Origin of the sequence: Nocardia sp. NPDC052316 (assembly GCF_044547795.1) — a bacterium.
Lineage (GTDB): Bacteria > Actinomycetota > Actinomycetes > Mycobacteriales > Mycobacteriaceae > Nocardia.
Genome location: NZ_JBIUBB010000004.1, coordinates 974,243 through 1,030,167, shown reverse-complemented (window position 1 = coordinate 1,030,167; position 55,925 = coordinate 974,243). Strand labels below are relative to the sequence as shown.

General features: G+C 67.5%; 56 protein-coding genes and 1 pseudogene (2 of these 57 running past the window's edge). 26 read left to right on the top strand and 31 right to left on the bottom strand.

The features are described from left to right. The 4 genes from ACIHA7_RS23165 to ACIHA7_RS23150 form a co-directional block, all read left to right on the top strand. Nucleotides 1–282, top strand: the 3' portion of a protein-coding gene (locus ACIHA7_RS23165; protein WP_397292995.1) for an extracellular solute-binding protein. 996 nt of this gene lie to the left of the window's left edge; the window shows 282 of its 1,278 coding nt (coding positions 997–1,278); the start codon falls outside the window, past its left edge; the stop codon is at nt 280–282. Nucleotides 283–288: 6 nt separating this feature from the next. Then, nucleotides 289–1,248, top strand: coding sequence for a carbohydrate ABC transporter permease (locus tag ACIHA7_RS23160; RefSeq protein WP_397292994.1), 960 nt, complete (start codon nt 289–291; stop codon nt 1,246–1,248). Further along, a complete protein-coding gene (locus ACIHA7_RS23155; RefSeq protein ID WP_199856769.1) occupies nt 1,239–2,108 on the top strand; it encodes a carbohydrate ABC transporter permease in 870 nt (289 codons plus the stop codon). Before ACIHA7_RS23160 ends, ACIHA7_RS23155 begins: the two co-directional genes overlap by 10 nt. Nucleotides 2,109–2,191: 83 nt before the next feature. Further along, nucleotides 2,192–3,538, top strand: coding sequence for a beta-N-acetylhexosaminidase (locus tag ACIHA7_RS23150; RefSeq protein ID WP_397292993.1), 1,347 nt, complete (start codon nt 2,192–2,194; stop codon nt 3,536–3,538). A gap of 101 nt (nt 3,539–3,639) precedes the next feature. Here ACIHA7_RS23150 and ACIHA7_RS23145 read toward each other — a convergent pair whose 3' ends face one another. From ACIHA7_RS23145 to ACIHA7_RS23135, 3 genes are all read right to left on the bottom strand, one after another. After that, nucleotides 3,640–4,182, bottom strand: coding sequence for a GrpB family protein (locus tag ACIHA7_RS23145; protein WP_397292992.1), 543 nt, complete (start codon nt 4,180–4,182; stop codon nt 3,640–3,642). Between the two features lie 180 nt (nt 4,183–4,362). Beyond that, complete coding sequence (locus tag ACIHA7_RS23140; protein WP_397292991.1) at nt 4,363–5,022, bottom strand: DUF4360 domain-containing protein; 660 nt, start codon at nt 5,020–5,022, stop codon at nt 4,363–4,365. Between the two features lie 196 nt (nt 5,023–5,218). Next, nucleotides 5,219–6,100, bottom strand: a complete 882-nt coding sequence (locus ACIHA7_RS23135; protein WP_397292990.1) for a phosphotransferase enzyme family protein — start codon at nt 6,098–6,100, stop codon at nt 5,219–5,221. A gap of 111 nt (nt 6,101–6,211) precedes the next feature. Between ACIHA7_RS23135 and ACIHA7_RS23130 the strand changes: the two genes are divergently transcribed. The 3 genes from ACIHA7_RS23130 (at nt 6,212) to ACIHA7_RS23120 (ending at nt 7,890) form a co-directional block, all read left to right on the top strand. After that, on the top strand, nt 6,212–6,490 hold the full coding sequence (locus ACIHA7_RS23130) for a hypothetical protein (RefSeq protein ID WP_397292989.1): 279 nt from the start codon (nt 6,212–6,214) through the stop codon (nt 6,488–6,490). After that, entirely contained in the window at nt 6,490–6,822 is a 333-nt protein-coding gene (locus ACIHA7_RS23125) for a ribbon-helix-helix protein, CopG family (RefSeq protein WP_397292988.1), read from the top strand. Before ACIHA7_RS23130 ends, ACIHA7_RS23125 begins: the two co-directional genes overlap by 1 nt. Before the next feature lie 138 nt (nt 6,823–6,960). Then, nucleotides 6,961–7,890 carry an NAD-dependent epimerase/dehydratase family protein gene (locus ACIHA7_RS23120; RefSeq protein ID WP_397292987.1) on the top strand — a complete coding sequence of 310 codons (930 nt, stop codon included), beginning with the start codon at nt 6,961–6,963 and terminating at the stop codon, nt 7,888–7,890. A 1-nt stretch (nt 7,891) separates the two neighbouring features. Here ACIHA7_RS23120 and ACIHA7_RS23115 read toward each other — a convergent pair whose 3' ends face one another. Beyond that, a complete protein-coding gene (locus ACIHA7_RS23115) occupies nt 7,892–8,734 on the bottom strand; it encodes an EamA family transporter (protein WP_397292986.1) in 843 nt (280 codons plus the stop codon). A 224-nt stretch (nt 8,735–8,958) separates the two neighbouring features. On the opposite strand from ACIHA7_RS23115, the gene ACIHA7_RS23110 reads away from it, so the two are divergent. Next, entirely contained in the window at nt 8,959–11,259 is a 2,301-nt protein-coding gene (locus ACIHA7_RS23110) for a GH92 family glycosyl hydrolase (protein ID WP_397292985.1), read from the top strand. A gap of 70 nt (nt 11,260–11,329) precedes the next feature. Beyond that, a complete protein-coding gene (locus ACIHA7_RS23105; protein WP_397292984.1) occupies nt 11,330–12,664 on the top strand; it encodes a M14 family zinc carboxypeptidase in 1,335 nt (444 codons plus the stop codon). Nucleotides 12,665–12,726: 62 nt separating this feature from the next. On the opposite strand, the gene ACIHA7_RS23100 is transcribed toward ACIHA7_RS23105, so the two are convergent. The 6 genes from ACIHA7_RS23100 to ACIHA7_RS23075 form a co-directional block, all read right to left on the bottom strand. Next, a complete protein-coding gene (locus ACIHA7_RS23100; RefSeq protein WP_397292983.1) occupies nt 12,727–13,569 on the bottom strand; it encodes a hypothetical protein in 843 nt (280 codons plus the stop codon). Next, nucleotides 13,566–14,225 carry a hypothetical protein gene (locus ACIHA7_RS23095; protein WP_397292982.1) on the bottom strand — a complete coding sequence of 220 codons (660 nt, stop codon included), beginning with the start codon at nt 14,223–14,225 and terminating at the stop codon, nt 13,566–13,568. The genes ACIHA7_RS23100 and ACIHA7_RS23095 overlap by 4 nt, the downstream gene beginning before the upstream one ends. Before the next feature lie 199 nt (nt 14,226–14,424). Continuing rightward, nucleotides 14,425–15,426 (bottom strand): ABC transporter substrate-binding protein, encoded by a 1,002-nt coding sequence (locus ACIHA7_RS23090; RefSeq protein ID WP_397292981.1) that lies wholly within the window; start codon nt 15,424–15,426, stop codon nt 14,425–14,427. A 69-nt stretch (nt 15,427–15,495) separates the two neighbouring features. Then, on the bottom strand, nt 15,496–16,335 hold the full coding sequence (locus tag ACIHA7_RS23085) for an ABC transporter ATP-binding protein (protein ID WP_397292980.1): 840 nt from the start codon (nt 16,333–16,335) through the stop codon (nt 15,496–15,498). Then, a complete protein-coding gene (locus ACIHA7_RS23080; RefSeq protein WP_397292979.1) occupies nt 16,332–17,339 on the bottom strand; it encodes a FecCD family ABC transporter permease in 1,008 nt (335 codons plus the stop codon). The genes ACIHA7_RS23085 and ACIHA7_RS23080 overlap by 4 nt, the downstream gene beginning before the upstream one ends. A gap of 125 nt (nt 17,340–17,464) precedes the next feature. Further along, the gene (locus ACIHA7_RS23075; protein ID WP_397292978.1) at nt 17,465–18,478 is read right to left on the bottom strand and encodes a FecCD family ABC transporter permease; all 1,014 of its coding nucleotides are present in this window, start codon (nt 18,476–18,478) and stop codon (nt 17,465–17,467) included. A gap of 475 nt (nt 18,479–18,953) precedes the next feature. Between ACIHA7_RS23075 and ACIHA7_RS23070 the strand changes: the two genes are divergently transcribed. Beyond that, a complete protein-coding gene (locus tag ACIHA7_RS23070) occupies nt 18,954–19,400 on the top strand; it encodes a nuclear transport factor 2 family protein (RefSeq protein WP_397292977.1) in 447 nt (148 codons plus the stop codon). A 22-nt stretch (nt 19,401–19,422) separates the two neighbouring features. Here ACIHA7_RS23070 and ACIHA7_RS23065 read toward each other — a convergent pair whose 3' ends face one another. From ACIHA7_RS23065 to ACIHA7_RS23045, 5 genes are all read right to left on the bottom strand, one after another. After that, nucleotides 19,423–20,298: a lysophospholipid acyltransferase family protein gene (locus tag ACIHA7_RS23065; RefSeq protein ID WP_397292976.1), complete on the bottom strand. Its 876-nt coding sequence runs from the start codon at nt 20,296–20,298 to the stop codon at nt 19,423–19,425. 20 nt (nt 20,299–20,318) lie between these two features. Further along, entirely contained in the window at nt 20,319–21,254 is a 936-nt protein-coding gene (locus tag ACIHA7_RS23060) for a hypothetical protein (RefSeq protein ID WP_397292975.1), read from the bottom strand. Continuing rightward, nucleotides 21,251–21,850 carry a hypothetical protein gene (locus tag ACIHA7_RS23055; RefSeq protein WP_397292974.1) on the bottom strand — a complete coding sequence of 200 codons (600 nt, stop codon included), beginning with the start codon at nt 21,848–21,850 and terminating at the stop codon, nt 21,251–21,253. The genes ACIHA7_RS23060 and ACIHA7_RS23055 overlap by 4 nt, the downstream gene beginning before the upstream one ends. A gap of 344 nt (nt 21,851–22,194) precedes the next feature. Then, entirely contained in the window at nt 22,195–22,383 is a 189-nt protein-coding gene (locus ACIHA7_RS23050) for a ferredoxin (protein WP_397293136.1), read from the bottom strand. Continuing rightward, a complete protein-coding gene (locus ACIHA7_RS23045) occupies nt 22,383–23,849 on the bottom strand; it encodes a cytochrome P450 (protein WP_397292973.1) in 1,467 nt (488 codons plus the stop codon). The genes ACIHA7_RS23050 and ACIHA7_RS23045 overlap by 1 nt, the downstream gene beginning before the upstream one ends. A gap of 239 nt (nt 23,850–24,088) precedes the next feature. On the opposite strand from ACIHA7_RS23045, the gene ACIHA7_RS23040 reads away from it, so the two are divergent. Both ACIHA7_RS23040 and ACIHA7_RS23035 read left to right on the top strand, forming a co-directional pair. Beyond that, nucleotides 24,089–24,748 (top strand): TetR family transcriptional regulator, encoded by a 660-nt coding sequence (locus ACIHA7_RS23040; RefSeq protein ID WP_397292972.1) that lies wholly within the window; start codon nt 24,089–24,091, stop codon nt 24,746–24,748. A gap of 167 nt (nt 24,749–24,915) precedes the next feature. Continuing rightward, entirely contained in the window at nt 24,916–26,031 is a 1,116-nt protein-coding gene (locus tag ACIHA7_RS23035; protein WP_397292971.1) for a hypothetical protein, read from the top strand. Nucleotides 26,032–26,232: 201 nt separating this feature from the next. On the opposite strand, the gene ACIHA7_RS23030 is transcribed toward ACIHA7_RS23035, so the two are convergent. The 4 genes from ACIHA7_RS23030 to ACIHA7_RS23015 all read right to left on the bottom strand — a co-directional run bounded on the left by ACIHA7_RS23030 (nt 26,233) and on the right by ACIHA7_RS23015 (nt 30,469). Then, nucleotides 26,233–27,765 carry an FAD-dependent monooxygenase gene (locus ACIHA7_RS23030; RefSeq protein WP_397292970.1) on the bottom strand — a complete coding sequence of 511 codons (1,533 nt, stop codon included), beginning with the start codon at nt 27,763–27,765 and terminating at the stop codon, nt 26,233–26,235. Between the two features lie 61 nt (nt 27,766–27,826). Then, nucleotides 27,827–28,837 carry a DNA topoisomerase IB gene (locus ACIHA7_RS23025; protein WP_397292969.1) on the bottom strand — a complete coding sequence of 337 codons (1,011 nt, stop codon included), beginning with the start codon at nt 28,835–28,837 and terminating at the stop codon, nt 27,827–27,829. A gap of 67 nt (nt 28,838–28,904) precedes the next feature. Then, nucleotides 28,905–29,099 carry a general stress protein gene (locus ACIHA7_RS23020; protein WP_107657574.1) on the bottom strand — a complete coding sequence of 65 codons (195 nt, stop codon included), beginning with the start codon at nt 29,097–29,099 and terminating at the stop codon, nt 28,905–28,907. Between the two features lie 101 nt (nt 29,100–29,200). Continuing rightward, complete coding sequence (locus ACIHA7_RS23015) at nt 29,201–30,469, bottom strand: glycosyltransferase 87 family protein (protein ID WP_397292968.1); 1,269 nt, start codon at nt 30,467–30,469, stop codon at nt 29,201–29,203. A 126-nt stretch (nt 30,470–30,595) separates the two neighbouring features. Here ACIHA7_RS23015 and ACIHA7_RS23010 point away from each other — a divergent pair, with 126 nt between their 5' ends. The 4 genes from ACIHA7_RS23010 to ACIHA7_RS22995 all read left to right on the top strand — a co-directional run bounded on the left by ACIHA7_RS23010 (nt 30,596) and on the right by ACIHA7_RS22995 (nt 32,784). Further along, nucleotides 30,596–31,225 (top strand): flavodoxin family protein, encoded by a 630-nt coding sequence (locus ACIHA7_RS23010; RefSeq protein ID WP_397292967.1) that lies wholly within the window; start codon nt 30,596–30,598, stop codon nt 31,223–31,225. Then, nucleotides 31,225–31,854, top strand: a complete 630-nt coding sequence (locus ACIHA7_RS23005) for a UdgX family uracil-DNA binding protein (RefSeq protein ID WP_397292966.1) — start codon at nt 31,225–31,227, stop codon at nt 31,852–31,854. Before ACIHA7_RS23010 ends, ACIHA7_RS23005 begins: the two co-directional genes overlap by 1 nt. A gap of 27 nt (nt 31,855–31,881) precedes the next feature. After that, nucleotides 31,882–32,274: an ankyrin repeat domain-containing protein gene (locus tag ACIHA7_RS23000; protein WP_397292965.1), complete on the top strand. Its 393-nt coding sequence runs from the start codon at nt 31,882–31,884 to the stop codon at nt 32,272–32,274. Between the two features lie 69 nt (nt 32,275–32,343). Beyond that, on the top strand, nt 32,344–32,784 hold the full coding sequence (locus ACIHA7_RS22995; RefSeq protein WP_397292964.1) for a nitroreductase family deazaflavin-dependent oxidoreductase: 441 nt from the start codon (nt 32,344–32,346) through the stop codon (nt 32,782–32,784). A gap of 3 nt (nt 32,785–32,787) precedes the next feature. Here ACIHA7_RS22995 and ACIHA7_RS22990 read toward each other — a convergent pair whose 3' ends face one another. Then, nucleotides 32,788–34,158 (bottom strand): FAD-dependent oxidoreductase, encoded by a 1,371-nt coding sequence (locus ACIHA7_RS22990; RefSeq protein ID WP_397292962.1) that lies wholly within the window; start codon nt 34,156–34,158, stop codon nt 32,788–32,790. Between the two features lie 158 nt (nt 34,159–34,316). On the opposite strand from ACIHA7_RS22990, the gene ACIHA7_RS22985 reads away from it, so the two are divergent. Continuing rightward, nucleotides 34,317–35,873, top strand: a complete 1,557-nt coding sequence (locus ACIHA7_RS22985) for an amino acid permease (RefSeq protein WP_397292961.1) — start codon at nt 34,317–34,319, stop codon at nt 35,871–35,873. A gap of 63 nt (nt 35,874–35,936) precedes the next feature. Continuing rightward, on the top strand, nt 35,937–36,632 hold the full coding sequence (locus ACIHA7_RS22980) for a hypothetical protein (RefSeq protein ID WP_397292960.1): 696 nt from the start codon (nt 35,937–35,939) through the stop codon (nt 36,630–36,632). 39 nt (nt 36,633–36,671) lie between these two features. On the opposite strand, the gene ACIHA7_RS22975 is transcribed toward ACIHA7_RS22980, so the two are convergent. Further along, nucleotides 36,672–37,160: a carboxymuconolactone decarboxylase family protein gene (locus ACIHA7_RS22975; RefSeq protein ID WP_397292959.1), complete on the bottom strand. Its 489-nt coding sequence runs from the start codon at nt 37,158–37,160 to the stop codon at nt 36,672–36,674. Then, a complete protein-coding gene (locus ACIHA7_RS22970; protein ID WP_397292958.1) occupies nt 37,157–38,236 on the bottom strand; it encodes a dihydrodipicolinate reductase in 1,080 nt (359 codons plus the stop codon). Before ACIHA7_RS22970 ends, ACIHA7_RS22975 begins: the two co-directional genes overlap by 4 nt. 573 nt (nt 38,237–38,809) lie before the next feature. On the opposite strand from ACIHA7_RS22970, the gene ACIHA7_RS22965 reads away from it, so the two are divergent. The 3 genes from ACIHA7_RS22965 to ACIHA7_RS22955 all read left to right on the top strand — a co-directional run bounded on the left by ACIHA7_RS22965 (nt 38,810) and on the right by ACIHA7_RS22955 (nt 43,296). After that, nucleotides 38,810–39,139 carry a hypothetical protein gene (locus ACIHA7_RS22965; protein WP_397292957.1) on the top strand — a complete coding sequence of 110 codons (330 nt, stop codon included), beginning with the start codon at nt 38,810–38,812 and terminating at the stop codon, nt 39,137–39,139. 145 nt (nt 39,140–39,284) lie between these two features. Then, nucleotides 39,285–41,537, top strand: a complete 2,253-nt coding sequence (locus ACIHA7_RS22960; RefSeq protein WP_397292956.1) for a serine/threonine-protein kinase — start codon at nt 39,285–39,287, stop codon at nt 41,535–41,537. A gap of 127 nt (nt 41,538–41,664) precedes the next feature. Further along, nucleotides 41,665–43,296, top strand: coding sequence for a tetratricopeptide repeat protein (locus ACIHA7_RS22955; protein ID WP_397292955.1), 1,632 nt, complete (start codon nt 41,665–41,667; stop codon nt 43,294–43,296). Here the strand turns inward: ACIHA7_RS22955 and ACIHA7_RS22950 are convergent. Continuing rightward, a complete protein-coding gene (locus ACIHA7_RS22950) occupies nt 43,281–43,847 on the bottom strand; it encodes an NADAR family protein (RefSeq protein ID WP_397292954.1) in 567 nt (188 codons plus the stop codon). The genes ACIHA7_RS22955 and ACIHA7_RS22950 overlap by 16 nt on opposite strands. Nucleotides 43,848–43,933: 86 nt before the next feature. Between ACIHA7_RS22950 and ACIHA7_RS22945 the strand changes: the two are divergent. The 4 genes and pseudogenes from ACIHA7_RS22945 to ACIHA7_RS22930 all read left to right on the top strand — a co-directional run. After that, nucleotides 43,934–44,095 (top strand): annotated as a pseudogene (locus ACIHA7_RS22945) (tyrosine-protein phosphatase); the annotation flags it as partial. Then, nucleotides 44,017–44,664: a tyrosine-protein phosphatase gene (locus tag ACIHA7_RS22940; RefSeq protein ID WP_397293135.1), complete on the top strand. Its 648-nt coding sequence runs from the start codon at nt 44,017–44,019 to the stop codon at nt 44,662–44,664. The pseudogene ACIHA7_RS22945 and the gene ACIHA7_RS22940, both read left to right, overlap by 79 nt. Before the next feature lie 289 nt (nt 44,665–44,953). After that, nucleotides 44,954–45,757, top strand: coding sequence for a 23S ribosomal RNA methyltransferase Erm (erm, locus tag ACIHA7_RS22935; protein ID WP_397292953.1), 804 nt, complete (start codon nt 44,954–44,956; stop codon nt 45,755–45,757). A gap of 59 nt (nt 45,758–45,816) precedes the next feature. Further along, nucleotides 45,817–46,983 (top strand): lactate 2-monooxygenase, encoded by a 1,167-nt coding sequence (locus tag ACIHA7_RS22930; RefSeq protein ID WP_397292952.1) that lies wholly within the window; start codon nt 45,817–45,819, stop codon nt 46,981–46,983. A gap of 27 nt (nt 46,984–47,010) precedes the next feature. On the opposite strand, the gene ACIHA7_RS22925 is transcribed toward ACIHA7_RS22930, so the two are convergent. The 8 genes from ACIHA7_RS22925 to ACIHA7_RS22890 all read right to left on the bottom strand — a co-directional run bounded on the left by ACIHA7_RS22925 (nt 47,011) and on the right by ACIHA7_RS22890 (nt 55,435). Continuing rightward, nucleotides 47,011–49,062 carry an AMP-binding protein gene (locus tag ACIHA7_RS22925; RefSeq protein WP_397292951.1) on the bottom strand — a complete coding sequence of 684 codons (2,052 nt, stop codon included), beginning with the start codon at nt 49,060–49,062 and terminating at the stop codon, nt 47,011–47,013. Nucleotides 49,063–49,626: 564 nt separating this feature from the next. After that, nucleotides 49,627–50,532, bottom strand: a complete 906-nt coding sequence (gene thpD, locus ACIHA7_RS22920) for an ectoine hydroxylase (RefSeq protein WP_397292950.1) — start codon at nt 50,530–50,532, stop codon at nt 49,627–49,629. Nucleotides 50,533–50,538: 6 nt separating this feature from the next. After that, on the bottom strand, nt 50,539–50,937 hold the full coding sequence (locus ACIHA7_RS22915; RefSeq protein WP_107657592.1) for an ectoine synthase: 399 nt from the start codon (nt 50,935–50,937) through the stop codon (nt 50,539–50,541). Next, the gene (gene ectB / locus ACIHA7_RS22910; protein ID WP_397292949.1) at nt 50,934–52,211 is read right to left on the bottom strand and encodes a diaminobutyrate--2-oxoglutarate transaminase; all 1,278 of its coding nucleotides are present in this window, start codon (nt 52,209–52,211) and stop codon (nt 50,934–50,936) included. Before ectB ends, ACIHA7_RS22915 begins: the two co-directional genes overlap by 4 nt. Then, nucleotides 52,208–52,810: a diaminobutyrate acetyltransferase gene (gene ectA / locus ACIHA7_RS22905; RefSeq protein ID WP_397292948.1), complete on the bottom strand. Its 603-nt coding sequence runs from the start codon at nt 52,808–52,810 to the stop codon at nt 52,208–52,210. Before ectA ends, ectB begins: the two co-directional genes overlap by 4 nt. Nucleotides 52,811–52,894: 84 nt before the next feature. Next, nucleotides 52,895–53,974, bottom strand: coding sequence for an ATP-binding protein (locus ACIHA7_RS22900; protein ID WP_397292947.1), 1,080 nt, complete (start codon nt 53,972–53,974; stop codon nt 52,895–52,897). Continuing rightward, entirely contained in the window at nt 53,961–54,671 is a 711-nt protein-coding gene (locus tag ACIHA7_RS22895) for a response regulator transcription factor (protein ID WP_397292946.1), read from the bottom strand. The genes ACIHA7_RS22900 and ACIHA7_RS22895 overlap by 14 nt, the downstream gene beginning before the upstream one ends. A 461-nt stretch (nt 54,672–55,132) precedes the next feature. Beyond that, complete coding sequence (locus ACIHA7_RS22890; protein WP_397292945.1) at nt 55,133–55,435, bottom strand: hypothetical protein; 303 nt, start codon at nt 55,433–55,435, stop codon at nt 55,133–55,135. A 335-nt stretch (nt 55,436–55,770) separates the two neighbouring features. Here ACIHA7_RS22890 and ACIHA7_RS22885 point away from each other — a divergent pair, with 335 nt between their 5' ends. After that, nucleotides 55,771–55,925 carry the 5' portion of a hypothetical protein gene (locus ACIHA7_RS22885; RefSeq protein WP_397292944.1) on the top strand. The gene runs 139 nt beyond the window's last position, so only the first 155 of its 294 coding nucleotides appear in the window; its start codon is at nt 55,771–55,773; its stop codon lies beyond the right edge, outside the window.

Genomic DNA, 55,925 nt, shown 5'->3' with positions numbered 1-55,925 from the left:
CTCGGCAGCGCAAAGTATCAAGAAAAAATGTATCGGGCGATGGGGAACCTGCCGACGCTGACCGGTGTGCAGCGGCAGTTGGCGGCGAACGATCCCTTCCTCGCACCGTTCGTCGAGACGTTGCGTGCGGGAACGAAGTTCGTGCCGAGCACGCCGGCGTGGTCGACGATCGACAGCCAGAATCTGCTGCCGACCGCGGTGCAGCAGATCGCCACCGGGGCCAAGGAACCCTCGGCGGCGTTGAACGCGGCGGCTGCCGCGATGAACAAGGCATTCAGGTAGGCGCACATGGCAATCCAGGAAATACCGATCATCACCCCCGCACCGCGGCTCCCGGCAAAGCCGCGCCGCGTCAGGCGGGACACGCTCACCGCGTGGCTCTATCTAGCGCCTGCGGGGTTGTTGCTCGCCGCCGTGCTGATCTACCCGATCTATCAGATCGTGCTCATCTCGTTCTACGACTACGGCCAGGCACAGGCCACCGGCACCGCACCGCTGGAGTTCATCGGGCTCGGCAACTATCGAGAACTGCTCTCGGACAGCCAGTTCTGGCTGGTGCTGGCCAACACCTTCGTGTTCGGCGGGGTGTGTGTGGTCGGCGGGCTGGTGGTCGGCACGGCATTGGCGGTCCTCGCGACGCGCATCCGCGCGGTACCGCGGATGATTCTGTTTCTCGCGGCGCTCGGCGCGTGGGCGACGCCGGCCATGGCCGGGTCCTACGTCTGGCTCTTCCTGTTCGACGCCGACTTCGGCATCGTCAACGAGGCGCTGTCCGGCCTCGGGCTCCGTTCGATGGACGGGCACTCGTGGACCTTCGGCACGCTGAGCGCCTTCGGACTGGTTGCCGCCGAGGTGATCTGGTGCTCGTTCCCGTTCGTCATGGTGACCATGTACGCCGGCATCAAGGCCATCCCGGAGGAAGTACTGGAGGCCGCGGCGCTGGACGGCGCGTCGACGTGGCGGGCGGTGCGCTCGGTGATCCTGCCGATTCTGAAGCCCTTGCTGCTGATCGCGACGATCCAGTCGATCATCTGGGACTTCAAGATATTCACCCAGATCTATGTCATGACCAATGGCGGTGGTGTCGCCGGGCGCAACCTGGTGCTCAATGTCTACGCCTACCAAAAGGCCTTCGCCGGGCAGGAATACGGGCTCGGCTCAGCGATCGGAGTCCTGATGACGCTGTTGCTGTTGTCGATCACCGGGTTGTACGTCCGGTCCCAGCGCAGGAGCACACCATGGCAGTGAAAACGATGCCGCGCACACCGCGCAAGCCGGGACGGCTGGTCGCCGAGGTGGTCGCGGTGGTGATCGCCGGCTTCGTCGCCTTCCCGCTGTACTGGATGGCTTTGTCGGCCCTCAAGCCGCCGGGCGAGATCCAGTCGGCCGACCCGAGACCGTGGACCTTGGCGCCCAGCCTGGACAGTTTCACCCGGGTGCTGTCGATGAACGGTTTCGGACGGTTCTTCCTCAACAGCTTGCTGATCGCCGTTGTCGTAGTGTTCCTTTCGCTGTTGCTGTCGTTCCTGTCCGCAGTGGCCTTGACCCGCTTCCGGTTTCGCGGGCGGACGGTGCTGCTGGTGATGATCCTGGTGGCGCAGATGGTTCCCGTGGAAGCGCTGACGATTCCGCTGTTCTTCCTGATGCGCTCGGTCGGCGGTACGGTGCCGGCGTTGGGGCTCAACGAACTCGGCTCGATCATGCTGGTGGACCTGGTGTTCAGTCTGCCGCTGGCCATCTGGTTGCTGCGCGGGTTCGTCGCGGCGGTGCCGGTCGAGCTGGAGGAGGCGGCGAAACTCGATGGGGCGAGCCGGCTTCGGTTCGCCTGGCAGATCCTGTTGCCGCTCGTGGCGCCCGGACTGGTGTCGGTCAGCGTGCTGTCGTTCATCCACGCCTGGAACGACTTCCTGTTCGCCAAGACGTTCATCATCTCCAAAACCGAGAATCAGACGCTGCCGCAGGCGATCCTGGTGTTCTTCAAACCCGAGGACACCGATTGGGGCGCGGTGATGGCGGCCTCGACACTGATGACGATTCCGGCGCTGGTGCTGTTCGTGCTCGTGCAGCGCAAGCTGGTCTCCGGGCTCGGTGGGGCGGTGAAGGGCTGATGCCGGGCTTCGACACGCTACTTCCCCGGCCGGTTTCGGCTATCCCGCGACCCGGCGTCCGCGCGTGGCCCACGGAGGTGGACGTGCGCACCGATTCCGGCCTGCCGCCGGAGGGGTACCGGCTGGAGATCGCGACCGGCGGTATCACGCTCACCGCGGCCGACGACGCGGGCCGCAACCACGCGCAACAGACGCTGCGGCAACTCGCCGGGCCGGATGCGTTCCGGGCCGCGCCGATCGGAGTCGAGGGACACACCGTGCCGTGCGGGGTGATCGAGGATCATCCTCGGTTCCGTTGGCGCGGTTGCCTGCTCGACGTCGCCCGTAACTTCCGCACCAAAGCCGAAGTGCTGCGGTTCATCGACCTGCTCGCCGTGCACAAACTCAACGTGCTGCACCTGCACCTGACCGACGACCAGGGCTGGCGCATCGAGGTCCCCGAGTTCCCGAGGCTGACCGAGATCGGCTCGTGGCGTACCGGATCGATGGTCGGGCGGCATGACGGGCCCGAGCGTGACGGCCGGCCGCACGGCGGTTTCTACACCACCGACGACCTGCGCGAGATCGTCGCGTACGCGGCCGGACGGTCGATCACCGTGGTGCCGGAGATCGATGTGCCTGGTCATGCCCGCGCCGCGATCGCCGCCTACCCGGAGCTCGGTCCCGAACCCGAAACCAATTGGGAGGTATGGACTTCCTGGGGTATCAGCACGTCGCTGCTCGACCCCACCGCGCACACGCTCGATTTCTTCCGCCGGATCTTCGACCATGTGCTGTCGGTGTTCCCGTCGCCCGTCATCGGCATCGGCGGCGACGAGGTCCCCGGCGCGACGCCCGCGCACGCTCGCCTCGTCGCCGACCTCGCTACCTATCTGGCCGCCCGTGGCCGAAGGGCACTGGGCTGGGATGAGGTGCTCGACGCAGGCACGTTGCCGCCCATGGTGATCGGCGCCTGGCGGGACGCCACCGCGGCCACCCGTGCGGTCGCGGCGGGCCACGAGGTGGTGCTCTGCCCCGAGGACCACCTATACCTCGACCACCGCCAGTCGGATCACCCCGATGAACCGATCCCCGTGGGCTATCTCCGCACCCTGGAAGACGTGTACGGCTACGAGCCGCCGCTCGACGGGCCGCAAGTCTTGGGCATGCAAGCTCAGCTGTGGAGCGAGCACCTCGACACGGTGCGGCGCGTCGACTACGCCGCCTTCCCCCGGCTCTGTGCGGTCGCCGAGGTCGCGTGGAGTCCACCGGCCCGTAGTTACACCGAATTTTTGCCGCGGCTACGCGACCACCATCTCCCCCGCCTCGCGGCCCTCGGCGTCGAATACCGGCCGCTCGAAGGTCCCCTGCCCTGGCAAACTCGCCCGGACGTGCCCGCGACCGCCCACCGCCCCAACCACTTACCCGTCGCCGGCCGGGCGTCCGGCTAGCAATGCAGGACCGTGCCAGCGTTGGCGACCGCCACTTTTCGTAGACTTGCGTAGGCGTCTGCGTCGGCGCAATCTCGCGCGGTCGGCGTTGCGCTGCCTGTTCACTCAGGAGTCCAACCTATCGACTCCGCCCACGATTGCGCGCGCTGAGTAATCTCGGCGATCAATGGCCCCTTGGCGTCGGCATAGGCGTTCATGTCGGGCCAGTTTCGCTGCGCGAGTTGTCTTTTGAGCCGCTCGTAGGCGATCCGGTCACCGCCGTCGTGCCGCAGCCAGTCGCGGAAGAGGAGGTGGCGGCGTTCCCAGTCACTGCCGACGGTGACGATATGGACGTGCACGTCGCGCTGCACGGTTCTGACCATGCGGTGACCGGGCTCGCGGACACGAAGCTGGTAACCCGCCGCCAGCAGCGGGGGTAGATACCCGGCCTGGTCCTCGACCTCGGGCACGCTGAGGTCGATGTCGATGATCGGCTTGGCGGCGAGGCCGGGCACCGAGGTCGAGCCGATGTGGTCGATGCGGCGGGCCGTGAGGCCGAGTGCGCGGGCGATGCGCGCATGCTCTGCGGCGAAGCGCTGTGGCCAGGCGGGGTCGTAGTCGACGATGCGGATGTCCCGTTTCTCGACGCCACCGATGAGCTCCATCCCACTATCTTCGCGCGGGCACCGGGCCGCCGCCACGAGGGCCGGGAAAAGGTGGGACTTATTTCGGGCACGACACCAGACCGCTATCCGTAAAACAAAGCGCGAATAGCGGTCTGGTTCGATTCGAAGAGGTGTTCTGCGACTGAATGACGCTAAGTGGGGATCACTGTTGTCGGGCGATCAGCATTTCTTCCACGCGAAGTGATACGTCGTGTTGATCGCTCCGTCGACAGAATCCATGGTGATGAAACTGGTGGTCTTTTTCGGGTCCGACGTCCCGGCGTCCACCCGCAATTGGGTGTTGATGTTGAAATTGCGGAATTCACCACACGGCTTGTAGACGATCGCGCCGACCTCGGTCTTGTCGGTCACCTGCCAGTCGTCGTTCATGCCACCCTTGAACGTGTGGTCGACGAATTCCGTAGGCGAGTTGCCCTGGAAGTAGTACCTGGCCCGCTCCAGCGCCGTCGCCCCCTTCTCCAAGTGCGCGAAGCCACGGTAGTCGGCCTGCGCGATCCCGTAGGTGAAGCCTTGCGGGACATGGACATTCAGGTTGAGCTGGCAGTTCTTACGGAAGTCGGTCGGGCTCGCTCCCACACCGACCTGCGCGGTGTACGCACTGTAGGTGACAGTGAAGGCGGTGTTGTCGGGCGATACCGCGACCGCCGCGGTTCCCTGTGGGCAGCCGGTGCCATTGACGGTCACCACGTCGATGACAATCTTGTCGGGAGGAGTCGGCATGTCCCGACCGGGGCCAGGGGCTCCGGAAGCCGGCGAACCCGCCAGCGGAATAGCAAGCGCGAATATTGCTGCGCCGAGGATTGTTGCTTTTTTGTACATTTGGTGCCTCACAGTGCTCCGGGATCGGATGGAACTCACTGTAAGTCGTGCAAACCCACTCGCAGCTCCCCAACCGAAGTGGGGAAAATACGTAAATTACCCGCACGCTACATAATTGGCGGCCGACCCTCCGGATACCGACTCAGCCGTTGAATGTTGGAGTTTTCCGTGATCCCGACATTCCGGTCCGTTCGATTCACGGACGGAGCAGATGAAACGTATCCATACGCTTTCGGTGATACTCGAGATCATCCTCGTCGTGCTCGATGCCGCGCGCCACCGCGATGCCGAAATAGACTGCCTCCCTGCGCAATCGGTGCCGCATCAGTTGCGCGAGCGCGAAATCGTCCAGCTGCCCGGCCGTCCCGCCTGCGGCGTGGTAGTTGTCGACGAACTCGCGCGCGTCGGTGAGGTCACGCCCCAGTACGTCGGCGAATTCCAATGCGGCGGAAGCCAGCTCGACCTCCGGCGGGGCGACGAGCGCCTCGTCCCAGTCGAGCACGGCGGTGACATGACCGGCACGAGCCAGCAGATTGCCCTCGTAGTAGTCGCCGTGCAGGGGTTGCGGGCGGGCGGTTCTGCTGAACTCGGCCAGCCACCGGTCCAGGTCGGGATCCGGCAACTCCGGGGACGGCGCACCGTCGAGACCTATCTCGAGAAACGACTGCTTGGGTCGCGGCGGCGGTCGATGGTCGGCCAGCGCACGGTGCACGCGCGCCAAGAGCCGGGCCGCCTCGGCGAACTGCACCGGGTCCTCGCTGCTGGCCCACTGCCCCTCGATCAGTGGCCACACGGTGATCGGGCGGCCCGCCACCATCTGCACCGTCGATCCGTCCGCGCGCGGCAACGGCGCCACCGCCTCGGGCACCGTCCGAGCGGTGGCGACGGCAATGCTGTTGCACCATTCGACCTCGGCCGGGTCGCGATCCACTGCGCCGATCCGCACGACCACGTCACCGACGCGGTAGGCCGCGGACTCCTCGCCGCCGTGCAATCGCTCCCCGTCGCCCTTGTACCCCCATTCGGCGGCGACGGCGGCTCGGATGTCCTCGGTCAGCGGTAGGTCGACGTAGATCACGCATTACTTCTACCAGCGCGGCAGCTCGGGACGCAGCTGCATTTCGCGCCCGCGACGCGCTAGGCCCGCACCTATAGCCACCAGGCGTAATACGCGCGTATTATGCGGGGTGTGGGTTACGAGTGGCCTGATTGGGCGTTGGACATGCTCATCGGGGTCTCTCCGAACGAGGTGATGCAGGTGCTGACCAAGCAGCGACGATGGCCACGCCGCGGTCGCGGCAGTACGGGCATCGAGATGCTCACGATCTGGGGGCGCACGGCCGCGGGCCGCCCGCTGATCGTGGGCCTGCGCCAAGCCGAACCCTGGCAATGGCAGATCGTCGCCGCCCGACCGATGAGCCCGGAGCAAGTGGCCGAGTTCGAAAAGTGGGAACAGGAGAACCAGTGATGGGCGACAACGACTTCCCGGAAACCCCGCAGGGCGTGGACGAGTTGATGGACAGCCTCGTCTTCGACGACGCACCGGTGCGCGATGCCGACGTGCCGCCGCCGATGACGCCCGGCGAGGACATCATGGTGGTGCGCTCCCTGCGCCTCCCGCTCGACATGGACCAAGCCATCAAGGCCGAAGCCCAAGCCCGCGGCATCAGCATGAGCGAACTCATCCGCGACTGGCTCGCCGTCGAACTCGCCGCCCTCGCCGACGACCAACCCATCTCCCGCGCGGACGCGTTGCGCGCGCTCGCCGGCGTCCGGCCGATCCACCCACGCGCCAGCTGAACTTTCCGCTTCGAGCGGAGAGCCGCAGCTGGGCCGGCATCGAGGCTTACCCGAAGACCCGCGGCGCACGATTCACTACAGTGGCATTGCGCGCCTGGTCCACGACCTTACGGTGCAACGACTTCCGGAGGTCCTTCGATGAACGTGCTGGTACTTGGCGGATATGGAGCGGTCGGCGCGCACGTCGTGCGCTTGCTGCGCGCGGATGGTCTGACCGCGCTGGCCGCAGGCCGAGACCCGGCCCGAGCCGACGTAGTACTCGACCTGTCCGCTCCGGACAACCTCAGTGCCGCGCTGAACGACGTTGCCGCAGTGGTCAATTGCGCAGGCTCCGAGGATATCCGGCCTGCCGAGATATGCGCCGAACGCGGCATCCCCTTCCTGGATATCTCTGCCACGAGCGAATACGTGCAGAGCCTGGAGAAGATCGCAGGCCCGGTCGTCCTCGGTGTCGGTTTGGCCCCCGGCCTGACCACCCTGCTCGCCGTGGAAACCCTGGCGAACCACCGCGGCCCGGTCGATATCATGGTCGGCCTGGGATCCGGCGAGAAGCACGGCCCCGCCGCCACCGCCTGGACTTACGGCCTACTCGGCAAGCAATTTTCCGACCCCGACGGCACCAGCATCCGAAACTTCACCGGACCAACACGTTTCGAGACACCGAAAGAGTCCGGCTACAAACCCGCCGCGGCCCTGCGCGCCGACTTCGCCGACCAGCACCGCCTCACCCGAGAATTCGGGGTACCGGTCCGCACCTACCTACGTCTCGATTCTCGTTCGGCCACAGCGGGGCTCGCCCTGCTCACCCGAGCACCCGCGCTGAGTCCGCTTGCGCCGAAACGCATGCCGGGCAGCGACCGCTGGGTAGTACTCGTCCGCGCCTCGGACGGCTCGGCACGCTGGGCGGCGGGCCGTGGCCAATCCCTCGCCACCGCCGTGGTCACCGCCGCCGTCGTGCGGACGGTGGTGCACAGAACCCTCACCGCACCCACCTGGATCCACGAGATTCTCACTCTCACCGACCTGCGAGATACGCTGCGCGGCAACGCCATCCAGCTGGATAGCTGACTCAAGCGAGTGCGATGCCCGTAATGGCGGCAGCTGCCAGAACCAGCCCCACCACCTGTGTCCGACTCACGCGCTCCCGTAATACCGTGAGCCCGAGCACAACTGGAATGACGGGATAAAGCGCCGCGAGTACCACAGCGATCGCGAGCAGCTGCTGCCATGTGGCCCAGGTATAAAGCACGACTCCAGCCGTACCGAGCGCACCGGTACCGACCGCCCCGAGCAGTAACCGAGGATTCATCCGCAGCGACGCGTGCCCGCCCACCGCAAGCGGCAGGATGGCGAGCACCGAGGCGAACCGGCTGACAACCAGCGGCCACAACCCGGCCGCCGAGTCGATCCTGGCCAAAGCAATGAATTGCAAGGCGAACCCGGCCCCCGCGATCAGCCCATCGACGCTGCCGCCGCTGAGGCGATCGTCATCGTCGTCGCAAGACCGGGAGACCAACCACATCGCGGGCCCGGCGGCCGCGATCCCAGCCCAGCTCAGCAACGACGGCCGCTCCCCCAGCAACAACACACCTACCAGCACCGGCAACATCAACGCACCGACGTCACTCAACGGGACCACCACACTCAACCGTCCCCCGCTGACCCCGCGGTAAAGGAAGGTGACCCCGAGCCCGGTGCCGATCCCGGACAACGCTCCCCACGCCAACGCCGAGGCGGTCACGTGCGGCGCCGCGACCAACGGAACAGCAGCCAGAATCAACACACTCCCGCCGAGCTGCGCGTACAACGCCACCGCTGTGGCGTCGGCGCGACGAGAAAGCAGCGCGCTCAGAAAGTGCGTCGTGCCGAAACACACCGCCGAAGCCAACGCCAGTAGCTCTCCCACACCCATGATCGATACCTCCCGCCGTCGCGATCCAGCCCGCGCCCCGGCCCGATCTTGTACTGCTGCTGCGTAACCGGCCGCACGGTCTCGAAACCCCCGTGCAGCGCCCACCACCGGCGGCAAACAACGAATGCGCAGATCAGCGGCGTGTCGAACGTTCCGGCGAACCACCCGATGCCAAGATGGACCGGCACAGAGGCAACGTTGTCGCCAGCTCGCCGAGGAGAGGTATGTCGCGTCGCCGTCTTGCCGGCATCGTTGTCCCCCTGTTGCTCCCCTTCATTCCCGTTGCCGCCCATGCCGAGACGGCGGTCGATTCCAGCAGGTACGTGAACCCGTTCGTCGGGACCCAGGACGGCGGACCCGATTTCGGCCACGGCGGCGGCGCGGGCATGACCTTCCCCGGCGCGGTCGCACCGTTCGGCATGATGCAGTGGAGCCCGGACACCGTGCGTACCGCCGGCGGTGGCTACAAGTACGAGGACAACCGCCTCTACGGGTTCTCGATGACGCATATTTCCGGCCCCGGTTGTACCGGCGCGCAAGACTTTCCGGTGCTCCCGATCTCCGGCATCATCGGCCGGTCACCGGCCGTCGACGGCGCAGGCTACCTGCAAACCTTCGATCACGCGAACGAGCAGGCCGGCCCCGGCTATTACCGGGTCACCACCGACAGAGGCGTGCAGACCGAACTGACCGCCTCGACCAGGGCCGGCGTCGCCCGCTTCACCTTCCCCGAAGACAAGCCGGGCACGCTGCTGCTGGACGTCACCGGCTCGGTCAACGGCGTCGACGACGCCGAGATCACCCTCGACGGAAACACCGTCTCCGGCTGGGCACTCACCGGCGGATTCTGCGGCTCGCGCGGTCGCTACCGGGTCTACTTCCACGCCACCTTCGATCGCCCGTTCACCGCGTCGGGCAGCTGGCAGGACAACGTCATCAAGCCAGGCACGACCACCGCCCGTGGCGCGGCACCGACCCGGCGCACGAACTCCGGTGAGATCGCGAGCAACGGCCTCGGCGCCGGCCTCTTCCTGCAGTTCGACTCCGCCCAACCGGTGCAGATGCGCACCGGGCTGTCCTACGTGAGCCTCGACGGCGCCCGCGGCAACCTCGCCGCCGAGATCGGCCCCAAGGACTTCGACGCCGTCCGGGTGGACGCGCGCGAGGCCTGGCGGCGCAGGCTCGATCAGGTCCAGGTGAGCGGCGGTGACCAGGATCGTTTGCGCACCTTCTATTCCGCGCTGTACCACGTGTTCCTTCAGCCGTACATCTTCGACGACGTCGACGGCAACTACACCGGGTTCGACGGCAAGACACACCGGGTCCGCCCCGGCCACCACTACTACGCCACCTTCTCCGGCTGGGACATCTACCGCAGCGAGACCCAGCTGCTCGCCTGGCTCGCCCCCGATGTCGCCTCCGACATCGCCCAGTCGATGTACGACAACGCGCACGTTCTCGGCGACGTGTGGGACCGCTGGTCGCATCAGAACACCGTCACCGGGGTGATGAACGGCGACCCGTACCACTCGATCATCGCCAGCACCTACGCCTTCGGCGCACGCGATTTCGACGCCGAGGCGGCGCTCGCGTCGATGGTCGCGGGCGCCGAACGCATCGGCGAGAAGTCCGGCTACACCGAACGCCCTGCCAACGAGCACTACCAGCGGTTGGGTTGGGTGCCCGGCCAGGTGTCGGACACCCTCGAGTACAACATCGCCGACTTCGGCATCGCCCAGCTGGCGCACCGGCTCGGCGAGCGCGCCGTCCATGACAAGTTCCTGCGCAGCTCCCAAGGCTGGCAGCACCTGTACAACCCCCTCACGCGATGGCTGCAACCGCGTTCGGCCGAAGGCATCTTCAACCCCTTCTTCAACGAGGCAGGCACCGACGGATACGTCGAAGGCAATGGCGCGCAATACCATTGGATGACCTTCCACAACGTTCGCGCCCTCTTCGACATGATGGGCGGCAACGCCGAGGCGACCGGACGGCTGGACACCTTCTTCGCCCAGCTGAACGCGGGCCCGCACGCCCCCTATGCGTACCTCGGCAACGAGCCGACGCTGCAAACGCCGTGGCTGTACGCCTGGGCCGGACTCCCCTCCCGGACCCAGGACGTGGTCCGGCGCGCCCGCACCGAACTGTTCGGCCCGACGCCGAACGGCCTGGCGGGCAACGACGATCTCGGCACCATGTCGGCCTGGTATGTCTGGGCCTCGCTCGGCCTCTACCCCGTAATCCCCGGCCGCGCCGAGCTTTTCGTGCACGGACCGGCCTTTCCGAAGGCCGAGATCCGCCGCTCGTCCGGCGAGCGGATCACCATCAGCGCACCCGAAGCCGGCGATGCCGCCCCGTATATTCGCGCACTGCGGGTCAACGGCGCGGACACCACGAAGGCTTGGATACCCGAATCCTTCGCGCTGTCCGGCGGCCGCCTCGACTTCACCATGGGCGCCGAACCGGACGCACGGTTCGGCACCGCCGCGGCCGACACACCGCCCTCCTTCGGTGTGCCCCGCTAGCGGCAAACCGACCCATTCGCCGCCGACCGCGCCCACTATTGATGAGGGCGGAGGATGAGGTTATTCGGCGGTGGATGAGGTCAGCGAAATCGTCGGCGTGGTCGAGCGGATCGACACGTTTCCGACGGTGGACGAATTGAACGAGTACGTCGACGAGCTCGCCGGCGCGCTGCCGGATCGGGTGACGGTCGCCGAGATCGGCAGATCGCGTGGGGGCGATCCGATCCGGGGGGTGCGGGTCGGCGCGGGCGCCCCGCAGGTGGTGATCATCGGGAATCCGCATCCGAACGAGCCGATCGGCATGGCGACGATCCGCCACCTGCTCGGCAGGCTGACCAGGACCGACGCGCAAACCGTCGGCGCTACCTGGCATTTCCTGCTGTGCCTCGATCCCGACGGGACGCGGCTGAACGAAGGGTGGTTCGCCGGTACGCGCACCAGATCCGGCGTCGCGCGCGGTTTCTACCGCCCGCCCGCGGCCGAGCAGCCGGAGTGGTGCTTTCCGATCAGCTGGCTCGGCAACGCGGTCGGCGCGCCGCTCCCGGAGACCATGGCGCTGATGGGCTTGATCGATCGGACCCGTCCCGCGCTGATCGTTTCGCTGCACAATGCCGATTTCGGCGGCGGGTTCTTCTACACCACCGGCGGGGATCGCGACTATTGGTCCGCGCTCACCGACCAGCTGACGGCGGCGGGCGTGCCCATTTACCAGGGGCCACCCGACGTGCCCGGCGCGCGCACCTGGGCGCCGGGCGTATTCGAGCTGCCGTCGTTCCAGCGGATCGCCGAGACCTTGACCGCCGAGGGCGTCGAGCCGCTGGCGATGATGTACGGCGGCGGCATTCGCGACTACGCGACGGTCCACGGGACCGAGCTGCTGGTGTGCGAGTTGCCGATGTGGGTGGACTCGCGGGTCACCGACGACACCCCGAGCGGGCTCTCGCTGGCGAGCGTGTTGTACTCCACCGCAACCGCTTACGATGAGGTCGCCGAGATCGTGAGCGGCGTGCTCGCTCGAATCTCCGGGCAGCTGACCGGACGGTCGCCGTTCGAGCGGGCACTGACCGATACGGTGCGCGCCCTGCGCGGCAACGCCATTGCCAGACGCTCCGCCACCGAGTCGCGCCCCGCCACCCGCGGTGAGGTCTTCATCGAGGAGTACGTGTGGGTCGGCGTCGCGCGCCTGCGCGCGGGCGGCATGCTGCTGCGCCTGCTCGACAACGAACCGCACTCCGAACACCTCGCCGCGGAGCGTGCTCGGTTCACCGCGATCTTCGAAAAGTGGTGCACCGACATCGAAACCAACGCCCCCGGACAGTCGATCCCGGTGCACCGCCTGGTCACGATCCAATCCATGGCGATCGTCACCGCTGTCACGCGCCTACGTGGCGGCCGGCCCGTCTGACACTCGGTGCGACAAGGGCGAATACGCGCCCCGGCGAGTAGCCGGGGCGCGTATCCCACCGATCAATAGCCGAACTGCCGCAGAATCGGCCCGCACACATGCCATTCGTCGCCACCGTCGTGCGCCTCGTGATAGAGGTGCGCGACGTACCACATGACGATGTCCTGACCGTCGGTGTTCTCACCGTTGACGTGGCGCCAGATCTCGTCGTCGTTCGCATTGCCGAGCGCACCACCGAGATCCTCGGGGCCGTGGTAGGCGGTGATCGCGACGTCGAGCCGGGAGAACCAGTCGCTGGCACCGTCGAACGGCCCCTTGTCGATGAGGAAACCGCGGCCGGTGCCCTTCTTGATGACCGCCCAGCGATTGTCACCGATGTGGATCGAGGACAGTTCGTTCTTCCGGGGAATCCAGCCGGGACCGTAGCCCCAATCCTGGCTCGTCAGTGCGTGTTGCAGCGCGAGGTTGTTCGCGGCACCGTCGATGTCCCAGTCGAATCGCCAGTAGGTGTGGTGGCGATGGTTGGCCGCATGCTGCAGACCGGCGCTGTAGAGCTGCGGCAGGATGATGCCGTCGCTGCGGAAGATCCACCGGTTGAGCAGGCGGTAGCGGCCGATGACGTGATAGCTCTCCACCACGAGGAAACGGTGGTCCGCACCGCTGCCCTCGTAGATCGCCACGGGGCGTTGCATGTTGGCGCTGCTGAGCGGGTCCTTGTACGGGCCGCCCGCGCCGCCGTCGTATTGCACGCGGATCATCGGCAGGCTGGCCCGGTGCAGCACCTTGATGCCCTTGTAGAAGACGTCGCGGAAGGCAATCGCTTCGCTCTTCCCGTCGAGCACCTCCCAGTAGAACCGCCAGACCGGAGCCTCGGGCGGCCAACTGACCGTCCCTGAGCTACTCATGACCTTCCCCCAGGAATCAGGCCGACCTCGGCCACGTCTTCCGCGCTCAGGTCCACGATCGCGAAGGCGGTGGGCACCCGCCGATCCGCGGGCCCGAATCGCAGGTCGACGAGCCGATGCCGATAGCGCGAGCTGTGGAAATTCACGTCCTCGACGATCAACCCGGCGCCGGTGTCGACGTCGATTCCGTGCTCGGCGAGCCGACCGTCCCGGCGCACCAATTCGATGGCGCGCGCTTGCTCCACCTCGGACATGGCGGGCTGGTTCAGCGTCTCGTGCAGCTCGACGAGCGACCGTGTGGTCACGTCGACGAGCGCCTCGATGACCACGTCGTCGGAGTAGTTGTAGATGACAACCACCGGATACTCGGTCTCTCGATCCAGGAATCGGGTTCCGACGCTGAGGATCTCGTACCGCTTGCCGTCGAGCAGGTCGTTGACGCCCGCCTGGCTCAGCGCCACCTCGGGTGCGACGGCCGCCGCTTCGTCGGCCGACCGCAGATCCCGTGCCGCGGAATACACCGGGGTGGTCTGCACCGGCGGGAGCAGTTCGCTCCAGTCGCGCGCGTCGGAAAACTTCGGATCGATGACGGGGCCGAGATCGGTGATCTCGGTGCGCAGAAAACCCGGGGGCGGAAGGGTGAATCTTTCGGCCATGAGCGCACTCCATGCTCTTGGTAACTACCGCGCGGTTTTCCGCGCCCCCTCATCCTTCGACGCCCCGCCGAGCGGGTCGCGAGTACTTCCGTACTCCACTTCGACCGGCGCGTGCTACGACCCGCCCAGGTAGCTGACCGATACCTGAATACGCCGAACGGAGCATGATCGCACGTCATGCCCCGTTCGCGTGGTGCCGCTACTGGACGCCGGTGGCCTTGGCGACGTCGGTGAGCATCTGGTCGGCGGCCTGCACGCCGATGCCGGACATCCAGGTCTCGTCCAGCACGTCGATGGCCTTGCCGTTCTTGACCGCGCGCAGGTCACGCCAGACGGGGCTGGTGGTGACGGCGCCCTTTTCCGTCTTGCCCGGATCGTCGATGGTGGCGACGAAGATCAGGTCGGCGTCGGCCTGGTCGATCTGCTCGGGGCTGACGTCTTTCATGATCTTCTTCGGGTCGGTGGAGATCTGCGACTCCGGTCGCGGCAGGCCGATGTCGGCCAGCACCACGCCGCTGAAGGAGTTGCTCTGGTACAGCCGGGTCGGGCCTGCCAGGAAGCGGACGACCGAGACGGTGGGCAGCACGCCGTTGTTCTTGGCCTTGATGGCGTCGCCTAGCGCACGGGCCCGATCTTCGTAACCTTTCAACGCGTCGGCGGCCTGCTGCTCGAGGCCGAGCGCCTTGCCGTGCACCGCGAGGTTGGCTTTCCAAGGGCCGCCGGTGGTTTCGGTGAACACCGTGGGCGCGATGCCGCTGAGCTTGTCGTAGATCTTGTCGTGGCGGACCTTCGAGGACAGGATCAGATCGGGCTTCAGCGAGGCGATCCGCTCGAGATTCGGCTCGAGCAGCGGGCCGACGTCGGTCACCCCATCGACCTTGCCCGCCAAGTACTCCGGGAACCCGCCCTTGGTCTTGGTGTGCGGGACAACGGCACCCACCGGCTTGATGCCGAGCAGGGTGACCGAGTCGAGCTCGGCGGTGTCGAGCACCACCACGCGCTTGGGTACCCGCGGAATGGTCACCTGACCCATCAGAGTGTCCAGGGTGCGCGGGAAGCTGGCCGAATCGGCCGGGGAGGCAGCGGAATCCGTGTCGTCGGTGTTGTTGCCACAGGCCGCGAGGCAGGACAGACCTACCGTGGCGACCAGTGCCGCGATACCGATGCGGCCGAGTCGGCGGCCGCGGAGTCGGATGGACATGGGCAGTCCCTCATCTCTGGGAGTGGGTGGTGCATCAGCTCGAGCGAGGCGACGCTGTGGGTAGTCCGCTCAGACGGGAGCGGCGGCGGACAGTCGGGCGGCCCTGCTGCGCGGAACCACCAGCGGGGTCCCGGTTTCCGGGTCGGGGATCACCAGGGCATCGACCCCGAAGACGGTGCGGACGAGTTCGGCGTCGAGCACCTCGGCGGGCGGCCCGGCCGCGGCGAGGCGGCCGTCGTGCAGCACCACGAGGTGATCGGCGTAGCGGGCGGCCTGCCCGAGATCGTGCAGCACCATGACGACGGTGCGGCCCGCCTCGGCGTGCAGGTCGGCGACCAGGTCGAGCACGTCGAGCTGGTGGCGCAGGTCGAGGAAGGTGGTCGGCTCGTCGAGCAGCAGCAGGTCGGTGTCCTGGGCCAGCGCCAGCGCGATCCAGGCCCGCTGACGCTGGCCGCCGGAGAGCCGGTCGACCTGTTGGTCACGCAGATCGGTGGTACCGGTGCGCCGCAACGCGTCCTCGACGGCCGACTGGTCGGCGGCCGACCACGGTCGCAGCAGCCTCTGGTGCGGATACCGCCCGAGCCGCACCAGCGCCTCGACCGTGATGGACTCCGGCGTGATCGGCTGCTGCGGCAACAGGCCCATCCGTAAGGCCAACGCGCGGGCCGACATTCGATGGATGTCGGCGCCGTCGAGGGTGACCGTGCCGCCGGACGGGCGGAGCAGCCGGGTGAGTCCGCGCAGCAGCGTGGACTTGCCGCACGCGTTCGGGCCGACGATGGCGGTGACCGAGTCGCCGGGCAGCACCAGGTCGAGCCCGTCGATCACCACGCGGTCGCCGTAGCGCAAATCCACTGCCTGCGCGGACAATTCGTTGCGGCCGACCGCGTCGTCCGGTGCATCACTCATGCGGTCCTCCTGGAGACGGGAGCGCTCTCACGCAGCATCAGAACGAGCAACCACGGAGCGCCGACGGTCGCGGTGACCACGCCGACGGGCAACCCCTCGATCGGCAGCGCGTGCTGCACGATCAAGTCGCAGCCGAGCAGCAGCGTCGCCCCGGCCAGACCGGTGACGGCGAGCGTGACGGCGGTGGGTGGACCGGCGAGCCGCCGCACGAGATGCGGCACCGCCAGCGCCACAAAGGAAATCGGCCCGGTGAGCGCGGCGGCCAGCGCGGCAAGCGCGATGGTGGTGCCAAGCAGTGCCAGCCGGGTATGCGAGACCCGAACGCCGAGCGTGCCCGCCGACTCGTCACCGAGATCGAGCACCGACAGCGCGCGATACTGCAGGTACAGCAAGGCCAGCACCAGCACACAGGCCACTGCGGCGGCCTGGATCTCCGGCCAGGTGCGGCCGTAGAGCGAACCGGTGGTCCACTGCACCGCCGACCCGGCGAGCTCCAGCGGAAAACGCACCACCATCAGATTCACGGCCGCGGCCAATCCTGCCTGCACCGCCAATCCGACCAGCACCAACCGGGTGACCGGCAGCCCGGACCGCCAGCCCAGTACCCCGAGCAGCAGCGCGGCGAGCATCCCGCCGCCGAGCGCACCCAGCGGGATGAACGACTGGCTCGCACCGAGGGCGAGCACGAGCACCGACCCGAACGACGCGCCACCGGTCACACCCATGACGTCGGGCGAGGCGAGCGGGTTACGGAACAGTCGCTGGAGCACGGCACCCGCCGTGGCCAGGCCCGCACCCGCGAGCAGTGCGGCGGCCAGCCGCGGCGCGCGGAACTCCTGGACCACGTAGACCTCGCCCTGGTCACCGAAGCCGAACAGGGCGCGCAACGCCGTCGCCGCCGACATCTCGACCTCGCCGACGCTGAGCGCCACGGTCGACAGCACGGCGATCGCCACCGCGCACACCGCGCCGATCAGGACCGCACGCCTGCGCTGCCGGACCATGACATTCGCGCCAGAAACCTTGAGAGGCAATGATGTTCGACCATTTCGCAGCTTCGATCCGATCGGACCAGCGGAGAGCGTGGGGCGCAATGGTGTTCGGCCGCTGCGCGCCGGTGGCGTGTCGATCATCGGCCCACCCGTCGAGCGAGCACGGCCAGCAGCGGCGCGCCGAGGAACGCGGTGACGATGCCGACCTCGAGTTCCGAAGGCCGGGCGACGAGCCTGCCGAGAATGTCGGCGGCCAGGAGCAGCAGCGGGCCCGCGATCAGGCAGCCGGGCACGAGCACCCGGTGATCGCCGCCGAGCACCAGCCGAACCAGGTGCGGTGCGGCGAGTCCGATGAACGCGATCGGCCCGGCCACGGCCACCGCGGAGCTGGCGAGCAACACCACCGCGACCATCCCGGCCAGCCGGATGCGCCCCACCGGCATGCCGAGGGCCGCCGCCGCTTCGTCACCGAGGGCGAGCGTATTGAGCGCGGGCGCGATCGCCAGGCCGATCACCGCTCCGATGATCAGCGTCGGCAGCATCGGCACCAGCACGTCGAGGTCGCGTTCGGCGATCGATCCGGCCAGCCAGAAGCGCGCCTCGTCCAGGGTGCGTTCGCTGAACAGCAGCACGGCGGAGGTCCACGAGACCAGCACCAGTTGCAGGACGGTGCCACCGAGGACCAGCCGAACCGGATCGAGATCGCCCGCCCGACGCCCGAGTGTCAGCGTGAACAGCGCGGCGGCGGCCGCGCCCGCGAACGCGAAACCCAGGTACTCGATGGGTCGGGTCAATCGCAGCGCGTAGATGGCGACCACCACCGCGAGCCCGGCCCCGGCGTTGATGCCGAGGGTCGTCGGGGCGGCGAGCGGGTTGCGGGTGATGCCCTGCACGAGCGCGCCCGCGAGGCCGAGCGCGGCGCCCACCGCCAGCCCCACCAGGGTGCGCGGCAGTCGCATACCGGTGACCACCATGGCGTCACGGCCGTCCGCGTCGCCGAGCAGGGCCTGCACCACGGTGGCGATCGGCACCGATCTGGCGCCGAGCGCCAGGCTCAACACGACACACAGCAGCAACGCGGCAAACCCGAGCGTCAGCATCGGGATGCGGCGCGATAACGCGGCCGAGCGGGTCGGGTCGACGGAGGTCACGGGACGAGGGCTTAAGTTAGCAATACCTAAGTTTGTCAACGCGCGCTTGCGCCTGTGATGTCCATCTCGTCCGTTTTCATGGACAGCCGGTCGTTGCCGGCAACACCACCGCAGCAGCTGAATCAACAGTCACGGTTTCGTAACAGCCCCGGCTGGGTACTAACAGAACTATGACATCGACGGATCACCGACCAGCCCGGATCGCCGGCGTTGAGCCGGGGACCGCGGTACTGGCATTCGCTCTGTGCCTTGCCTTTTCGATCGGCATCGCCACTCTCACGCAGTCTGCTGTCACCACGGTCCTCGCCTGCGTCAGCATCGCGGCCGGACTCGTACTAGTACTGAACATCCTGCCGCACAAGGCTTGACCCTGCTCGCCTCCGCCACCGCTGCGACACTGAGCGTTCGGCTATCTATTTCCGGGCACACGTCCGGTGGCACAGCGCCGAACTGATCGGCGCGATTCGGAGGCATCATGCTGTCCCTACCAGAGATCTCGGACCGCCTGGAGATCCAGGACCTGATGGTCCGGTATTCCCACGCGGTCGACACCGGACAGTGGGACCTGCTCGACCACATCTTCACCGAGGATGCCCACATCGATTACACCGCGATGGGCGGACCGGCCGGCGACGTGGCGGCGACCAAGAAGTTCCTCGCCGCCATGTTGCCGAATTTTCCTGCCTTTCAGCACTTGATCAGCAACTCCTCGATCACCCTCGACGGCGACAGCGCCACCGGACGGACCATGTGCCACAACCCGATGATGCTGTCCGGCGGCGACGGTCCGCCCAGCCTCATGCTGTGCGGGCTGTGGTATCTCGACACGTTCGCGCGGGTCGACGGGCAGTGGCGCATCGCGCGCCGAGTCGAGGAGAAGAGCTACATCTTCCTCGCGCAGGCGGTGCCGGGCACCAGCTGAATGCGCTGCGGCCCAGCCGGTATCAGCCGACAATCGGTAGCCCGCGTTCCGCCGAGAGCTCGCACAGCGCGTCCTGCATGACGCCGGTGACGAGCTCGTAGGCCGCGTCGACATCCAGTTCCGGACCCAGCTCGGCGTGTAGATCGATCGGCTCGAGGAACTCCACGGTGACCTTGCTCGGCAACGGGATGTGCCCGGCGAGGTCGCCGATATTGAGGCCCCACGGGAGGGCGATCGAGATGGGGAATACCTTCAGCCGCAGCATCCGATCCAGCCGCAGCAGCTTGGCCAGCCGATCACCGCGGGACAGCATCAGCGCGGTCTGCTGGGCACCGATATTGACCATGGGCACGATGGGCACCTTCTCGTCCCAGGCCAATCGGAGAAAGCCGGTCCGGCCGGCGAAGTCGATCTCGTCTTCCTTCCAGGTCGGGCGGTGCACCTCCCAGTCACCGCCCGGGTAGACGAGCACCGCCGCGCCGTCGCGCAACACCTGCCGCGCGCTGTTCGGATCCGCACCTACCGTGCCGAAGCGGCGCAGCAACGTACCGATGACCGGATAGGCCATCACCATGTCGTGCGCCAACTGGAAGAACGGGCGATGCGGACCGAACCGCCGCACGAACGCCAAGGTGGCGACCAATACCTCTGGTGACACGTTGCCCCCGGAATGATTGCCGACCAACAGGACCGGGCCGTCCTCCGGAATCCGGTTCAGGCCCCGGACCTCCGCGCGGAAGTACAGCCGCGCGAACCACCAGCCAGGGCCCACCGTGTCGATGATGAACTCGGGGTCCCGGTCGGCCGGATCGGGCTCGGGGACGCGCGCCTTCACCTGCTCGGCGACCCAGTCGGTCACCTGGTCGATCCGGTCAGTCGGCAATCGAAACCAATTCATGGGCAACGCTTTCCGTTAGATCACGACTCGATCACCAGCAGCCTGCGGAAGAAGTCGCGGTAGCCGCGCAGCGCCTGCCGTAGCTCCTCGGTGTCGCCGTCCTGCAGGCCTGCGCAGTGCTCCTCGAGTACCCGCTTGCGTTCGGCGTAGGCGGTGGTCAGCTGGTAGATGATGTCCGCGACCATCTTGTCGGCCTGAGTGACGGCGTCGCGCGGGCTGTCCACGAAGGCGCCCTGTACCTCGCGCCACTGGGTGCGCAGGCGGTCCAGGTCGGTGTCGGCGAAGAGCGAGGTTCCGACGTTCTCGAGTGAGATCCCTTGCTGTTCAGCGCCGTTGCCTGCGGTGGTCGTCTCGTGCGATGTGGTGACCGAAGTCGCCTGTTCGGTCTCGGCGGCGCTTGTTGCTGGTCCTTGATCCGTTGCCGCAGAGGCGCTTTCAGCGTCGCGATCAGCGGTGGTCTGGTGCGCGGTTCCCGTTTCGTAACCGGCCGTGCCCGCGTGGGTGTTCTCGGCGTCGTGGTCCGCCGTGCCTGCTGATGCGGTCGCGGCGTCGTAGCCCGACGTGTGCGACTGGGCGGTCTCCGCGTCGTGCCCCGCTGTGCGCGAGTGCGCGTTCTCGGCGTCGTAGTCCGCCGTGCCCGTCTGAGTGGCCGTGGCGTCGTAATCGGCCGTGCGGGATTGGTCCGCGTCGTATTCCGTGGTGCGCACATGCTCCGGTTCGACGTCCACGTCCGTGGTGCGGGTACGTTCGGCGTCCGCGTCGGTGCTCGCGCGTTCGGCGGCGGTCACCTCCGCCGTGCCTTCGGCGGAGCGGCTGGTCGACTCCCCTGCGGCCCAATCGCTTTCGCGACCACCCTGCCAGGACGACGACCGTGCCTCCTGCTCGCTCATCGGGATATCCGCGCTCGGCGTCGCGGAACGGTCGGAATGCGCGGTGCGTTCGTATTCGGTGCTCATGACAGCGCTTTCTTGTCGTGCTCGGACTTCTTGTCCTCGTCGTGCTCGGGCTTCTTGTCGCCGGTGGCGCCGTTCAGCAAGTCCTGGAACAGATCCCGGTAGTGCACGATGGCGGTGCGCCGGTCCTCGGTGGACACCTCCGAACCGGTGGCCCTGGTCGCGATCTCGTGCGCGGCGCGGTAGTGGCCGAGCGCCTGCGCGTGCTCCACGGACAGATCGGCGACCTGCTGGTCGAAATTCTCGGTGGGATAACCACGTTGGGCCATCACCGTGGTCAGCAGCCGATCGGCGGATTGCAGCGCCTCGACCGGGTCGTCGATGAAACGCTCCTGCACCTCGACCCACTGCGCGGTGTAGAGCTGCTTCTGCTCCGGCGTCAGCGCGCGCAGTTCGAGCTCGGCGTGCCTGCGTTCACGTTCGGCCAGTTCGCGTTCGGCCGCGCGCCGGTCGTCGAGTTCCTCGACCGTCCGGTCGTACTCCGGGCCGAAGCGGCTGCGTAACCGCTGCCTGCGCACCATCGGCCAGACCACCAGCGCGACGACCGCCGCCGCCACTATCACCAGAACGATTACCGTGATCAATACTCCGGACGACACCTGGACCTCCTCGCCGAGCCTGTCGTATTCGGACAGGTAATGCCTCGCCGCCGAAGTTCCAAACTCTTGATCACGCCTTCATGTCACCCACTGGGATCGCAGCAGGCCCAGCGGTTTCCGCGCGGAAGACGCGCACCGTTTCTCGGGATCCGCACACCCTGGGGCCGTCCGCAATCGGTGCGGATCCCGAGAAGCGGTGCGGCCTAGGTCCGGCGGGCCGCCCGCAACGGCTGCAGATTCCGAGGGACGGTACAACCCGGCGAGGACCGCACTTTGGGTCAGGATCCGCACCGATTGCGGGGCGTCCGAGGGAGTGCGGGTTTCGAGAAGGAGTGCGGCGCGCGTCAGGTGCGGCGCAGGGCCTCTACCGGGCAGCTGTCGACGACCAGTTGGACGAGGTCTTGGGCGCTTTCGTCGATCATGTCGGCAAGGGGGGTGACGATACCGTCGTCGCCTACGCGGAACAGGTTGGGTGCCAAGGCCTCGCACATGCCGTGCCCCTCGCAGCGGGTACGGTCGGCGACGACGCGCATCACCGCAGCCGCTCCAGGTGGATGGGTAAGCCGTCGGCGGGCATCGGCCCGGTGCCCGCGACGAGCGGCACCTGGTAGTCCGGCCGGACCGACCAGCGATACTGCAGCAACATCTGGTGCAGCACAGCTTTGACGGTCATGCCGCCGAAGTACAGGCCGATGCATTTGTGCGCGCCGCCGCCGAACGGGGCCCAGGCGAGCCGATGCGATTTGTCCTCGCGGCGGTCGGCGGCGAACCGCTCCGGGTCGAACACGTCGGGGTCGGACCAGTAGTCGTCGGTGCGCATCATCGGGTAGGCGCCGACCATGACGAGCGTGCCCTTCGGCACGTAGTAGCCGAGAATGTCGGTGTCGGCGATGGTTTCCCGAATCTGCTGTGCCACCGGCGAATACATGCGCAATGTTTCCTTGAACGCCAAATCCAAGCCGGGTAGCCGGTCGAGGTCGCCGTAGTCGAGGGCGGGCTTGCCGAGCGCACGGGATTCGGCGCGCAACCGCTCCTGCCACTGCGGATGGCGAGCGAGTTCGTAGGCGAGCATCGACGCGGCGATCGTGCTGGTGTCGTGTGCGGCCATCATCACGAAGATCATGTGCTCGATCACCTCCTCGTCCGAGAAGGCGTGTCCTTCCTCGGTCTCGGCCTGACACAGCACGCTGAACAGGTCGGTGCCCGCGCCCGCCCGCTTCGCGGGTAGCTCGCGCCGGAAATACTCGCCGAGAATGCGCCGCCCGCGTACCCCGCGCGCCCATGCCCCGCCGGGGACATTGGTGCGGATGAGCGCGGTCGCGCCGTGCACAGCGTCCTCGAAAGCCCGTTCCAGCACCACGCTTTCGGGGCCGAGCTCGGCACCGGCGAAGACCTCGGTGGCCTGCGCGAGCAGGATCTGCTTGATCGCGTCGAAGACCGGGAAGTGCGGGCCGGGCCGCCATTCCGCGACGCCGCGGGTGATGCGTGGCGTGGTCAGGTCCAGGTAGCCGACCAGGCGCGGCCGGGTGAACGCCTGCTGCATGATCCGGCGGTGGAACAGATGCTCGTCGAAATCCCGCAGCAGCAGGCCACCGCGGAAGAACGGGCCGATCAGGAACTCCCAGCCGCGCTGTGCCGAGAAGACCTTGTGCCGATCCATCAGCACCACCTCGATGGCCGCGGGACTGCTCACGCCGACCATCCTGCGGCCGAGCACGCCCATCCAGTTCACCGGGCCGTACTGCTGAAATCGCTTGCGCGTCAATCCGATCGGATCACTCAGCGCGTGCAGTGTGTAACCGATCCCCGGCGCGCCGAAATCGCCTGGCATCGGGCGCAATCCGCTCCCCGGTGGTGGTTCGGCCAGCGGCTGGTCGACCGACGGGTACCGATCGGCAACGCGAGCACCCCACGTCTGCGCGTGTTTCGCAACGCGCGCCCGCAAGCGGCGCACATCCCCTTGCACCTCGGTGACCTTGGGCGAAACCAGAAGACTCATGACGGCGGTCCCTTCGCGACGCTGCGACCCCTCGACCATATCGGAAACACACGTTTCCGTACACAGTTGTTTCCCAACTTGTCTTGTGCAAGGCTTCGCTGGTAAGCGAGCGGAGGGAGGCGAAGCAGTGAGTACGGAGCCGAGCGCCGGCGAGGCGGAGTCGTGAGTGAGCGCAGCGAACGAACCAACGGCACAGCACCCCGGGGTACGACGGAGCCGAGCGCCAGCGAGGCGAAGTCGTGACCCGAGTTTTCAGCGGCACGTACCGCGGCACCTCCACCGCCGAGCGTCGGGAAGATCGGCGCAGGCGGCTGCTCGACACCGCTCTCGACATCGTCGGCACCCAGGGCCTGTCCGCCTTGACCGTGCGTGGCCTCTGCGAACAGGCCCGGGTCGGGCCTCGCTTCTTCTACGAGGCCTTCCCCGATCTGGACGCCCTGGCCGCCGAACTGTTGCTGCAGATCCAGGACGCAGCCCTCGACACCGCCCGCGCGGCCGTCGCCGCCACCGAGGGGTCGCCCGCGGACAAGATCCGCGCCGGTGTCGCCGCCCTCATCATCGAGCTCACCGACGACCCCCGCCGAGCCCAGGTCGTCTTCGCCCAGGCCTACGGCAACGAGGCCCTGATGCGCAGCCGTTTCGACGGCATGCGCCGCGTCGCCGACGTCATCATCGAACAGACCCGCCTGGTGCTCGACCTACCCGCGGGCCACGACACCGCCGTCGCCGCGACCTCGCAGCTGATCACCGGCGGCGCCGCGGAGCTCGTTCTCGTCTGGCTCGACGGCGGCCTCGACGTCGACCGCGCGGGCCTGATCGACCTGCTCACCGACTTCACCATCGCGATGGTCGAACGCCTCCCCGGCGTCGCCCAGCGGTTGTCGGCAGGTTCCGAGTGACCGGACGATCCCTTAAGCTGAATCCATGAACGCGTGCAGGCGATTTCTGCGCCCCGGGCCGTCAGTCGGCCACGGGGTCCGCCGCGTGCGTTCGCGCGCGTAGTTCCTGTGGCCGTCGCCGGTTCGGGGGTTTCACCGAATCCGACTGGCTACCAAAGGAATTACTCATGCCTACCTATCTCACTCCACTGGATCTGTCGCGCGCGCTGACCGTGCGCGATCTCAGCGACGCCGCGCAGGGGCCGCACGCCATGCAGGTGTTGCTCGACGCGATGGTGCACGCGCTGGCCCGGGTGTGGGGGTCAGATGTGCGAGTGGTGCGCAACTCGCCGCTCGTCGCTGTGGTCGACAACTACGACAAACTCGGTTACGACCCGGCCGACGTCACCCGCGACGCCCGCTACACCCGATACGTCAGCCCGACCACGATGTTGCGCAGTCACACCACCGCCGATATCCCCGCGGCCTTGCGGCGCTACACCGAGATTCCGGGCACCGTCGACGAACTCATCGTGGTGCCCGGCCTGGTCTACCGCAGGGACGTCGTCGATCGAATCCATGTGGGCGAGCCGCATCAGGTCGATCTGTGGCGGCTCCGCTCGCGCAAGGACACCGGCGATCATCACGTGCGAGAGATGGTCGCGCACCTTGTCGAAGCCGTGCTACCGGGTGCCGAGTGGCGCACCACGCCCGCTCGGCATCCCTACACCGTCCTCGGCAGACAGGTGGACGTTCGCCTCGGCCCGCAGTGGCTGGAACTCGCCGAATGCGGGCTCATCGCCGATCATGTGCTGGCCGGCGCCGGGCTCGATCCGGCCCGCTGGTCCGGCACCGCCCTCGGCCTCGGTTTGGACCGAGCCCTCATGCTGCGCAAGGGAATACCCGATATCCGCTACCTGCGATCCGACGACCCGCGCATCGCCGGCCAGCTGCAAGACCTGTCCCCGTGGCGGCCGGTCTCCGCGCTGCCGCCGATCCGCCGCGACCTGTCGGTGGTGATCGCCGACGACACCGACGACGAAACCCTCGGCGACACGGTGCGAAAGGTGCTGCACGACCGGGTCGACGACATCGAGTCGGTGCTGGTCATCGCCCGAACGCCATGGGCCGGGCTCTCCGAAAAGGCCAGGGACAGACTCGGCATCGTGCCCGGACAGACGAATGCCGTTGTGCGGCTCACCCTCCGGCCGTTGGCGCGCACGCTCACCGACGAGCAGGCCAACACGCTCCGCAACGAGGTGTACCGCGCGATCCATATCGGCCCCCAGCTCGAGCTGGCATGACCGCGAAAAGCCCCTGCCGAGTTCAGCCACCGTTTCGGGTCTGTCCGCCGACCCGAAGTCCTGCTAGCGTGGAGAAACCCAACGAAACGAAGTAGACGATAGGGCCGGAACCCCTTCTGGGGCATGGGGTTCCGGCTCCTGCGGCAATGCCACCCTTCGAGGTTACATGCCGGCCATCGCCACCTCCGCCCCGCGTCGGCATCACCCAGCGGCGCCGAACCACCGAATCAGCGCCGCTTCGAGCCCATCCAGACTCCCCGCATCGGCCGCCCACGCCACGAACCCATCGGGACGAACCAGCATCCCCGTCAAATCCCCCGGCGCAACCGCCTTCGCCGTGACCACCCGCACCCGCGGCGCCCAAGGTGCCACCGCCGCACGCAGTTGCGCGGAATCAGCCAGATCGAACAGGACCGCAGCGCCGTCGGCGAAGTGACTGCCGAGCCGGGTTCCGTCCGACAACGCGAAGTCCGGTACCGCCGCACCGACGCGCTCGTGCCCGCCGCCCAGGTCGTAGCGGTGCAGCACGCCGGAGATCCTCTCGAAGACGACAGTCGCGGCGTCCCGCGTGGACAGCAGTTCGGTCATCACCTCCCGCAGCTTCCTGCTGCGCGGGTCGGTGCGCATCAGCGCCACCTGAGCCCGGGTCCAATCGAGCACCCACGCCCCGATCGGATGCCGTTCGGTGGTGTAGGTGTCGAGCAGGTCCGGCCGCGCCCAGCCGCGCACCACCGCGGCCAGCTTCCAGCCGAGGTTCACCGCGTCACCGATACCGAGGTTGAGTCCCTGCCCGCCGAACGGTGAATGCACGTGTGCCGCATCGCCTGCCAGCAGCACTCGACCCCTGCGGTATTCGGTGACCTGTCGGGTGTTGTCGGTGAACCGGGTGGCCGAATGCACGGCGGTGATCTCCACCGGAACACCGGACACCGCGCGCAGACTCGCCTGCAACTCCGCCGCGGTGATCGGTGCGTCGCGGTCGGCGGGTGGTCCGTCGAGCTGCACGGTGAGGATCCGGCCCGGCACCGGACCGTGCACGTAGATCCCGGTGTCGGTCGTCGTCCAGCCCGGATTCAGTCCTTCGGCGCCGGTCATCTCGACGATGGCCTGATATCCGGTCAGTTCCGGGTCGAGGCCGGGAAAGTCGAAACCGGCCAGCTTGCGCACAGTGCTTCGCCCGCCGTCACAACCGACCAGCCAGCCGGCGCGAACGGTGTGGTCGCCGAGGCGAACCGTGACCCCGGCACCGTCGTCCTCGAAATCGGTGAGCTCGACCCCACGCCGCACGTGCACACCCAACTCCTCGGCACGTCGCCCGAGCAGTGCTTCGATGCTCTGCTGCGCCACCAGATTGACCTTGGCGGCCGGGCCCAGATCCGCGAAGGTGGAACGATCGAATTCGACAAGGTCGGCACCGATCATGATGCCCGCGAAATGTCCGCGGAACGGCGGCGTCATCGGCTTGTCGGTCTCGGCCGAACCCTTGCCCGCTGTCAGGAATCTCGCCATCTGGTCGCGCGCCCGCGCACTTTCGGCGACGAGTTCCGGCAACAATCCACGCCGGTAGAGCGCCTGCGCGGTAGGGATATTGATCCCACCGGCCTTCATCGTCGGATCGATCTCGTCGAGCCGCTCGACCACCAGCACATCCACCCCGGCGAGCCGAAGCTCGCAAGCCAGCATCAATCCCACAGGTCCGGCGCCCGCGATCACCACGTCAAAGGTCTCATCCATGCATCCGAGCGTGCCGCGCGCCGATTGCGCCACCCTTGCACGGCACTTGCACGCGACGAAGTCACTTCGCCTTGCGCAACAGCCGAATGACCGCCCGGTCGACCAGCTCCCGCCGCTCGTCGTCGGAGTCGGCGCGCCGCGCGCGACGCAACGCCGCGGCAATCGTCGTTCCGTTCTCCCAGGCGGCCACCACCCGCGGGTCGACATAGGAGTTACGCGCGACCGTCGGCGTGTTCCCCAGGGCCGCCGCGACGTCCTCCATCACCTTCTTCTCCACCGCTCGACGGCCACGTTTCGACTCGGGCCGCTCGGCCGAGGCGAAGTCGGCGGCCGCCAATACCGTTGCCTGCCAGGTGCGTAAGTCCTTGGCACTGCATTCACAGCAGGCGAGTTCCTTGAACCGCAGATTGACGTCGTCGGCGTGTAGTTCGCGATAGCCGTTCCCGTTCCGATAGACGAGCAGCCGCGACGACTCGGCCGGGGCACGCCGCATGGCCCGAATGGCATTGGCTACCAATGGCTCCCTGATCCGTACCCGTCGCCGGATGCCACCCTTGGCCGGGTAGTCGAACAACATCTCGTCGCCGGACAGTCGCACCTGTTCGCGCAGCAGCGTCGCGACCCCGCGGGTCCCGTTCTCCTCCGCGTACTCCTCGCCACCCACCCGGAACACGCCGCGGTCGAGCAGATCGATGGCCACGGCTTCGGCGCGATGCTTGCTCAACCCCCGCTCCCCCAGATCCGCCCTGACCTGTCGCCGCACCTCGGGCAGCCGGGCGGCGAGTTCGAGCACCCGGTCGAACTTCTCCTCGTCGCGCTCCCTGCGCCACTGCTCGTGGTACAGATACTGCCGCCGACCGGCCGCGTCGACGCCAACGGCCTGCACGTGACCGTTGGCATGCGGGCAGATCCACACCTTGCGCCACGCGGGCGGGATCACCAGGGATTTGATGCGGTCGAGGGTTTCCGCGTCGGTCACCGTTTCGCCGTCGGTAGTGGCATAGGAGAATCCGCGGCCGCGTTTGACTCGGGTCAAACCGGGGCCGTACACAGCGCTGCGGCGTAGACGCATCGAAGAATCCTCGGCTGGGGACGGCCGATGGGCGAGGCAGTCGCCTCGCCCATCGGCCGTCGTCGTGCTATCGGTTCAGGTGGCTGCGTTCGCCGCCGAGACGTTTGGCCGCGACCGGTTGCGCCGCCGCCCCCTTCTTTCCCGCCTCGCTGGCGCGCTTGGGGTCGTTGTCGAAGCTGCCGCTACTCGCCTTGCCACCCTGGCTGGCGATCTTGCGCTGCTGCTCCGGATCCATGGCGGCGAAACCACGTTGGGCTGCCATGCAATCCCTCCTTGCCTCGAGTACTTCTTGTCGGCGACGGCTGGGTTGCCGTCACTGACGGCCCTACCCGGGGATCTCGGCAGCAAACATTGGAGGGTCGATCAGTGCTGGGGCACCAGCGCGGGGGACGGCTCCGGTGCCCGTGCGGCCCGGCGACCCGAGACGAAGTACAGCGCGACGAGCAGCACGCTGAACCAGACGTAGGTGTTGCCGATGATGTGTTGCCATGGCGTCCATTGCGTTTCACGATGCTCGCCGTCGGGCAGCCAGTTCTGCGGCCCGTACACGAAGACGGCGGTGATGACGGCGATGGTCACCGACCAGCCGATCGCCTGCCTGCGCGGCAGCCGGGTGGCGTAGCCGATGCTGGCCAGCAACGCCGGGGCGATCCACACCCAGTGGTGCGACCAGGAGATCGGCGAGAGCAGCAGGGTGAACACCGCGTTGATGGCCAGCGCGAGCGGCGGGAAGTCGACAGCGCGCCGCATGGCCGCGACCACGAGCACCAGCAGTGCGGCACCGAGGATCAGCCACAGCGCGGTGAACGCGGGCTCGGGCACCTGCAACCGGGCCAGCACGGCTTGAATCGACTGATTGGTATGGAATGCCGACCCGCTCAACCCGGACACGTTGCCCATACCGCCGAACCAGTACTTCACCGAGTCGCGCGGCAGCACGGCGAAGCCGATCAGGGTCGCGGCCGCGCCGGTCGCCGCGGCCGTCGCCGCCGACTTGTAGTCCTTGCGCACCAGGAAATACAGCACGAACGCCGCCGGGGTCAGCTTGATGGCCGCGGCGATGCCGATCAGCATGCCGCGGCGCCAGCGCGGCTTTATCGCGAGGCAGTCGGCCGCGACCAACGCCATCAGCAGCAGATTCACCTGACCGAAGCCCAGCGTCGAATGCACCGGCTCCAGCAGCAGGGCCAGCGGCGTCGCGCACCCGGTCACCATCAGCACCAGCTTGCGCTGGTCTTCGCCGGGCCACACCCGCCGCGCGACCAGGTACAGGGTCAGCCCGAGCGCGGCCACCGAGGAGACGAAGAAGGTGAACGCAGCCGCGGTCCACGGCAGCAGCGCGAACGGGCTCAGCGCCAGCGCGGCGAACGGCGGATAGATGAACGGCAGTCCGGCACCGATGGTGGTCTGCGGCAGCTGCCCGTACATGTCGTTGCCGTGCCGTAGCGCGTCCACCCCGAGGCGATAGACCTGCAGGTCGATGAACCCGCCGGTGATCTTGTCGAACGGCCAGGTCGGCAGCAACAGACAGAACGCGGAGAACGCGATACAGAGCACCGGTGCCAGCCACATCGCGACGCCGAGTCGACGATTCTTGGCTTCCGGCTCAACGTGGGTGGCGACACTACTCATCCGCGGCGACTATACCGACCTATCGCCTCCGGTACACCAGGTGGGAGGGCCTTCCGCGGTCGATGGAGTGAGCACGGGCAAAACGGGTACGTCGCCAGCAGTCCCCAACCGAAGGAGGTCGACCCGATGACCGCGTTGACGGCCGTAGCGCTGGTGTGCAGTTTGAAGAAATCCCCCGAACCGTCGAGCAGTGAGCTGCTGGCCGGACAGGTGTTGGACGAGCTGGAACGGCACGGTGTACAGGGCCGCGTTGCGCGGGTGGTCGACTACGACGTGCGGCCGGGGGTGACGGCCGACGAGGGCGACGGCGACGCGTGGCCGACCCTGCGCGAGATGATCGCCGCCGCCGACATCCTGCTCGTCGCGACGCCGACCTGGGTCGGGCACATGTCCTCGGTGGCCCAGCGCGTGCTGGAGCGGCTGGACGCGGAGATCTCCGAGACCGACGACGACGGCAGGCCGAGCATGGTCGGCAAGGTCGCGATCGCCGCGGTGGTCGGCAACGAGGACGGTGCGCACAAGATCGTCGCGGATCTGTTCCAGGCGCTCAACGACATCGGCTTCACCATCCCCGCCCAGGGCGGCACCTATTGGAACGGCCAGGCGATGGGCTCGGTCGACTACAAGGATCTCTATCAGATCCCCGAGGCCGTCGAACGCACGACGGCCGCGGTCGCCCGCAACGCCGCGCACCTGGCCGGGCTGCTGCGCGCCGAGGCCTACCCGCCCTACACCCGCGAGGCGCAGGAGGCGTGATGAAGGCCCCGGGCGCCGCCGAGTTCGTTCCCGACACCGCGGACCTGTCGACCCTGCAGGAGGCGTCCTGCCGCTGCCGAGGGTGCGATCTCTACCGGAACGCGACGCAGACCGTCTTCGGCGAGGGTCCCGCCGATGCGTCCGTGGTGGTGGTCGGCGAGCAGCCCGGCGACCAGGAGGATCGGCAGGGGCACCCGTTCGTCGGCCCCGCCGGACACCTGCTCGACAAGGCGCTCGACGAGGCGGGCATCGACCGGGACACCGTCTATCTCACCAACGCCGTCAAACACTTCAAGTTCGTCGAGCGCGGCAAGCGGCGGATCCACAAAACGCCCGGCCGTACCGAGATCGTCGCCTGCTCGGCCTGGATCGACGCCGAACTGGCGCTCATCCGCCCGCGCCTGGTGGTGTGTCTCGGTGCGGTCGCCGCACAGGCGGTGATCGATCCGGCGTTCAAGGTGAGTCAGCAACGCGGCGAGGTGGTTTCGCGGCCCGACTACCGGGCGATCGCGACCGTGCACCCCTCGGCGGTGCTGCGCGCGCCGGACCGGGCCGAGGCCTACGCGGCGTTCGTCGACGATCTGAAGAAGGTGCGCGCAGAGATGGGAAAGCGCACGACCGCGAAGTGAGTCGCCGGGGCCTGGTAGGAATGGCGGATGGACGCTGACATGGACCCCGAACTCATCGAGCTGGCCACCAAGGTGTTCGACTTCGCGCGCCAGGGCGACGCCGCCGCGCTGGCCAGCTACGTGGATGCGGGGGTGCCCGCCGATCTGACCAACGAGGCGGGCGACACCCTGCTCATGCTCGCCACCTACCACGGTCATCGCGACGCGGTCGCCGCGCTGCTCGACCGTGACGCCGACCCGACCAAGGCCAACGACAAGGGGCAAACCCCGTTGGCCGGCGCGGTTTTCAAGGGCGAGACCGAGATCGTGCGGTTGCTGCTCGAGTCCGGGGCAGACCCGGATCAAGGGACCCCGTCCGCCCGCGACGCGGCGTCGATGTTCGGTAAGCCGGAGTTGCTGGAGCTGTTCGCCGACTACTGACCAAGCGGAATTTCGCCGCCCATTTCATGGTTGCTGCCCCGTGAAAACCCAACCACTGGAGGCAATGACGTGTCCGATCCCAACAGCCCCGACTTCGAACCGAAAAGCTTCAATCAGCAGGTGATCGACGAGTTCCGCGCCAACGCGGGCAAGGTCGGCGGCATGTTCGAGGGCGCGGCGATGGTGCTGATCACCACCACCGGCGCCAAGTCCGGGCGGCGCATCACCAACCCGCTGGTCTACCTGCCCGACGGCGACCGGATCGTGCTCATCGCCTCCAACGGCGGCAACGACAAACACCCGGCCTGGTACCACAACCTGCGCGCGAATCCCGACCTCACCGTCGAGATCGGCACCGAACGGTACGCGGCGAAAGCCGAGGTCGTCTCGGGTACGGAGCGCGACGAGCTCTACGCCAGGATGGTCGAGATCATGCCGGGTTTCGCCGAGTACCAGGAGAAGACGTCGCGGGTGATCCCGGTACTCGCGGTGTACCGCAGCGCGGCGTGAGCGCTACCCGCGCTCGCGCACCGCGCTGACCGCCTTGCGGGCGGCCACCAGAACGGGATCCCACACCGGGGAGAACGGCGGTGCGTAGCCGAGATCGAGTGCGGTCATCTGTTCGACCGTCATCCGCGCGGTGAGCGCGACGGCAGCGATGTCGACGCGCTTGCCCGCGCCCTCGCGGCCGACGATCTGCACGCCGAGCAGCCGGCCGGTGCGCCGCTCGGCGAGCATCTTCACCGTCATCGACGCGGCGTCCGGGTAGTAGCCCGCGCGACTGGTCGATTCGACGGTGACCGTGACGAATTGCAGTCCCGCGGCCCGAGCGTCCTTCTCCCGCAGGCCGGTTCGCGCGACCTCCAGGTCACAGACCTTGCTCACCGCGGTGCCGACGACGCCGGGGAAGGTCGCGTAGCCGCCGCCGACATTGGCGCCGATGATCTGGCCGTGTTTGTTGGCGTGCGTGCCGAGCGCGATATGGCGTTCACGGCCGGACACCAGATCGAGCACCTCGACGCAATCGCCACCGGCCCAGATGTTTTCGTGACCGCGCACCCGCATGGCCAGGTCGGTGAGCAGCCCGCCGTATTCACCGAGCGGCAGACCCGCCGCCCGGGCCAGCTCGGTGTCCGGCCGCACGCCGATGCCGAGCACCACCACGTCCGCGGGGTATTCGACGCCGTCGGCGACCACCGCGCCGACCCGTCCCCGCGCGTCGGTCCGGATCTCGGTCACCTCGGCATTACTGACCACCTCGATACCCATGCCGCACATGGCAGTTCGGACCAGCGCGCCCATGTCCGGATCCATTGTCGACATCGGCTCGGGACCGCGCTGGACCATCGTGACGTCGTAGCCGCGCTGGATCAACGCCTCCGCCATCTCCACACCGATATAGCCGGCACCGACAACGACCGCGCGCTTGCCCTCGGTGCGTTCGAGCGTGCCGATCAGCGCCTGTCCGTCGTCGAGGGTCTGCACGCCGTGCACGCCTGCCGCGTCGATGCCGGGCAGCGGCGGACGGATCGGGCGGGCGCCGGTGGCGATGACTAGTTTGTCGTAGTTGGTCCACGATTCGGTGCCCGCGTCGACATCGCGGGCCCGCACCCGGCCGCCCGCGAGGTCGAGCCCGACGACCTCGGTGCGCATCCGCAGGTCGATGTCGCGGGCGCGATGCTCCTCGGGGGTGCGCGCGATCAGCGCGTCGCGCTCGCGCACATCGCCGCCGACCCAGTACGGGATGCCGCACGCGGAGTACGAGGCGAACCGGCCGCGCTCGAATACCACGATCGCCAGTTCGTCCGCGGTCTTCAGCCTGCGTGCCTGCGAGGCCGCCGACATCCCGGCCGCGTCACCACCGATGACCACCAGTCGCTCCATACGGCTCACGCTACGGCCGACTGCCGATCACCGAGCGGAGGGGGTCGCCGCGATTTGTGCGCGGTATTCCGGTTGCCATGCGGTTGACTCGGGTTTACTCCACACTGATCTTCTGGCAAACGCTGTGTGAGGGCAGCGTTTACACCCGGGAGCTGTCTATGACCGAACAACCGTCTCCGTCCGATGACGAACGTCGGCTCGCCGAACTCGGCTACAAACAAGAATTGGCCCGATCCTGGTCCGGATTCTCGAACTTCGCCATCAGTTTCACCATCGTCTCCATCCTGACCGGCGGATTGGCCAGTTACGGAATCGGTTTGGCCAACGGCGGCCCGATCACCATGGCCTGGGGCTGGCCGCTGGTCTCGGTCATGGTGCTGTTCGTCGGCATGGCGATGGCGGAATTGGCCTCCGCCTACCCCACCTCCGGCGGCCTGTATTGGTGGGCCGCGCAGCTCGGCGGGCCGGTCTGGGGCTGGTTCACCGGATGGTTCAACCTGATCGGCCAGATCGCCGTGACCGCGGCCATCGACTACGGGGCGGCGATCTTCACGACCGCCGTGCTCAACGTGATCGGCATCGAGATCGGCACCGACCGGACCGCGATCTTCCTGGTCTTCACGGTGATCCTGGCGCTGCACGCGGTGTTGAACGCGATCGGGCCGCACCTGTCCGCGGTGATCAACAACATCTCCGCCTGGTGGCACGTCGGTGGTGTGGCGATCTTCGTGCTGGTGCTGGCGTTCGGCGCGGAAAATCATCAGAGCGTCGATTTCGTGTTCACCGAGACCATCGACAACAGCGGTGTCGGATTCGGCGGGGTGGCGTTCAGCTTCCTGCTCGGCCTGTTGCACGCGCAGTACACCTTCACCGGCTACGACGCCTCGGCGCACATGTCCGAGGAGACCCACGACGCCTCCCGAATGGCGGCCAAGGGCATCATCAACACCATCGTGGTGTCCGCGATCGCCGGATATCTGCTCATCATGGCGGTGACCTTCGCGATCCCGAACCTCGACGACGCGCTGGATCCGACGAAGAACAGCGGCTACCCGGTGATCTACATCCTGGAGAACTCGCTCAGCTCGTTCTGGTCCGGGCTGCTGCTGATCATCGCCGCGATCGCGCAGTTGTTCTGCGGATACGCGTCGGTCACCTCGGCCTCGCGCATGCTGTTCGCGTTCGCCCGCGACGGCGCGGTGCCGGGATCGGCGCTCTGGTCGAAACTTTCGGCCAGGAAGGTGCCGGTCAACGCGGTGCTGTTCATCTCGGTCTTCGCGTTCGTGCTGCTGATTCCCTCGATGCTGGTGCCCGCCGAGAACGCGCCGACCGCCTACGCGGCCGCCACCTCGGTAGCCACCATCGGCCTCTACATCGCCTACGGCATACCGATTCTGCTGCGCCAGGTGCACGGTTCCCGATTCCGCACCGGCCCTTGGCAGCTCGGCCGCTGGTACCGGCCGATCGGCCTCGTCGCGCTGGCCTGGATCGCCCTGATCAGTTTCCTGTTCATCCTGCCGATGGACGATCGGGGCTATCCCTGGCACAGCGACTTCACCTGGAACACGGTGAATTACGCCCCGATCGCGTTGCTCGGCGTGGTCGGCGCCATCGGCGTCTGGTGGGCGCTGTCGGCGCGCACCTGGTTCACCGGACCTCGGCGCACGGTCGAGGACGCACCGGAGGCCGGCGACGAAACGGCGGTCAACGCCTGAATGAACGGCCCGGAGCGACTACTGATTCGCGGCTTGTCGGTACCGGTCGCTAGGTTCGACGGTATGGAAAGGATCGACCCGGAGGACAATGCGACCACAGGTCGGATTGTGTTTCCGGGAAACCCGTGGCCCGCCGGACACGCGATCGACGAGTTCGCGTGGTCGGGGCGGATCGACGAGAACGGCAATTTATGGTTCGACCTGCACCTGCGGTCGGCCGAGTACGGTGCCGCGGGGGCACCGGAAAGTACTGAGGACGGCGAGGATTGGTCGTCGCCGCAGGTGTGGCGCAACTACCGCAGTTGCACGTTGTCGTCCACCTACTGGGGCGAGGACGACGGCACCGGATTTCTCGCCGCCACGCCCGGTAGTCCATTCCAATTGAAATCGTTGACGCCGCAACGTCTGACGGCGGACCCGCTACCCCTCGTCGATATCGAGCAGCTCGAATATCTCGCATTCAATATCTACCTGCTCGGCCACGATTCGGTGGCCGACCAGGAGGTGTCTTTCACCCGCCGCCCGGACGGCAGCCATCACATCGACTGGCGCGGACGCATCGCGCTCACCTACGCCGGTGACGTCGAGTTCCGGCACCGCTTCGAGGCCGAGATCGCGGCGACGCTGGAGTACATCCGCTACCCCGCGACGCTGTCGCGCGAGGAGGCGCACGATCATTTGCAGGCCGTCGTCGACGCACCCGAACTGTTCGAGGCGGGCCTCATCGATGGCCAACCCGCCTGGGTGCCGAAACCGTAACTGCCGCGGCCGCTCGGACGCGCCGCGTGCGCGGTTCGGCTACGCGGCCGAATGCCCCGGCAGCACACAGGCGGTGTCGAGGCCGAGCACGCGGTTCAAGCGACCGAAAGCCAGCCAGGAGCCGATGCTCATGCTGAGCTCCACCACTTCGACCTGGGTGTACTCGGCGAGCATGCGGGTCCAGAACTCGTCATCGATACCGTGGTGGTCCATGGCGTATCGCTCCGCGTATTCGGCGGCGAGCCGGGTGCGTTCGTCGAACGCCGCGGTGGTGCGCCACTCGGTGACCGCGTCGGCGAATTCCGGCTCCACCTTGGCGCCGTCGCGTTCGGTGCGCCAGTCCTGACAGAAGATGCAGCCGTTGATCTGCGCGATCCGCAGCCGGGCTGCCTCGAATTCGCGCAGACCGAGCGTGCTGTGCGAATACACCGCCATCGAGAACTGGGCGGCGGCGACACCGATACCGGGCACCATTTCGCCCCAGACGTAACCGATCGGGTCCTTGCCCTCGGGGACATCGACAATCATGAATTCTTCCTTCCGAGTTTGCCGACTGCCGGACGCAGCGGAATATCGAGCGCGTCGTAGAGTCCGGGTTCGGCCGCAGCGAGCCAATCGATGGCGCTCACCAAACGGCCCACGGCAGTGGCGTTTCCGCCCGCGGAACGGTTGCCGTTCTCATCGGTCGCCTCGATGGTGACCTCGATGCGCGGACGACCCTCGATGATCACCCGGTGCGCGCCGTCGCCGTCGGCGGGCGCGGGCCAGTCCGGCGCGCAGGTCGGATGGATCCGGGTGACGTGTTCGATGACGATCCGCGGCTCGCCGGCCACGATGCCCTGCACCTCGAAGCGCACCGCACCCTGCGTGCCCGCCGCGAACTCCCCCATCGACACGGTGGTGATCGTGGCTTCGAGCGGCTGCCGAGCCAGGGTCTCGCGGATCTCGTCGAGTTCGACGCCGAGCGCCCGCGCCATCAGCCGAATCTGGCCGCCCCACACCATGGTCGGCACCGTCGGCGCGAGCATGGGCGGCTGGTAGTCCATCGGCTGCCCCATGCCGACGAGGTAGCGGACCGAGTCCGGCTGGTCGTAGGTCGAGTAGTCGAAGATCTCCTGGCAGCGCAGCACGTCGATGGTGCCGCCGAGGCCGCTGAGCAACAGGGGCAGCACGTCGTTGCCCCAGCCGGGGTCCACACCCGAGACGAACAGCGAGCCGCCACCCTCGGCGATCGCGGCGAGCACCGGATCGCGGATCTCCGCCGGTGCGTTGCGCGGGTCGTAGAGGGCGTACAGGGCGGGCGTCACGACGATCGCGCCGGCGCGGATCGCCCGCACGATGTCGGCGAGTGCGTCGTCGGGGCGGATATCGCCGGACGCCGCGTATACGACCGCGCGCGGGTTCGTCGCCAGCACCGCATCGATGTCGTCGGTGGCCGCGACACCGAGTCGATAGTCGAGACCGCTCAACGCCCCGGCGTCGCGCCCGACCTTGTCCGGATTGTGGACGAGCACATTCGTGAGTGTCAGCGCCGGATGTGCCTCGACGGCTCGAATGGCCGCCCGGCCGACATTGCCGGTGCCCCACACCGCCGTGGAGATCATGCCGGGAGCGTAGCAAGCGCTTGGTCGGTTTCACGGCGTAATCGCGAACCTACTCCCGGGCTCACCGCACCCCGGTAGCGCCCGATCGCCGCAGCAGGTAGCATCGTGTGCGGTCGGTCCGCGTGCACACTCCGCGATTCCCGCCGAATCCCCCACAAAGTATCTGTAACCGTCGGTTACAGATAAATCGAGCTGGCCGACGCGGTCGGACTCCTTTGCGCTGCCCCCGGCAAGATTCACCTTCCCGACACCGGCCAAACCACCAACCAGGCGCAGGAACTTTCCATGTTGCCCACACCAGGTTTGGACCTGCCTACCGATGTTGTTTTCCTATAGACATTCACGTTTGTCGGCTGTCCGAAGAACGACGAATCGCGCTGCCAGGCAACACATTATTGCGACCGGCAGCACCATATGAACGTTCCCGTCTGGAACTTGGGCCGAAAAGTTCCCCAATCGTTTGCCGAGCCCTTCCGCCCCCTCCCGACAGCGGTTAAGTTTGAGGAAGCTCGGGGCTTACAAATGAGCTATCCACGGCGCCAGGGGTGGCTTTCCACGACAGGGAGGGTGGTGATGACGACACAACCAGCCGCACTCGGTTATCTGCGGCACGATATCTCGGGTGCGCAACAGACCTGGGACGAAACCCAAATCCGCAGTCTCGCTAAAAGACTCGGGTACGAACTGATCGAAAACGTGGTCTTCGGCGCGGACACCGCCGACCGACTCGGCCAGCTCCGCGACATCGTCCGGCGCCACGATGCCGAAGCACTGATAACCCCAACCCTCGAGCACCTGGACGGCGCCGCCGAACCACTGGTCGAGATCTGCGACGTTATCACCGTCCGACCCGAAAACACCTATGCCCGCTGGGCTTTTCCCCAGATCCAGGCCGACGGCTGACCACCGACCGGCCGGACCCGCGCCGAACGGGACATGACGGAGCGCCCTTTCGATGTTCCGCGCCACCATGTCCCGTTCGTCGACGGATACGAGGCTTCCCGGCGAACATCCGGCTTCCGCGCGTCGGCGGGGATACGATGCGCAGATGGCGCACCCTGCCCCGCCGGTTCCGGGGGCGACGGTCGCAGCGGACCGTTCGCCCGCGAGTTCGCGCGGCAATGGTGTCGCCGAGGTGGTGGCACAGTTCGCGCAGGCGTGGCGGGCCGGGGACGAGCCACCGGATCTGCTGGCCTACCTGCCGGACTCACCCGGTATCCGCCGGGTGTCGTTGATCGAGTTGATCAAGGTCGATCTGGCCAATCGGTGGGGACGCGGCACTGCGCCGAAACGCCTCGCGGACTACGTCGAGGATCTGCCGGAACTGCGGACCTGGCCGCTGCCACCGGATCTGATCTACGAGGAGTTCCACGTCCGCCGCCGCGCGGGCACCTCGGTGCAGATCGCGGAGTACACCGCGACCTATCCCGACCAAGCCGAACAGCTCTCGGAAATGCTGGCGACCGACGATTATCACAGCACGATGATGTCGGCCGCCGAGCCGGTGAACCTCGATGAGATCGACGTCGGGCAGCAGATCGACGACTTCGACCTGATGACCGGACTCGGCCGCGGCGCGTTCGCGCGGGTATTTCTGGCACGTCAGCGGTCGATGCAGCGGCTGGTCGCCGTGAAGATCTCCAGAGACAAGGGCACCGAGCCGCAGACGCTGGCGCAACTGGATCACGACTACATCGTCCGGGTCTTCGATCAGCGCGTGCTGGAGCACCGCAAGCTGCGGCTGCTGTATATGCAGTACGTGCCGGGCGGGACCTTGTTCTCGGTGCTGGAGCGGGTACGGGTGACGCCGCCGGACCAGCGGAACGGGAAGCTGCTGCTGGATGTGATCGACTCGGTGCTGGCGGCCAAGGGCGAGATCAGGCCGAGCGAGTCACCGTTACGGACCCGGCTGGCCGAGCTGTCCTGGCCGGAGACCATTGCCTGGCTGGGGCGGCGGCTGGCCGAGGCGCTCGACTACGCGGGCAATGCCGGGGTGCTGCACCGCGATATCAAACCCGCGAACGTGTTACTCACCGCGGACGGCATTCCCAAGCTCGCCGACTTCAATATCAGCTTCAGCGGCAACGTTTCGGGCGACAGCCCGGTCGCCTACTTCGGCGGCTCGCTCGCTTATATGTCGCCCGAACAACTCGCGGCGGTACACCCGGACCACCCCGGCACCGCCGAGGATCTCGATACCCGCAGCGACCTGTACGCGCTCGCCGTGGTGCTGTGGGAATTGCTCACCGGCCGAAAGCCCTTCGGCGACGACTCGGTGACCGGCGGCGACCGCACGGCACTGGACGGCATGCTGGAGCGGCGCTGCGGCAGTCCGAAAGTGTTGCCGTATCAGGATCTTCCGCCGGACTGCCCGGCGGCGCTGGAGCGGGCACTGGTGCGCGCGCTCGACCCGGAGCCGGACAACCGGTGGCCGTGCGGGGCGGACATGGCCCAGCAGTTGGAGGTCTGCCTCGACGCCAGAGCCCGCGATCTCGTCGACCCGCCGACGGCCAGTTGGCGACTGCGGGCACGCAAACTGATGCACCCGATCATGGCGCTCGCCATCGCCGTGCCGAACGCGCTCGCGATCTGGTACAGCTACCACCACAACCGGACCCTGATCATCAGCAAGCTGGACGAGCAGGCGCAGCATCGCTTCGACCAGATCGCGGTGTCCACCTACGGCCTGTGCTTCCTGATCGGCTTCGTGGTCACCAACGTGCTGCTCGCGAACCTGTGGTCGATCTCGCGCGGACTGCGCAAGGGTAAGTCCTACGACGCGCGGACCCTCGCCCGCGCGCGCGGCGACACCTTGCAACTGGGCAAACGAAATGTGCTGACCTGCTTCGCACTGTGGGTCATCGCCGGCGTCGCGGTGCCGGTGTCGGTGCAGGCCTCCGGCAACCACATCGCGCCCGAGTCGTACCTGCACTTCTTCATCACGCAGATCGTGTGCGGTGCCATCGCCATGGCCTATCCGTATTTCATGGTGAACTTCTACGCGGTGCGCTCGCTGTACCCGATGTTCCTGCGCCACGGCGGACTCGGCGCGCAGGACGCACGCGCACTACGCAGACTCGACCGCCGCAGCACCTACTTCCTCGCCATCGCCGCCGCCGTTCCGCTGCTCGGCGTCGCGGGCGCGACATTCATTCCGGCCGAGGACATTCCGGCGGTCATCGTGGCGCTGCGGGTGCTGTGCGTCGGCAGCGCACTCGCCTTCATCGGCGTGTACTGGCTGTTCCGCATGCTGGAGCAGGACCTCGCCGCGCTGGAACGGATCGTCGCCCGCTCCGCCTGAGCACCGCCGCGGTCGCGTCGCGGGGGCCGCCTGATTGCTGCGCCATTCCCGGCTTCGGCGAGTACGGTATATCCCGCCGCACAGCGCAGGGACGGCATGACGCATTCGGCGGAAAGGCGGGCATCACGTGAACGAGCCATATTCGTCATGGGCCGCTCGGAATTCGCCCGATGATCGGCCGCTCGCCGCCCGATACCAGAGCGCGGAACCGATCGTGTTGCGTGGCAGCAAGGTCTATCCGATGTACACCGAGCAGGTCGGCCCTGACCCGACCGCGGTCACCGTGACGCTGCTGTCCGCCGCGCCACCCGCCGGGCTGCGCGGCCTCGGCATGGGGCTGTCGGTCGTCGACGGCTACGTCGGCCTGAACGGGCGCCGCCTCAACGGGGTCGATGTCTGGTCCGACGCCCTCGTCGGTGGCATCACCTTCGACATCATCGGCACCGCCCCCAGCACGCTGGTGACGCTGACCCCGGTCTGGGTGGACGGATTCGGCGAGCAGAAGTCCTGGGTCGGCAATTACGGCATCGTCGTGGAGAACACCCCGGACGGCCGCGTCGTGCTGTGGTGCAGCATCGGCGAGGGGCCCGCCAATTTCGCCAACCTCGTCGTCGAGGTACAGACCGCCCCGGCTGTCCCGCACCCCGCGGTCGACGCCCAACCCACCCACCCGATGCGTCCGCCGAACCTACCGTCGGCGTCAACCGGTGTGCACCCCTCGGCCGCACAGGATGTGCTTCCGACCCAGCCCAACCCTGGTGGGGTCAACCACCCGCCGACCACGCAACCAGCCCAACACAACCCAAGCGGCAGCTTCCCGACGAACACCCACCCACCGACCACGCAACCAGCCGAACACAACCCAAGCGGCAGCTTCCCGACGAACACCCACCCACCGGCCGCACAACCAGCCGAACACAACCCAAGCGGCGGCTTCCCGCCGAACACCCAACCCCCTGCCACCCAACCGACCCAGCAAAATCCAAGCGGCGGCTTCCCGGCGAACGCCCACCCGCCAGCGACACAACCAGCCCAACACAATCCAAGCGGCGGTTTCCCGGCGAACGCCCACCCACCGGCGACACAACCAGCCGACCACAACCCAAACGGCGGCTTCCCACCGAACACCTACCCACCGGCCGCACAACCAGCCGACCACAACCCAAACGGCGGCTTCCCACCGAACACCCACCCACCGGCGACACAACCAGCCCAACACAACCCGGGCAACGGCCTAGCAGCGAACACTCCATCAGCGCCGAGTCCCGCGTATTCCGGTGTCGCACAGCCGCCGAACCCGCACGCCGATACCCAGTCCGCTCCGACGCCACCGCTCGGCTCCGACGCCCAGTACGGCCCCGGCGTCCAATCGGCCCCCACCCGCCCCATGCGGTCCGGACCACCGGCCGACGAGACGCCGGCACCGGACGAAGGCGCGAGCTACCGGACCGCCCTCTACGACCTCGGCGTCGCCATGTACAGCCGCGGCGAGGAAGACCAGGCCTGCGGGCTGTGGACGCAGGCCGCCGACGCCGGTCACGCGGGCGCCGCCTACGACCTCGGCGTGGTCCACTTCCGCCGCGGCGACCTCGCCGACGCACACCGCTGGTGGCGCGAGGCCGCGGAGCGCCGGGAACCGCGCGCCATGGCGGGCCTCGCCGAACTCCTGGACCGGCAAGGCGATTACGCCGAGGCCAGGGCTTGGCGAGCCCGCGCGGACGAGGAACGTCTCAGCAACGCCGATCAGTCGGTGGGCTGACCGCCACGCAGGTGCGCACGCGCGTCCATCAGCGCGAAGCCGAGCAGGTTCAACCCTTGCCACTGCGCGGGATCCTCGGCCCGTGGATCGTCGGCGGCCAGCCCGATCCCCCAGATCCGGTCCACCGGACTGGCTTCCACCAGCACGCGGTCCCCCGTCCCGAGCAGATAGTCCGCCAATTCCGCGTGCTGCTCGAACTTCGCCGCGTTCCCGCGCACCACGACCTCGTACCGGTGCGCGCTCCACACGCGACTGTCGAAGCCGCGGACCTCCCGCCCGAGCGCCTTCGCCGCCTTCGGCGTCGGCGCCGCCAACACCCGCTCGGCATTCTCCGCGTCGCCGAACAGCCGCGCCTTACCCCACATCATGTAATGCTCGGCTGACCGGAACTCCGCCCCGTCCAGCACGAAAGACGCGGGCCACCACTGACTCAAGCAACTGGGCCCGATCCGGCCGCCGCGCTCCGGCTGATGCCCCCAGAACATCAGATAGTCCACCTTCTCGCCCGCGGCTGCCGCCTCGACCAGGTCGCCCACCGAACGCAGGTTCATGATCATAGTGTGCCCTATGGTCGACCCTTCCTGCCTGCCAAATATCCGCGAAGGTCGTTGGGGGCGGCGAACATAGAGTTCCTGAGGTGAACAGACACCTCGACTTCGAACGACTACACAACTTCCGCGATCTGGGCGGTTACTCGACCGAGGACGGGCAGGTCGTGCGATACGGACAGCTGTTCCGCGCCGACTCGTTGAGCAAGCTGCGCGACCAGGACTGGGATCGCTTCCTCGCACTGGGCATCACGACCGTGATCGACCTGCGCTACCCCTGGGAGATAGCCGCGAAAGGTCGGGTCCCGCAGCACGATCGCTCGCCTACCACAATCTCAGCATCGAACATCGCCCGTACGATCAGGCCGCGCTCGGTCCGGAGATCGAGGTGGGGCCCTACCTCGCCGAGCGGTTCCTGGAGGTCGCCGAGGACGGTGTCGAGGAACTGCGCCGGGCCGTCGAGGTGCTCGCCGCCGCGGACGGCCCTGCGGTCTTCCACTGCGCGTCCGGCAAGGACCGCACCGGGTTGCTCGCGGCCCTCGTCCTCAACCTGCTCGGCGTGCCCGATCCGCAGATCATCGAGGACTTCACCAGGACCGAGCTGGCTACCGACCGGCTCATCGCGGACTGGCGGGCGGCTTATCCCGGCAAGGAGCTCACCTGGCCTGGCTACGGACGGGCGCCCGCCGAGGTGATGCGGTTGTTCCTGGCCGCCTTGGCCGCCGAACACGGTTCGGTCCGCCGATATACGACGGAACGGCTCGGCATCGACGACGACGCGATCGCGGCGCTGCGGCGAAACCTGCTCGAAGCGGCTTAGCCCGCACGAACCGGCGGGGCAAAAAATCGGTCGCGGGTCGGCGTGGGGGTGCGATACCTTGCCGGCATGGACGGTTCGGCGATGAACGGCGGGTACGCGATCTGCGCGTACTACATCCGGCTGCGCACGGAGGCCTGGGCTCTGCCAGTGCACCGTGCCACTCCGGTGTCCCGACCGTTCTGATCGGGATGTGCGCCTGCGGTCGATGACCGCGGGATTTTCCGTGCTCTGGCATGGGTCCGGGCGAATCACTTTTTCCTGATTCGACCACTCCGTTCGGAGGATACCCATGTCCCGTCATCGTTCGCTGCCGCGCGCCCGCGATACCCGGGCAGGCACCCGCAAACGTTTGTCCCAGAACTTTCTCGTCGACGCCGGGGCCGCCCGGTTGATCGTGCGCTCGTCGGGCGTCACCGACACCGATCTCGTGCTCGAGATCGGTCCCGGCGACGGCATGCTGACCAGGCAGCTGCTCGGTGCGGCAGGCCGGATTCGCGCCTACGAGAAGGACGCCTACTACGCCGAGCGACTACGCAGGCGCTACGCCGCCGACGCTCGAATAAAACTGTTCCACACCGATTTCCGTGCGGTGCACGCACCGGACGAGCCGTTCGCCGTGGTCGCGAACGTGCCCTTCGCGGTCACCACCGACGTGGTGCGCTGGTGCCTGGCGGCCCGGCGGCTCACCTCGGCCACCCTGCTCACCCAATGCGAGTTCGCCCGTAAGCATTCCGGCGACTACGGCCGCTGGACCAAACTCACCGTGACCCATTGGCCTACCGTCGCAATGGAATTGGGCGCTCGCATCGGACGCCACAGCTTCCACCCGGTACCGAGCGTCGACACCGCGGTCCTGCATCTGCGGCGCAGGCCGCGCCCGCTGCTGCCGAGCTCTGCCCGCGCCGAGTACCGGCGCATGGTCGAACTGGGTTTCTCCGGCGTGGGGGGCTCGCTGGCGACGTCGCTGCGCAGGCAGTACCCGGCGCGGGCCGTCCGAGCGGCCTGCGCAGCGGCGGACCTGTCGGAGCACACCCCGGTCGGGCTGGTCGACCCCGACCGGTGGCTGATTCTCTTCCGGACATTGACCGGCTAACCATTCCGCTACACAAATGTATCGGATACATTTGTGTATCAAACGAGGAAGGGAGTGCCGTGACCGGCAACTTCGGTGACTACCAGTACGAGATCTACTTCCAGGGCCTCGGCGGTGTCCTGCCCGACCTGCCGATGACGTACGCGGACCTCGAGGCGCGGGCCAAGGCCGCGTTGCCGCCGGGCATCTGGTCCTACGTGGCCGGCGGCGCGGGCGACGAGCTCACCCAGCGCACCAACGCGACGGCGTTCGAGAAGCTCGGCCTGGTCCCCCGCATGCTCCGCGCGACCAGGGACCGCGACCTCTCGGTCGAGCTGTTCGGGATGAAGCTGCCGTCCCCGATCTTCATGGCCCCGGTCGGCGTGATCGGCCTCTGCGCGCAGGACGGCCACGGCGACCTGGCGACCGCCAAGGCCGCGGCCCGCACCGGTGTCCCGATGGTGGCCTCGACCCTGACGGTCGATCCGCTCGAAGACGTGGCCGCCGAGTTCGGCGATACCCCCGGTATGTTCCAGCTGTACACCCCCAACGACCGGGACCTGGCGCAGAGCCTGGTGAGCCGCGCGGAAGCCGCGGGCTTCAAAGCCATTGTGGTGACCCTGGATACGTGGGTGCCCGGCTGGCGGCCCCGCGACCTGAGCACCTCGAACTTCCCCCAGCTGCGCAGCCATTGCCTGGCGAACTACTTCAGCGACCCGGTGTTTCGCGGCATGCTCGCGAAGACTCCCGAGGAGGACCCGAAAACCGCGACGCTGACCTGGGTTTCCCAGTTCGGCAATCCGATCACCTGGGACGACCTGACCTGGCTCCGTTCGCTGACCGATCTTCCGTTGGTGCTCAAGGGAATCTGCCACCCCGACGACGCCCGCCGCGCCAAAGACGCTGGCGTGGACGGCATCTACTGTTCGAATCACGGTGGCAGGCAGGCGAACGGCGGCATTCCGGCGATCGAGCACCTGCCCGAGGTGGTGGCCGCCGCCGACGGCCTGCCCGTGCTGTTCGACTCCGGAATCCGTTCCGGCGCCGACATAGTCAAGGCGCTGGCGCTCGGTGCGACCGCGGTCGGCATCGGCCGCCCGTACTGCTACGGGCTGGCACTCGGCGGTGTCCAGGGCATCGTGCACGTACTGCGCGCCCTGCTCGCCGAGGCGGACCTGCTGATGGCGGTCGACGGGTATCCGGCGATCGCCGAGCTCACTCCCGACGTGATTCGCCGGTTGAGCTGACGACGTCAGCCGAGCTGGGCGCAACGCTCAGCTCGGCTGAATCAGCGTGCGCTTCAGGATCTTTCCGGTCGCGTTGCGTGGCAGCGCCTCCAGGAAGGTCACGTCGCGCGGCACAGAGAACCGGCTGAGCCGATGGCGTATGTAGTTGCGGACCATGTCGCGGTCCAGCCCGAATCCCTCCCTGGTCACCACGAACGCGGCGAGCCGCTGCCCGTACTCCTTGTCCGGCACGCCGACCACCGCCACCTCGCTCACCTGCGGCAGATGCGACAGCGCCTCCTCGACCGGTCGCGGGAAGACGTTCTCGCCGCCGGAGATGATCATCTCGTCGTCGCGGCCCGCCACGAACAGCAGTCCGTCGGCGTCGAGGTAGCCGAGGTCGCCGGTGTCGAGCAGGCCACCCCACTCGGTGGGGGGTGTGGCATCGGTGTAGCCGTCGAACAACATGTGGTTGAGCACGAAGATGCGGCCGGTCACGCCGCGCGGCACCGGCCGCAGATCCTTGTCCAGCACAGCGAGTTTCGTGCCGAGCGGTGGTCGGCCCGCGGTGGTCGGCGCCGCGCGCAGATCCGCCGGATCGGCGATGGTCGCCCAGGACACCTCGGTCGAGCCGTAGACGTTGTAGAGCACGTCGCCGAAGGTGTCCATGAACTTCAGCACCGTCGGACCCGCGAGGGGCGCACCACAACTCGCGACGACCCGCAGGCTGGAGGTGTCGTAGCGATTCCGGATGTGCGCGGGCAGGTCCAAAATTCGGTTCACCATCACCGGCACCACGATCAGCGCGGTGACGCGGTGCTCCTGGATCAGCCGCAGGCAGTCCTCGGCGTCGAACCGCTCCGGCAGCACCACGGTCGCGCGGATCGGTGTACTGATCTGCAAGGCCGCCAGCCCCCAGGTGTGGAACAGCGGCGCGGGGATGAGCATGGTCTCGTCCATCCGCATCGGAATCCGCGACAGCAGCGCCGCGACGGTGCCGAAACCCTTGGGCTGCGGGCGTTGTGCGCTCTTGGGCGTCCCGCTGGTGCCCGAAGTGAGCACGATCAGTCGGCCGGGGTGCGGTGGCCGCGCGAAGGTCGGTGCGTCGAGGGCGATCAGATCGTCGACCGTGTAGCGCTCGAACGCGCTGCGCTGACCGGTGGCGAACCGGGGCACGCCGGCCGCCACATACTTGGTGAGCGCGTCGTACTCGTCGTCCAGGAAGATCGCGGACAGCCCGTGCCGGTCGGCGACGTCCTCGATCTGCCGGGCCGACAGCCCGGTGTTCAACAGCACCGTGTCCACGCCGAGTTTGCCGGTGGCGACCATACATTCGACCATCGCCACGCGATTGCGGGACAGTAGCCCCACTTTGTCGCGCGCGCCGATGCCGAGCATGGCCAGCGCCGAGGCGAGTTTGTGCGTGCGCGCGTGCATTTGACCGAACGTGAATGCGGATACCTCGTCCACGACGGCGAGGCGATGCGGGGAGTGCCCGGCGGCGGCCGCGTAACCGCCCGCCAGCGTGAATCCCCATTTGGCCAGCCCGCCCACCTGCTTGAGCGCGCGGTCGGGCCGATAGGTGCGCACCACACCGGTCGACACCATCTGTTTCAGCGTGCCGACCTGCTGTTTCGCCGCCGACTCCTCACCGTTGACCAGCACCGAGGTCGGCGCGCCGCCGATGGCGTCGGTGATCCGGTCGAGTCCGGCCATGGTCCAGGCGATCACGTCGGCGTTGTCCTGCGCGGCGAGCCACGGATGGATCCGGCCCGCACCGAAGTAGGTGACGGTGACCCTGGTCTGCTCCTGCTCGCCGCGTAGCCGTATCGAGGCGAAACTGCCGAGGCCGGGGCACTGTAGCTCGAAGGTTTCGAGCTCTTTGCCGACGACCAGCTGCAGGGCGGGCACGCCGAGTTCGGTACCGTCGCGCCAGGCCCGGATCAGCAGGACGGGGTGCGAGTCCGAGGTTTCCGCGCGGTCACAATCTCCGATTCCTTGGAACATCCGGGGGTAGGTCTGCGGGTCCATGAAAAAGTCCCACAGTGCTTTGCGTGCGGCCGAGAACTCCGCATCGATAGTGATGACGTCCGTTACCAACTGCGTTGCATTTCTTCATGGGCCGACCGAGCGGTATGCGTCGGCATGGTCACGTAGTTGTACCCAGCGGTAACAATTAGGTCAAGTGCTTCGCCGATTGCGGCTGATTAGCCACAAATTTGGTCGAGTGACCATTTTTGTGCGAAATGACGACAGGTGACTGCACTGTGCACAAAGAACCCGAAAATGCTTCCGGACCAGCCAAGATCGGGCGTCGAACCGAGAAGGCCACGCGCGCAATGACGAACGGCGATGCGCGCGGTCCGCAGCCCCGCACCGATGGCTTCGGGGCGGTGAGTGATCTTGTGGCGAACGCCAACGCGGTCGTGTTGTCCAGGACATTGCACACGCCGGAAGAAGAGTTGGCGGGCTCGCCGGGGATCGGGACCGAATTCGGCTGCGTGGGCGGCAGCGGAGGGCCGAGAAGGATCGTACCGCCGATGTGTACGGGGCGCGCGGCGAGCGCGGGTCCCGGCCGAAGCGGCACTTCGGCGAAGTGGCCCCCGACGCGAAAGCGCCCTTCGGTCCGGCAAGGAGGACAGAAGGGCGCCTTCGGCCGACGAATCAGGCAGACAGCGGCGTGAAGTCGCGACTGCCGATGTAGCCCGGTCGGGGCGCCGGTGCCGCGAACGGCTCCACCAGCGTGTTTTCCACACTGTTGAACACCAGGAAGATGTTCGACCGCGGGAACGGCGTGATGTTGTTCGACGACCCGTGCATCAGGTTCGAGTCGAACAACAGCGCGGACCCGGCCCGGCCGGTGAACTGGCTGATGCCGTAGGTGTTCGCCAGCGTGGTGATGTCGGACTGGGCAGGCACCCCGATCTCCTGCTCCTGCAACGATTCCCGATAGTGCTCGGCGGGCGTGCTGCCGAGGCACGGCACGAACGTCCGGTGCGAACCGGGCATCACCATCAGGCTGCCGTTGATCGGGTAGTTGTCGGTCAGCGCGATGGACAGGCTCACCGCCCGCGGCGCGGGCATGCCATCCTCCGCGTGCCAGGTCTCGAAATCCGAGTGCCAGTAGAAGCCGCCACCGCGGAAGCCGGGCATGTAGTTGACCCGGCTCTGGTGGATGTAGACCTCGGAGCCGAGGATCTGCCTGGCCAGCCCGGCGACCCGGGACTCGCGCGCCAGGTCGGCGATCGCCGCGCTCAGGCGGTGTACCTCGAAGACCGACCGAACCCGGTTCGACGACTTCTCCACGATCACCCGCTCGTCGCCGCGCAGCGCAGGATCGCCTGCCAGACGGCCGATCTCGGCGCTGAAGTCGGCCACCTCGGTGGGCGTGAGCAGTTCGTCGATGCTGGCGAAACCGTCGGCGTCGAAGTTCGCCAGCTCCGGGCTCTCGACCCGGCCCCACACCGTCGGATCCTTGCGATCCAGGTGCGTCGCGGGCGTGCTCAGTCGAGTCGGGTACCGATCGACTCGGTCGATCACGGGTCGAGTTTCAGTGTGCTGCAATACCATTACTGCCTATCCCCCGATCGTCGCGGCCACCAGCGGGTACGCGCCGGTACTGTCGTGGACCTCCTGCCCGGTGACCGGAGGGTTGAACACGCACATCATGCGCATCTTCGTCGTCGCCTCGAGCCGGTGCCGTTCGTGCTCGTCGAGCAGGTACATCGAGCCGGGCTCGAGCACGTAGGTCACGTTGTTGTCGAGGTCGGTGAGCGTGCCGGTGCCCTCGATCAACCACACCGCTTCCACGTGGTAGCGGTAGTGGAACTCGTGCGTGGTACCCGCATCGATGGTCGTCTCGTGGAAGGAGAATCCCACGCCGTCGCCGCCGAGGATGATGCGCTTGCTGCGCCAGCCCTCCCCCGCCACGTCGCGATCGGTGCCGGTGATCTCCGCGGTGCTGCGCACGATCATGCGATCGCCCCCACACCACTGCAGACGGTGTCGACGGCGTTGGTCAGGATGCCGAGGCCGTGGTCGAGCTCCTGATCGGTAATCGTCAACGGCGGCAACAACTTCACCACCTCGTCGGTGGAGCCGGAGGTCTCCACCAGCAGGCCGCGCTCGAAGGCGACCTGGCAGACCTTGCTCGCCTGCGAGGCGTCGTCGAACACCACGCCGTGCACCAGGCCGCGGCCGCGCGTCGACAGGCCGGGCACATTGTCGGCCAGCTCGGTCAGCGTCCGGGCCACCCGCTCGCCCTTGGCCAGCGTCGAGGCCTGCAGCGTGCCGTCGGACCAGTAGTGCCGCAACGCGACGCCCGCGGTGACGAAGGCCGGGTTGTTGCCGCGGAAGGTGCCGTTGTGCTCGCCCGGCGACCACTGGTCGAGCTCGGACTTGAACAGCACCAGCGCCATCGGCAGGCCGTACCCGCCGATCGACTTGGACAGCGTGACGATGTCCGGGGTGATCCCGGCCAGCTCGAACGAGAAGAACGGGCCGGTGCGGCCGCAGCCCATCTGCACGTCGTCGACGATCAGCAGGATCTCGCGGGCCGCGCACAGCCCGGCCAGGTGCCGAAGCCACTCGGCGCGTGCGACATTGACGCCGCCCTCGCCCTGCACCGTCTCCACGATCACCGCGGCGGGACGGTCGAAGCCGGACGAGGTGTCGTCGAGCACCTTCTCCATCCACTGGAAGTCGGCGGTGGTGCCGTCGAAGTAGCCGTCGTAGGGCATGTGCGCCGCGTGCACCAGCGGCACACCGGCACCCGCGCGCTTGGCGGCATTGCCGGTGACCGACAGCGCGCCCAAGGTCATGCCGTGGAAGGCGTTGGTGAAGCTGACGATCGTCTCACGGCCGGTGATCTTGCGCGCGAGCTTGAGCGCGGCCTCGACGGCGTTGGCGCCCGTCGGCCCGGGGAACTGCACCTTGTAGTCCAGGCCGCGGGGCGCGAACACGGTGTCGCGCAGGGTGACCAGCAGGTCCCGCTTGGCCGAGGTGGACATGTCCAGGCCGTGCGTGATGCCGTCGCCCGCGATGTAGTCCAGCAGCGGCTGCTTGAGCACGTCGTTGTTGTGGCCGTAGTTCAGCGCACCCGCGCCCGCGAAGAAGTCGAGATAGTCGTTGCCGTCTTCGTCGCGTAACCAGCTGCCCTTGGCCTTGGTGAACACGGTCGGCCAGTTGCGGCAGTAGCCGCGGACATTGGATTCCAGACTTTCGAAAATGCTCGTGTCGGCGTTGATCATCGGTGTTCCTCCTGCGTTGTGCGAGCGGTCGGTGCGATGAGATAGAGGTCCTCGGGCGCGTGGCTGTCCGGGAAGACACCCGCGTCGAACAAGGGGCGCTTGGTGATTCGGGCGTCGCGGCGCCGTGCCACCGAGGTGAACAGGGCGATCGATGCGGCGTTGTCCGGTGAGATGGTGGTCTCCAGCTTCGAAACTCCCTGGGGGGCAACATTGTCGAGCAAGGCGTGCAGGAGCTGCGCGCCGGTGCCCTTGCCCTGCTGGGCGCGGTCGACGGCCACCTGCCAGACGAACACCGTGTCCGGCGCCTGTGGCCGGAGGTAGCCGATCACGAAACCCACAACGCAGCCGTTCACCTCGGCGACGACCGAGGTGGCCGCGAAATCGCGACACCACAGCACGTAGGCGTAGCTCGAATTGGTGTCGAGCACGGCCGAATCCTTCGCGATCCGCCACAGCTGGGCGCCGTCGGCGACGCCGGGCGCGCGCAGCACCACGGCGGGCCCGGTCTGCTTGCGCGCCGGTGCGGAGCCGAGCGCGGCCGCAGCCTGTTCGACACGGATGCGTTCGAGCTCCGCGGTGTTCAACGTTGGCAGTGTCATACAACTCCCTGGTCGGATCCGCAGTACTTATCCAGGCTTACGAACCAACTTTGAGGTGGCCTGGTCGACTTCATTACGGTTGTGTTACGACTCGATTGCGTCGATCCCCGGCACGGTGACGACGAACCGGGCGCCGCCGCCCGGCCGATCGGTGCATTCGACCTGGCCACCGTGCTTGGTGACGGTCTCGGCCACCAACGCGAGGCCGATGCCGGTCCCGGTCGCCGAGCGGCGTCCGCTGCGCGCGGTCGCGAAACGTTCGAAGATGCGCACCCGGTCCGGCGGCGGCACGCCGGGCCCCGCGTCGTCCACCACGATCACCGCGTCACCGCCCGTGCGATCGGCACGGACCGCGACGACGCCGCCACCGTGCAGATCGGCGTTGCGCAGCAGATTGCCGACCGCCCGCTCCAATTCAAGTTTGCGGCCGCGCACCACGACGTCGGCGTCGATCGTCAGCAAGTCCGGCGGATACCGCCGCTCGGCCAGCGTGTGCGTCAGCAGATCGCGCACCGACAGCGGCTCCATATCGCCGCGGTGCATGCCCGCCTCGACCCGCGCCAAGGCCAGCAGATCGTCGAGCAGCCGCCGCAGATGATCGACCTCGTCGCTCACCAAGCCGAGCGCGCGCTGCGACCGTTCCGGCAGATCCGCGCGATGCCGGTTGAGCACGTCGACACTGGCCGTCAGCGTGGTCAGCGGCGTGCGCAGTTCGTGGCTGACATCGCCGAACAGCCGGTGCTCGCGCTCGATGCGCCGCTGCAACGAGTCGACCATGCTGTTGAACGACTCCACCGTGATGGCCAGATCCTGGTCACGGGTGGTGGACAGGCGCAGATCCAGATCACCGGAGGCGATCCTGGCCGCGGTGCCGGCCAGCTCGTGCAGCGGCGTCAGCACCCGTCTGCTCGCCCACCAGCCGACCGCCGCGCCGATCAGCGTCACCACCAGGGCACAACCGATCAGCACATTGCGCAGCAGATCCAGATTCGACTCCAGGTCGGTGACCCCGGCCTGCGCGTGCTGCAGATAGCTGCGGCTGATGGTGAACACCGACACGACCAGCACCAGCGACATGAGCGCGGTGATCGCCGCGAACATGGCCGTCACCCGGCCGCGCAGACTCCAGCGTTTCGGATCGAACCAGCGCTCAGCGCTGGACATCGAGGCGGTAGCCGAGCCCGCGCACGGTCACCACGATGCGCGGATCGGACGGATCCCGTTCGATCTTGGTGCGCAACCTGCGCATGTGCACGTCGACGATCCGCTCGTCGCCGAAAAACCCTTGGTCCCAGACTCGTTCGAGTAAAACGGTGCGACTGAGCACCCGGCCCGGCGCCTCGGCCAGCTCACACAGCAGCCGAAACTCGGTGAGCGTCAACCGGATCTCCTCGTCGCCGCGGCGGACCACGCCGCCGTCCTGCGCGAGCACCAGCGGGGCGACCGGGTCGGCGTCGAGCACCATCTCCTGCGGCGCTTCGCGCTCGACGGTGGGCCTGGCCCGGCGGCGGACCGCCCGCATACGCGCGGTGATCTCTTTGATCTCAAAAGGTTTCGTCACGAAGTCGTCGGCGCCGGCCTCCAGCGCGGCCACCACATCGTGGGTATCGTCGCGGGCGCTGACCACGATGATCGGCACATCGTGCTCGCGTCTGATCTCGCGGATGCAGTCGAAACCGTCCATGCCGCCGAGCATCAGGTCCACGATCATGACATCGGGCACACCGTTGCTGCGCAGATGAGAGAGCGCGTCCTCGGCCTCTTCGGCCTCTTCGACGTCGTAGCCTTCGTCCTCCATGGCGAGCCGAAGCGCCCCACGGACCCTATCGTCATCCTCAACGATCATCAGGTTCGCGCTCACGCCTGCGCCTCGCTGACGGCCTGCGCCTCGCTGACGCTCGGCTCCGCCGTGACCGCGATGGCGGCTGCGCCTATTGTTCGCTCGCTACGCTCGCTCAAATACCCAATCCTTTGCAGACACGCGGGCGCGCGCAGGCTGGTGCGGAATTCGCATCCCCAGACCAACGCGACGTTCCGCTGTTCGAGCCACCTTGCCGACTTTCCGAGTACCCGAACAGACCGTTCGGTAAACGTCGACTGGACGCTCGATCAGTAGTCATCGAGCCCTACCGGGGACGGCGGAGCTCCCGCCACCACAGGCCCGTCGGGCCAGGTGATCAGCGTCTGACTAGTTATCCACCATGGTCGGAATCGCACCGTTACGCAACCGTTACGTGACTCCCGACACATTCCCGCTACCAGCTATTCACCCGTTCCACCACGAGGGTGTATCAGGGCCGATATCTGCTTGCCGGACCCCGCTCAGCGATCCTCGCGAGTCGGACGTTCCAGGCGGTTGAAATTGCTGGGTGTCCCGTCCGCGCGACGATCCTGATAGCGGAAATGCAGGTGTCGCTCGTCGAAGGTGGCGAACCATTCGTCCCAATTCACCGGCCGCAGCACCGCTCCGCCGTACCCGGGGAAATCGAAGCGCAGCACCCTGAGCTGACCGTTGTCCTCACTGCCCGGCATGGTGGCCGGGCGCGCACCGCGCCGCTCGGCCCACTGCCGGATGATGTCGTGATTTCTGGTGACGCGTGTGCGCTCCACATTTCCGGAGCGCATGCGATCCATCCGCTCGGGCGACTGGATTTCCTGCGAGTATTTCGGCGACCTCGAGCTCCCCGATCCGGCGTACGGAATCCGGGTGCCTAGTCGGTGTTCGTTCATAAACGAGCTCCCTGAGCCATCGGCATCGTATGTCCGGCTCCCTTTCACGTACCCGACCTCGGCTTCGGGCAAACCGGCTGTAGCGCACTCCACTGTCGAACCGGGCACATTCGGCCCGAAAAGCACTGACCGACAGCTCGTCGGTGACCCGGGTCACCCGCAACGAGGTGGCGATCGACGCTGATTCACCCGGACCCGGCTGGGTAACGCCGGACGAAGGAGGAATGCAGATGACCAGTCCCGTGTCTCCCGATCCCAGCCCGGTACCCCCGACGCCGAATCCCGATCCCGTCCCGCCGAGCCCGAACCCGAATCCCGATCCGGTACCGCCGGTTCCAGGGCCGGATCCGGCACCCGCCCCGCCCGATCCGGTACCACCGGTACC

Excerpts from the sequence above, each read along its gene's own strand:
- ACIHA7_RS23000 (WP_397292965.1), top strand. The coding sequence starts at position 31,882 with ATGGACGCTGACATGGACCCCGAACTCATCGAGCTGGCCACCAAGGTG.
- ACIHA7_RS22890 (WP_397292945.1), bottom strand. The coding sequence starts at position 55,435 with ATGCGCTCCGGAAATGTGGAGCGCACACGCGTCACCAGAAATCACGAC.
- erm (WP_397292953.1), top strand. The coding sequence starts at position 44,954 with ATGTCCCGTCATCGTTCGCTGCCGCGCGCCCGCGATACCCGGGCAGGC.
- thpD (WP_397292950.1), bottom strand. The coding sequence starts at position 50,532 with ATGGTATTGCAGCACACTGAAACTCGACCCGTGATCGACCGAGTCGAT.
- ACIHA7_RS23095 (WP_397292982.1), bottom strand. The coding sequence starts at position 14,225 with ATGGCCGAAAGATTCACCCTTCCGCCCCCGGGTTTTCTGCGCACCGAG.
- ACIHA7_RS23100 (WP_397292983.1), bottom strand. The coding sequence starts at position 13,569 with ATGAGTAGCTCAGGGACGGTCAGTTGGCCGCCCGAGGCTCCGGTCTGG.
- ectA (WP_397292948.1), bottom strand. The coding sequence starts at position 52,810 with ATGACACTGCCAACGTTGAACACCGCGGAGCTCGAACGCATCCGTGTC.
- ACIHA7_RS23020 (WP_107657574.1), bottom strand. The coding sequence starts at position 29,099 with ATGGCAGCCCAACGTGGTTTCGCCGCCATGGATCCGGAGCAGCAGCGC.
- ACIHA7_RS23045 (WP_397292973.1), bottom strand. The coding sequence starts at position 23,849 with ATGAGTCTTCTGGTTTCGCCCAAGGTCACCGAGGTGCAAGGGGATGTG.
- ectB (WP_397292949.1), bottom strand. The coding sequence starts at position 52,211 with ATGATCAACGCCGACACGAGCATTTTCGAAAGTCTGGAATCCAATGTC.
- ACIHA7_RS22960 (WP_397292956.1), top strand. The coding sequence starts at position 39,285 with ATGGCGCACCCTGCCCCGCCGGTTCCGGGGGCGACGGTCGCAGCGGAC.
- ACIHA7_RS22950 (WP_397292954.1), bottom strand. The coding sequence starts at position 43,847 with ATGAACCTGCGTTCGGTGGGCGACCTGGTCGAGGCGGCAGCCGCGGGC.
- ACIHA7_RS23115 (WP_397292986.1), bottom strand. The coding sequence starts at position 8,734 with ATGGGTGTGGGAGAGCTACTGGCGTTGGCTTCGGCGGTGTGTTTCGGC.
- ACIHA7_RS22990 (WP_397292962.1), bottom strand. The coding sequence starts at position 34,158 with ATGGAGCGACTGGTGGTCATCGGTGGTGACGCGGCCGGGATGTCGGCG.
- ACIHA7_RS23160 (WP_397292994.1), top strand. The coding sequence starts at position 289 with ATGGCAATCCAGGAAATACCGATCATCACCCCCGCACCGCGGCTCCCG.
- ACIHA7_RS23125 (WP_397292988.1), top strand. The coding sequence starts at position 6,490 with ATGGGCGACAACGACTTCCCGGAAACCCCGCAGGGCGTGGACGAGTTG.
- ACIHA7_RS22965 (WP_397292957.1), top strand. The coding sequence starts at position 38,810 with ATGACGACACAACCAGCCGCACTCGGTTATCTGCGGCACGATATCTCG.
- ACIHA7_RS23025 (WP_397292969.1), bottom strand. The coding sequence starts at position 28,837 with ATGCGTCTACGCCGCAGCGCTGTGTACGGCCCCGGTTTGACCCGAGTC.
- ACIHA7_RS23030 (WP_397292970.1), bottom strand. The coding sequence starts at position 27,765 with ATGGATGAGACCTTTGACGTGGTGATCGCGGGCGCCGGACCTGTGGGA.
- ACIHA7_RS23110 (WP_397292985.1), top strand. The coding sequence starts at position 8,959 with ATGTCGCGTCGCCGTCTTGCCGGCATCGTTGTCCCCCTGTTGCTCCCC.
- ACIHA7_RS23015 (WP_397292968.1), bottom strand. The coding sequence starts at position 30,469 with ATGAGTAGTGTCGCCACCCACGTTGAGCCGGAAGCCAAGAATCGTCGA.
- ACIHA7_RS23155 (WP_199856769.1), top strand. The coding sequence starts at position 1,239 with ATGGCAGTGAAAACGATGCCGCGCACACCGCGCAAGCCGGGACGGCTG.
- ACIHA7_RS23050 (WP_397293136.1), bottom strand. The coding sequence starts at position 22,383 with ATGCGCGTCGTCGCCGACCGTACCCGCTGCGAGGGGCACGGCATGTGC.
- ACIHA7_RS23140 (WP_397292991.1), bottom strand. The coding sequence starts at position 5,022 with ATGTACAAAAAAGCAACAATCCTCGGCGCAGCAATATTCGCGCTTGCT.
- ACIHA7_RS23035 (WP_397292971.1), top strand. The coding sequence starts at position 24,916 with ATGCCTACCTATCTCACTCCACTGGATCTGTCGCGCGCGCTGACCGTG.
- ACIHA7_RS23070 (WP_397292977.1), top strand. The coding sequence starts at position 18,954 with ATGCTGTCCCTACCAGAGATCTCGGACCGCCTGGAGATCCAGGACCTG.
- ACIHA7_RS23090 (WP_397292981.1), bottom strand. The coding sequence starts at position 15,426 with ATGTCCATCCGACTCCGCGGCCGCCGACTCGGCCGCATCGGTATCGCG.
- ACIHA7_RS22980 (WP_397292960.1), top strand. The coding sequence starts at position 35,937 with ATGGAAAGGATCGACCCGGAGGACAATGCGACCACAGGTCGGATTGTG.
- ACIHA7_RS23085 (WP_397292980.1), bottom strand. The coding sequence starts at position 16,335 with ATGAGTGATGCACCGGACGACGCGGTCGGCCGCAACGAATTGTCCGCG.
- ACIHA7_RS22970 (WP_397292958.1), bottom strand. The coding sequence starts at position 38,236 with ATGATCTCCACGGCGGTGTGGGGCACCGGCAATGTCGGCCGGGCGGCC.
- ACIHA7_RS22985 (WP_397292961.1), top strand. The coding sequence starts at position 34,317 with ATGACCGAACAACCGTCTCCGTCCGATGACGAACGTCGGCTCGCCGAA.
- ACIHA7_RS23005 (WP_397292966.1), top strand. The coding sequence starts at position 31,225 with ATGAAGGCCCCGGGCGCCGCCGAGTTCGTTCCCGACACCGCGGACCTG.
- ACIHA7_RS23060 (WP_397292975.1), bottom strand. The coding sequence starts at position 21,254 with ATGAGCACCGAATACGAACGCACCGCGCATTCCGACCGTTCCGCGACG.
- ACIHA7_RS23120 (WP_397292987.1), top strand. The coding sequence starts at position 6,961 with ATGAACGTGCTGGTACTTGGCGGATATGGAGCGGTCGGCGCGCACGTC.
- ACIHA7_RS22975 (WP_397292959.1), bottom strand. The coding sequence starts at position 37,160 with ATGATTGTCGATGTCCCCGAGGGCAAGGACCCGATCGGTTACGTCTGG.
- ACIHA7_RS23065 (WP_397292976.1), bottom strand. The coding sequence starts at position 20,298 with ATGAATTGGTTTCGATTGCCGACTGACCGGATCGACCAGGTGACCGAC.
- ACIHA7_RS23145 (WP_397292992.1), bottom strand. The coding sequence starts at position 4,182 with ATGGAGCTCATCGGTGGCGTCGAGAAACGGGACATCCGCATCGTCGAC.
- ACIHA7_RS22915 (WP_107657592.1), bottom strand. The coding sequence starts at position 50,937 with ATGATCGTGCGCAGCACCGCGGAGATCACCGGCACCGATCGCGACGTG.
- ACIHA7_RS22900 (WP_397292947.1), bottom strand. The coding sequence starts at position 53,974 with ATGTCCAGCGCTGAGCGCTGGTTCGATCCGAAACGCTGGAGTCTGCGC.
- ACIHA7_RS23080 (WP_397292979.1), bottom strand. The coding sequence starts at position 17,339 with ATGGTCCGGCAGCGCAGGCGTGCGGTCCTGATCGGCGCGGTGTGCGCG.
- ACIHA7_RS23010 (WP_397292967.1), top strand. The coding sequence starts at position 30,596 with ATGACCGCGTTGACGGCCGTAGCGCTGGTGTGCAGTTTGAAGAAATCC.